This window comes from Ruegeria sp. SAZD013 (assembly GCF_059612525.1).
In genome coordinates this window covers 1-57,671 of sequence record NZ_JBXWQT010000039.1, presented here as the reverse complement: position 1 = coordinate 57,671, position 57,671 = coordinate 1, and the positions used below count along the sequence as shown (strand labels likewise).

Here is a 57,671-nt window from a genome sequence, read left to right as displayed (position 1 = left end):
CAGATACAACGCCTGTCTTCGACCGCACACTGGGTTGTACCGATCGAAACCCCTTATGGGCGGCTCAACTTGATGACCCTTCATGCGACGCCACCCGTTTTCGATGGGCCCGAGGATCGAAATGGCTTGCGCAATCAGGATGAGATCCGGCTCTGGTCCGTTTTACTGAACGGTGAACTGGGGCCAGTCCCCGAAAGTCCCTTTTTGATCGCCGGCGATGCCAACCTTGACCCAGCGCGTGGGGAGGGCCGTAAACAGGCCATTCAGTCCCTTCTGGCCCATCCGCGTTTGCAAGACCCGCTGCCGAAAGACCCGTCAGGCTCGACCTCAACGGTCGCTTGGAAGGCCACGGGTGAAATGCGCGTGGATTATGTGTTGCCGTCCGCCGACCTGCGCATTTCGGACGCCGGTGTTACGTGGCCGAAAGAAGGCAGTAAGCTATACGAATCTGCCCTGCGCGCCAGCAGGCACCGATTGGTCTGGGTTGACGTCACCCTGCCCTAAGGCGTGACCGTCTCTCCGTTCGCATAGGGCAAAGCCACTTGGCTGGGTGAGATCGCAGAACGCAATGCATCATCCAGATCTGTCTGATACACAGAACCCAGCAACTCGGTCAGGTACGATCCGTCCAACTGGTGCGACACCTGCCACAGATACCGCATTTCAATCAGGTGTGAGGACATGCGCCAGAATGGTCGCGCCAGCTGCAATGGCCACCATTGCATAGGCTTCACGAATATGTCCCTTCCAGTCACTCTCGACAAAGACTGCGCGATCTCAGTTCCGGTCAGAGTATAGCCAGCGAAAGGAACATCGCAGAACCGCGGCAGATCCTTTCGGATTTCACACAGCGCGACGGCAGCTTGGGCCAGATCAGGCAGATAGGCCCAGGCGTGCAAAGCTTCTGGATCTCCGGGATACACGAATTGATTGCGCGACAGATGCTTGATCATGACCTGATCGAACCAGTTTCCAGATGCCTCGGTGTCAATGAAATCACCCGCACGCAGAAGGATCGTTCTGACGGTTGAAGCGCGATACGCCTCCTCCATCTCGATCCGGATACGGCCAAGCGGATTGGTGGCCAAGTGCGGTGTAAGGCCGGACCATGGGCCTTGCGTGCCCGGTCCAAAAACGTAGACGTTTCCGGGAACCAGTACGGTGGCTCCGGTCTCGGACGCGGCGTCTATCACACGTCTGGTCAGGTCGGGCATTTCACGCGACCAATCAGGATAGAGCGGGTTCCACCCGTTTACGATGACATCCACCCCTTTTGCCGCCTGGGAAAGAGAACCGGACCCGCGACGGAATGTCTGCACGGCCCAGCCTGCATTCCGAAACGCCTTTGCAGCATTGCGCCCAAACCGGCCCGATGCGCCGAGTATCAGTGCAGTTTGTGTCATTGATGCCTCCTGTTTCAGACCAATCTATCCATTCAATGCACGTATTGAATTGCCGAGAAATGCAGAATGTGTATTCAATTTTGAATGGACAAAGCACTGACACATGCGGATTGGTCTCTGATCCAGAGCTTTCTGGCCGTGGCCGAAACGGGGTCCCTGTCCGCCGCTGCACGGCACCTTGATCGCAGCCAGCCCACATTGGGACGACAAGTACAAAGCCTTGAGACCGAACTGGGCGTATCCTTGTTCGACCGGCACGCGCGCGGCCTGAAACTGAGCGTGGCAGGGTCCCAGCTTTTGCCGATGGCGCAGCAAATGCACAGCGCCATGACTGCATTCAGCCTTGCCGCCGCAGGGCAGTCGCAGCAACTTGAAGGCTCGGTCCGCATCACCGCTTCGGTCTTCGCGTCGCATCACCTGCTGCCACCGATTCTGGCGTATATCCGAAGGCAGGAACCCGCCATTCAACTTGAGCTGGTCGCCACAGACACCACGGAAAACCTGTTATACCGCGAGGCGGATATTGCCGTTCGCATGTATCGCCCGGCGCAGATGGATATCATTTCGCGATATCTGGGGGAGGTGCCGCTATGCTTTTGCGCGGCCAAGTCCTATCTCGACCGTAGGGGACGCCCCAATACACCCGAAGAACTTTTTTCCCACGACCTAGTGGGGTTTGACGCCAATCAGGAAATCATCAAGGCCATGCGCGAAAAAGGGTGGCCCGCAAGCCGCAACAGTTTTGCGACCCGCTGCGATCTGCAAAGCGCCTATTGGGAACTGATCCGCGCGGGATGCGGCATTGGCTTCAGCCAGGTCCAGATGGCCGAAGCCGACCCGGATGTCGAAATCTTGCCGCTGGATGTTGAAATCCCGGTTCTGCCCGTGTGGTTGGCTGCGCCGCAGGCCATGCGCCAGACCCCGCGTATCCGCAGGGTCTGGGATTTGTTGGCAGAAGGGCTCAAAGCCTCTCTTTGAGCGTCAAAGTGGGCCGGTATAAGTTCCACGCGCGGGATAGTTGTTGCCCAAAGTGAACTTCAGACCACCCGCGATATCCGACATCGACGGGCGACCGAAAGGCGTGGTCTGTCGCCAAGCATAGTACAGCGTCCGGTCAGGTGCGATGTAGAAATGTCCGGGCTCTGCGAACAGGTCTGGTTCGGCACTGCCTTCGCGCTTGGTCGAGATGTTCAGCCCCAACCCTCCCGCGCCTCAGACAGGGGCAGGCTGTGGCCTACGCGTAAGCGGGAAACATTGGCTTTTGCGGCGGTTTCAGCGGCACGTTCGGCGGTATCGGTGGTGATCATGATAACCTCGACACCCAGCGCCGCGAAATCGTCCAGCGCCGCCTCGGCCTCGGTCATCTGTCTGATGCAGATCGGGCAATGCAATCCGCGATATTGAATAACCAGCGTTCCGTTTTCGCCCTTGTTGGTCTCAAGGTCGAAACTGCCATGGGCGACGGTTTCAATTTTCAGTGCAGGAACCGGATTTCCAGATGTCAGCATGTATTTTCCTTGTGTTTTGACAGGTCTGTCTCATTGACCCGATGCTGCGCAGACGCTAGGGCCTGTGCAACAAAACGCAAGGAGACCCTTCATGCCCAACCCCTCGCTCCTCATCCTGCCCGGAGACGGAATTGGCCCAGAAGTTATGGCCGAAGTGCGCAGAATCATCGATTGGTTCGGTGCCAATCGTGGTCTTCAATTTGACGTGAGCGAGGATCTGGTGGGCGGTGCCGCTTATGACTCCCACGGCAAGCCTCTCTCCGATGAGACCATGGCAAAGGCGCAAGAGGTTGACGCGGTTTTGCTGGGCGCTGTCGGCGGTCCGAAATACGACGATCTGGATTTCAGCCTGAAGCCCGAGCGTGGCCTGCTGCGCCTGCGCAAGGAAATGGACCTGTATTCGAACCTGCGCCCCGCGCAGTGTTTTGACGCGCTTGCCGATTTCTCGTCGCTAAAGAAAGACATCGTTGCCGGTCTCGACATCATGATCGTCCGCGAACTGACGTCGGGCGTCTATTTCGGTGAGCCGCGCGGCATCTTCGAGGAAGGCAACGAACGCGTCGGCATCAACACCCAGCGTTACACCGAATCCGAGATCGAACGTGCCGCGCGCTCGGCTTTCGAACTGGCAATGCGCCGCAACAAAAAGCTGTGCTCGATGGAAAAAGCCAACGTGATGGAATCGGGCATCCTGTGGCGCGAAGTCGTCACCCGCGTCGCAGCGGACTACCCCGAAGTTGAACTGAGCCATATGTACGCCGACAACGGCGCGATGCAGCTTGTGCGCGCTCCGAAACAGTTTGATGTGATCCTGACCGACAACCTGTTCGGCGACATCCTGTCCGACTGCGCCGCGATGCTGACCGGGTCGCTGGGCATGTTGCCTTCGGCCTCTCTGGGCGCGCCGATGGCCAATGGTCGACCCAAGGCAATGTATGAACCCGTCCACGGCTCGGCTCCGGACATCGCGGGTCAGGGCAAAGCCAACCCGATCGCCTGTATCCTGAGCTTTGCCATGGCCCTGCGCTACAGCTTTGATCAGGGCGAAGAAGCGGATCGTCTGGAGGCCGCGATCGAGAAAGTACTGGCCGATGGTGTACGCACCGGCGACCTGCTCGCAGAGGAGGGCGTTCAGCCCGTATCAACCACTGAAATGGGCGACGCGATCCTTGCGGCCTTGGATGCCAGCGTCTGAAACACGCAATTAGCGAAATGGCAAAAAGGCGGTGCCCAGTGCACCGCCTTTTTTTCCATCAAAGAAGGCTTTAGTTTCCGCCAAAAATATTCTTCAGCAGATTGTTGATGTCCTCGGCAAAACCTCCGCGCTTTCGACGCGGCTGTGGCTGTGCGACCTGAACCGGCGGTGCTGGTGCCATCATCGGCAAGGGTGTGGGTGTCATCCCTTCGGTGACACGCAGCATGGTTTCTCTCCAGATTTCCGCGGGCAAACCGCCGCCGGTCACACCAGACAGGGGCGTGTTGTCGTCATACCCCATCCAAACACCGGTTACATAGTCCGCAGTAAACCCGATGAACCACGCATCGCGCGCTGCCTGGGTTGTGCCTGTTTTGCCCGCGACCTGCCAGCCGGGCAACTTGGCCCGTCCACCTGTGCCTTCGGACACCACACGTTCCATCATCCATGTCAGTTGCTTGGCAGCCGCGTCGTTGATCACCCGTTCACCGATACCGGTTGTCGTGACCATGACAGGTGCTTCATCACCCAGCAGCTTCAGCTCGGTCAGGCCATAAGGTTCGACGGCAGAGCCACCGTTCAGAATACCTGCATAAGCCCCCGTCATCTCAATCAGCGTGCTTTCCGATGCGCCCAGCGCCAAAGCAGGTCCTTGCGCCAGATCGCTGGCAATCCCAAAACCACTGGCCACCGTGCGGACGTTATCCAAGCCCGATATCTCAGCAACTTTCACCGCCGGAATATTCAACGAATTCTTCAACGCATCCGCCAGTGACACGCGCCCGTAGTACTTGTTGGTATAGTTCTTGGGGCACCATTGACCGGACCCGGGAATGTCCACGCAGTAAGGTTCATCCATCACCGTATCCAGCGGGGAATAGCCGAGTTCCAGCGCGGTGGCATAGACAAATGGTTTGAAAGACGAACCGGTTTGGCGCTTGGCGATGGTGGCCCTGTTGAACACCCCGGCAACCCGTGTTTCTCGGCCGCCGACCATTGCTCTTACCGCTCCGTCCGCGGACATAACCACGATGGCCGCCTGCGCCTTGGAGCCTTCGCGCACCTTTTCCTGAAAGATGAATTGCAAAGCCTCTTCCGCCGATCGCTGAATCCGCTGATCCAAAGTCGTCTGGATTACAACATCTTCGGTTGTGTTGTCGCCAAAATAACTGGGAAGTTCCGAAACAACCCAATCTGCGAAATAACCGCCCGCTCGGGCAGCTGCCGCTTCAGACAGTTGCGCCGGTCGCGTACGCGCTTCGCTGGCCTGTGCGGCGGTCAGATATCCCTGATCCTCCATCAGACCGATCACCAGCCGCGCCCGATCCTGAGACCGTTGCAGGTTGTTGGTCGGTGCATAGCGTGTAGGCGCAACCAGCAGACCAGCCAGCATCGCGGCCTCTGCGGGCGAAACCTCGGCGGCGGATTTTCCAAAGTAGCGCTGGCTTGCGGCTTCGAACCCACGCGCGCCTGCGCCAAGAAAGGCACGGTTCAGGTAGATCGTCAGAACCTCGTCCTTGGAGTATTTCACCTCCATCGCCAGCGCATAGACGGCTTCCTTGGCCTTGCGCCACAAGGAGCCCTGACGGCAGTCGGCCTCATACGCGGCCTCAGAGTCCCAGTCACTGGGATCATAGGGAACGCCCAGACACAGGAGTTTCGCGGTCTGTTGCGTGATTGTCGACCCGCCATGCCCCGACAAAGGCCCGCGGCCTTCGCTCAGGTTGATGCTGACCGCGCTGGCGACGCCACGCGGGCTGACCCCGAAATGCCGGTAAAATCGCTTGTCTTCGGTTGCGACAACCGCGTTTTTCAGATGCGGAGAGACGGTATCGGCCGTGATCACTCCACCAAACTGATCGCCACGCCAGGCAAAGACCTTGCCATCACGATCCAGCAAGGTCACGGAACCCCGCGCGCGCCCATCCAGCAAGGCATCGACATCCGGCAACGTGGCGTAAACGATACCCACCGCCAGCGCGAGCAGCATGGCCGAAATCGCACCGACACGCCAGGTCAATCCCCAGATCAACCGCCAGATCCATCGGAACAAACGGCGAAAGATACCACCGCCTTTACCCCCTGATGACTTGCGGGTTTTCCTGCGCGTGGTTTTGCGCGTGGTCGGTTTGCGCACCGTCGATTTCTTGCCCGCCGTGCTTTTGGTCGCAGCCAGTTTTCGGCCCTTCGAAGGGTACCGTTTATCCGCGACCAATGTCGGCTTGCGGCGCTTGGACTCAGTCATGCTCAAACTCTGCCCGGTTATACTTTTTGGTCACCATACCTCGACAACCGCAGTATGTAGAGGTCCGAATTTCCGGAATTTCCCCTCTCTATAGCGCTCATTTATTGGGCACAATGCCCAAGTTGTGCAAAAAATGTGCAACTTTGCATTACTTCCCGGCAGGTTTTGACCCCGAAAGCGTTTCTTACTGCGTCGCGGCGCGCTTTTTTTCTGCAGGTGCAAACAAGCCGGTCCCACCGGACAACCAGAGGGGAAAGACGTGAAACTGATCATTGCGACAATCAAGCCGTTCAAGCTGGAGGAGGTGCGCGAAGCTCTGACCGAGGCTGGCGTGCGCGGCATGATGGTAACCGAGATCAAGGGCTTCGGCTCGCAGTCCGGTCACACCGAAATCTATCGTGGGGCCGAATATGCGGTGAACTTCGTGCCCAAGATCAAGCTTGAGATCGTGGTGCCTGCGACAATGGCCGACCAGATCGTCGAGACGATCACCAAAACCGCCAAGACCGGCAAGATCGGTGACGGCAAGATTTTTGTCCTCGATGTCGAACAGGCGCTGCGTGTGCGTACCGGGGAAACCAACGAGGACGCGCTGTAAGCGCGCCCACTCACAATCATTCGAGGACTGACAATGAACCTGATGAAATCTCTCATCCCTGCCGCCGCCATTGTTGCGCTGCCGCAGATGGGTCTTGCGCAAGAGGCCGCTGCAACCGGCGAAGCGGCACAGCACACCCAGTACATCTTTACCACGCTGCTGTTTCTGATGGCGGGCTTTCTTGTTTTCTTCATGGCCGCAGGTTTTGCCATGCTGGAAGGCGGTCTGGTACGATCCAAGAACGTTGCCATGCAGATGATCAAGAACGTAGCATTGTTTTCATTTGCCGCAATCATGTACTGGCTGATCGGGTTCAATCTGATGTATCCCGGCGACGGCTGGTCCATCACGGGCTGGCTTGGCCCGTTCTTCTCGACCACAACGCTTGATGCGGTTGGTGTTGCGCCGGCGGATGCGGCACTGGACTATGCTTCGGTCGGTTCGGACTTCTTCTTCCAGCTTGTGTTCGTGGCCGCGACTGCGTCCATCGTGTCGGGCGCCGTGGCGGAACGGATCAAGCTTTGGCCCTTTCTGATCTTCGTCATCGTGCTGACAGGCATCATGTACCCGATTTCCGGTTCGTGGAAATGGGGTGGCGGCTGGTTGGATGCCAAGGGCTTCTCGGACTTTGCCGGTTCGACCATCGTACACTCGGTCGGTGGCTGGGCTGCGCTGGCAGGGGCCCTTATCTTAGGCCCGCGGATCGGCAAGTACAAAGATGGCAAAGTTCACCCAATGCCCGGCTCTAACCTGGCGCTGGCAACACTGGGGACGTTCATCCTGTGGCTGGGCTGGTTCGGGTTCAACGGCGGCTCGCAACTGGCGATGGGAACAGTGGGCGATGTATCGGACGTGTCACGCATCTTCGCCAACACCAACATGGCGGCTGCTTCGGGCTCGGTTGCAGCGCTGGTCCTGACCCAGGTTCTGTACAAGAAGCCCGACCTGACGATGGTGCTGAACGGCGCACTGGCGGGTCTGGTCTCGATCACGGCCGAACCGCTGGCCCCGACCCTGTTCGGTGCCCTGTGGATCGGTGCCGTGGGTGGTATCATCGTGGTCTTCGCGGTCCCGATGCTGGACAAGTTCAAGATCGATGATGTTGTCGGTGCCATCCCGGTTCACCTGTTCTGTGGCATCTGGGGTACCATCGCCGTCGTCTTCTACGGTGACGCGAGTCTGGGCGCGCAGCTACTGGGCATCGCCGCATACGGCGTTTTCACCTTTGTCGGCGCACTGTTCCTGTGGACGATACTGAAATCCACCGTCGGCATCCGTGTCAGCGAAGAGGATGAGATCAACGGCCTCGACATGGCTGAACTGGGAATGGAAGCATATCCCGAATTCTCGAAAGGCTAAGCCTTGCCTTCACCTGACAAAAAAACCCGGGCGTTCGCGCCCGGGTTTTCGTTTCGAATGTCGCGTCGGCATCTAAACCCCGACATCCACAATTGCTTTGGCCAAAATCGGCACAGTCACTGCGTTCAGCCCGGCAATGTTCAGTCGACTGTCACCGACCATGTAGATACCGTGTTCAACGCGCAGTTTCTCGACCAGTTCCGGTGGCGCCCCAAGGCGTGAGAACATGCCGCGGTGCTGGGCGATGAACCCAAACCGGTCGGATCCGGCCAGACGCTGCAACTCGTCAGCCAGTTGCTGGCGCAGGCCCAGCATGGAGAGGCGAACCTCTTCCAGCTCAGTTGCCCAGTCTGCCCGCAACGCCTCATCCATAAGAATGGTCGTCACCACGCGCGCGCCGTGGTCCGGCGGGAAGGAGTAGTTCTGGCGATTCAAAAACGCCAGTGTGGCCTGATTCAATGCGGTTTCAGCCGCGTTGTCACTGACGGCCATCAGCAACCCGGTGCGCTCACGATAGACGCCGAAATTCTTCGAACATGACGCCGCAATCAGGCATTCCTTGACCGATGAGGCCACCAGCCGCACGCCTTGCGCATCCTCTTCCAGACCGTCACCGAAACCCTGATAGGCAATGTCGATCATCGCAACGAGGCCCAGCGCATTGATCAGGTTCACGACCTCCTGCCATTGCACCATGTTCAGATTGGCACCGGTCGGATTATGGCAGCAGCCATGCAGCAAAACCACGTCACCCGCTTTGGCGGTTTTCAGGTCTGCGATCAGCCCGTCGAAATCGACGCCCCGGGTCTCTTCATCGAAGTAACGATACTGAACCGTTTCCATCCCCAGATAATTCAGGATCGACAGGTGGTTGGGCCAGGTCGGGTTCGACACAAACACGCGTGCCGAAGAGTTCGCCATCCGGATCAACTCGAACGCCTGACGGCAGGCACCGGTGCCTCCGGGTGTCGCCACTGCGGCGATGTTGCCGCGTGGCACAGAAGTACCCAAGATCAATCCGATCATCGCATCCGCATAGGCCGGATCACCGGCCAGACCGGTATAGGCCTTGGTTTCCTGCTCTTCCCAGATACGCTGTTCGGCGGCTTTCACCGCGCGCATCACCGGCGTCACGCCTTCGGCATTCTTGTAGACACCAACACCCAGATCGATTTTCTGATCGCGCGGGTCTTCGCGGTACATCTGCATCAGCGCCAGAATCTTGTCGGCAGGCTGCGGTTTCAGGTTCTCGAACATCAGTTCTCTCCGGTTGCGACGGGCAGGGTCGGGAAGGCACCCCATTCAGCCCAGGAGCCGTCATAAAGCGAGTGGTCTTTCTTGCCCATGCGTTCCAACGCAAGGCTGAGAATCGCGGCCGTGACGCCCGAACCGCAAGAGGTGATCGCCGGCTTCGACAGATCGACGCCCGCAGCCTCGAATATGGCGCGGCAGTCCTCGGGCGACTTCATTGTTCCGCTGGCGTTCAACAACTGCCCAAAGGGCACATTGCGCGAGCCCGGAATATGGCCCGAACGCAGCCCTTCGCGCGGCTCGGGTGCGGTTCCGGCAAATCGGTCGGCCGAGCGGGCATCGATGATTTCGTGATCCGCCAGCTTGGCGGCGGCGGAAACTTGCGTGACGTCCCGGACAAGTTGGTTTTGCACGCGAACGGTCATGTGGCGGTCGCGAATGACCGGAGGCAGATCCTCGATCTCGCGCCCCTCGGCCTGCCATTTTGGCAAACCCCCATCCAGAACCGCGATGTTTTCCTGACCCATCAGACGGAACACCCACCAAACGCGCGCTGCGGACATCAGCCCGGCACCATCATAAACCACAACCTGATGACCATCACCGACACCCATGGCCCGCAGGCGTGACATGAATTTTTCGACCGGTGGCGCCATATGAGGCAAGTCGGAACGGTGATCTGATATCTCATCAATATCAAAGAACCGTGCTCCGGGGATATGCCCGGCATCATATTCGGCCTTGGCATCACGGTTTTGCGCGGGCAAATACCACGACCCGTCCAGAATCCGCAGATCCGGGTCTTTCATATGCGCGGCCAGCCATTCGGTGGATACGAGGGTTTTTGGATCGTCCTGCATCAAAGCCTCCCCTAAGCGAGCTTGGGGTTTCCCTATACCCCGTGGCATGGGCGTTCAAGGCTGGATAGCGCTAGCGCTTGTTAACCGCTGGATTTATCGCGCCTTGCGCAGGCGGAAATGCTGGATGATGCCGATGACACTGATCACAATCCAGAACCCTTCGATCAGCATCGAGGCCAGATTGAAATTCTCAAGCAGCGAAAAGACGATCAAGACAGACCCCAGCAGGTTGATCATCGGAAAGGCCAGATCATCGGAATTCATCATCCGCATCTGCGTCGCGAAATACGCGGCCACCACGATCAGCGCCCCGAATGAGCCGATGGCATCCACGATGGTAAGCGTGTCAAAAATAGCCGTCATGTCTGGGCCGTGCCGTTTTCAGGAGATTCAGTGTGTTGCACATAGTGATGCATATTCAGAAACGCGGCCCCCTGCGAACCGGCGCGATACCCGTGCGGCAGGTCCGCAGCAAAGCGCAACCCCTGCCCGGCCTGCAAGGGCACCCAGTCCTCGCCACGCAGAATTTCCAAAGTGCCGCTGAGGACAAATACTTCCTCGGTCACCCCGGCGGCATGAGCCGGGGATTCGTGGCTTTGGTTCGCGGCAAGGTTCACATGAAAGGTCTCGGCACCCAGCGCGGGATCGAAGGGAAAGACAATCTTGACCTCGATACTGCCGGGAAAGGTTACAGTCTGAAAGACCGATGGATCGCCCAGAGTCGTGTCGATCAACCCGCTGAGCGGTATCTGAAAGCCCTTGGCGATTTTCCAAAGCGTCGCGATCGTTGGGCTTGATTCGCCGCGTTCAATCTGGCCCAGCATGGCTTTGCTGACACCGGTCATCTCGGCGACTCTGGACAGGCTCAACCCCGAGGCTGCCCGCACATCCCGTAATTTCAGCGTAATGTCGTCCATAGCCATACCCGCGCTCTGCGATTTACCTTGTACGTTATAACGCACATGTGCTACGTGCGCTATAACGTACGAACCCCGAATTATGCAACCCGAGGCAACAGGGAAAACAGCATCATGCCATTGTACCGATCCAGAACCTCTACCCATGGCCGCAATATGGCTGGCGCACGCGGCCTTTGGCGGGCCACAGGTATGGGTGATGACGATTTCGGCAAACCTATCATCGCCATCGTCAACTCATTCACCCAGTTTGTGCCGGGTCACGTGCATCTGAAGGACCTGGGCCAGATGGTCGCGCGCGAGGTCGAAGCCGCAGGTGGTGTGGCGAAAGAGTTCAACACGATCGCCGTGGATGACGGTATCGCCATGGGCCATGACGGAATGCTGTATTCGCTGCCCTCACGCGAAGTGATCGCAGATTCGGTCGAATATATGGTCAACGCCCATTGTGCGGACGCTATGGTCTGCATTTCGAACTGCGACAAGATTACCCCGGGTATGCTGATGGCCGCCATGCGTCTGAACATCCCGGCCATTTTCGTTTCGGGCGGTCCGATGGAAGCGGGCAAGATCGACATCGCCGATCTGGAAGCCAAGAAGATTGACCTTGTGGACGCTATGGTCGCCGCCGCAGATGACAAGTTCACTGACGAACAGGTTCAGCACATCGAAGAAAACGCCTGCCCCACGTGTGGCTCATGTTCGGGCATGTTCACTGCGAACTCGATGAACTGTCTGGCCGAGGCGCTGGGTCTTGCCCTGCCGGGCAATGGGTCGACTCTGGCGACACACGCAGACCGCAAAGAACTGTTCCTTGAGGCTGGCCGCCGCATCGTCGAGATCACCAAGCGCCATTACGATCTGGACGAAAAAGGCTTTCTGCCCCGTGAGATTGCCACCTTTGAAGCGTTCGAAAACGCCATGAGCCTTGATATCGCCATGGGTGGATCGACCAACACGGTGCTGCACCTGCTGGCCATCGCGCATGAGGGTGAAGTTGACTTCACCATGGCCGATATGGACCGCCTCAGCCGTCGTGTTCCCTGCCTCTGCAAAGTCGCTCCCAATACCGAGAACGTGCATATGGAAGACGTCCACCGTGCCGGTGGTATCTTCTCGATCCTGGGTGAGCTCAGCCGCGCGGGCCTGCTGCACAACGAATGCAGTACAGTGCATTCGGCCACGATGGGCGAGGCGATTGCCAACTGGGACATCACCATCGCCAACAATCCCAAAGCACAGGAGCTGTTCAAGGCCGCCCCCGGCGGAGTTCGCACCACACAGGCGTTCAGCCAGTCGAACCGGTTCAAGGAACTAGACACCGATCGCCAAGGCGGCGTGATCCGGTCCAAGGAACACGCATTCAGTCAGGATGGCGGTCTGGCGGTTCTGTTCGGCAACATTGCCCGCGACGGCTGTATCGTGAAAACCGCTGGTGTGGATGCCAATATCCTGCAATTCACCGGCTCGGCCTATGTATGCGAAAGCCAGGATCAGGCTGTTAGCGACATTCTCACCGGCAAGGTGAAAGAGGGCGATGTTGTGGTGATCCGCTATGAAGGCCCGCGTGGCGGTCCGGGGATGCAGGAAATGCTGTACCCAACGTCTTACCTGAAGTCGAAGGGTCTTGGCAAAGCCTGCGCCCTGCTGACCGACGGGCGGTTTTCGGGCGGCACTTCCGGTCTGTCGATCGGCCATGTCTCGCCCGAGGCGGCCGAAGGCGGAGAGATTGGTCTGGTACAGAATGGCGACACGATTGAAATCGACATCCCCAACCGCTCGATCCATCTGGCCGTCTCAGATGAAGAGCTTGCGGCCCGGCGCGAAGCACAGGACGCAAAGGGCTGGGTGCCTGCTGCGCCGCGCAAACGCAAGGTGTCTACTGCGCTGAAGGCCTATGCGAAACTGACCACCAGCGCGGCGAAAGGAGCCGTGCGTCAGGTCTAAACTGATAGATTACCGGTCTGCTGACGCGGCAGACCGGTAAGTCGATCATGCACAGGCGCACCCGGGCGCAACCAGATTAAATGTTTCGCAAGAAACGTTGACGATGGACGGGTCATCCTGCCTAAGGATCAATCGCCCAGTTTGGCGTGAATTTCATCCAGATCGATTTCGCCAATCGGCATCTTGTTGGCCGGGTTTTCGAAATCGTATTTGAACAGCTCAAAATCCTGCTTGTAGATCTCATAGACCAGATGCATCGACAGGTCGTCGAAATAGTCTTCAACCGGATGCGCGCGCTTGGGTCCGTGGCCTTCGGATTCGTTGAACCGGGGTATTTCGGACAGCGAAACAGAATGCTTCAGCTTTGTATTGTCCAAGACACCCTGCATCCCGTCGTTGAACGCTTCGGTCCAGAAGATCCGATCATAACGACCACCGTTCACGATGAAGGTCGACACGTGACCAGACATGGCTGACCAGTGAATGTCCGGGTCCATCGGACGCCGCCAGCGGATGGTATCACGCGCAAACAGCAGGAACCGGCGAAAGCTGGCGATCTGGTCAAACTCTCCCTTTCCATTGTCTCCGCCGACCTCGATCCCGTAATTGTAGATCAGCGTCGGCACCAGATTGCCACGATACCGTTTGCCGTTGCGCTGGATCCCGCAGATCTTGTCGAAAAACGAGCTCAGAATACGCGTGTACGGGTTGCGCACACAGGTAAAGGAATACGAGGCGTGATCGCGCACATTTTTGGAAATCAGGTCCTGGCTCTGATCAAAGGCCCATTTGTGCATGCCATCCTTGGCGTCATGGATGTCACCGTCAAAAAACTGACCGTGCTCCGAATAATACATGATCTGCCCAATGGTCGAGCAGGCGCATTTTGGCACAACGCGGTACACCATGCTTTCGCTCTCGGTCATCCAGGTACCGGGAAAACCCATCTGCTGTGCCTCCTACGCTGGTCTGGTCTCAAACCGATATGCCAGCTTTTGATAACAAGGAACCAAAATTATTCTGTTTATTCAATCGCTCATCCTCAGTATCACGGTTGAAACCGGGCAGAAACGGAAATTACCTAACCTCGATGGCGAAGATTGCCTATATATTGCTATGCCATAAGGACCCTGATGCAATCATTGCACAGGCCGAACAGCTGACCGCTGCGGGCGATTGCATGGCCATCCACTTTGACGCCCGTGCCAGCGCCGAAGGTTACGGGCGCATTCGTTCCGCGCTGGATCAAAATCCGAACGTGACCTTTGCTAAAAGGCGCATCAAATGCGGCTGGGGAGAATGGTCGCTGGTGCAGGCCACGCTGAACGCCTTGCAGGCTGCCGTCGAAACCTTCCCCCGCGCCACGCATTTTTACATGCTGTCCGGTGATTGCATGGCGATCAAAACCGCAGAATACACTCATCGGTTTCTGGATGATCACGACAAGGATTTCATCGAATGCCACGACTTTTTCGAAAGTGACTGGATCAAGACCGGCATGAAAGAAGATCGGTTGATCTATCGCCATTATTTCAATGAACGCACCCAGCCAAAACTGTTCTACACCGCCTATGAAACGCAGAGGCGTTTTGGGCTGACGCGGCAGATTCCCGAAGACCTTCAGGTTATGATCGGCAGCCAATGGTGGTGTCTTCGCCGCCGAACGGTCGAGATGATTCTGGACTTCCTGCGACAGCGCAGGGACGTGATCCGGTTTTTTGCAACCACCTGGATACCCGATGAAACCTTCTTTCAAACGCTGGTACGCCACCTGATCCCGAAGGGTGAAATCGAAAACCGTACACCGACATTTCTGATGTTTTCGGATTATGGAATGCCCGTCACGTTCTACAACGATCACTATGACATGCTTCTGGGTCAGGACTATTTGTTTGCCCGCAAGATCAGCCCAGAGGCGCATGAGCTGAAAGAGCGTCTCGGCTCACTTTATGCGAGTGAGGGCATCGACTTTCCCATCTCGAACGAGGGGCGTAGCCTTTATGCGTTTCTGGCTGGCCGGGGGCGCATCGGGCACCGGTTCAGGCAACGCTTCTGGGAGGCCGGAAGTGTTCTGGGCCCCGACCGAGAGCTGTTTGTGATCGTGTGCAAAAAGTGGCATGTCGCCAAAAGGCTGGTCGATCAGATCGCGTCTGAAACAGATATCCCCTGCGTCGAATACCTGTTTAACGAAGGGGATACCCAACTGCCTGATCTGGGCGGTATTGAAACGACGCTGACCAAGCGCTCGCGCCATCGGCGGGCCGTTGTACGAATGCTTTTCGAAAGTTTCGGATCAGACCAGTTGGTTCTGTGCCTCGACCCGGCCAATCTGGACGTTGTTCAGGATTTCAGCGGTGATCAGGCCAAAACCCATGTGCTTGAGATCGAATGCGAATACTCGGACGAATACCTGATTGGCCACGCGCGGCGCGTCGGATTGGCGGGTGACAACAGCCCGGTTGAGACTGTTTCCCATCTGCTGCCGACACTTCGCAACGACCTGAGTTACGAGTCCCAACAAATCCGCGCCGCCGGTTTGGACAATTACCTGCGACTGCGGGAAACCGCCCAGCGCGCCGAAAACATAGCTGTCATATCCGAATTTCTTGGGGTGGACAAAGAAAAGGCCGACGCGGTGATGCGGCTGGACTACCTGTTCGCCGACTAAACGGAAAGTCAGCCTGACATCCGACAGCTTTTCGGCCCCCTTTGCTGCATTGGGTGCACCGCATATTTGCCTGTCGGAAAGGACAGCCTAAAACCCAACATCACTGCCATCGTGATTTTTATTCAAAAATCGGATACTGTGCAGCCAATTGGGCCAATTTGCTTATACTTTTTCTCTTTGGCAGGCCGGCCCTGGCCAGTGAAAGGCAAAAACAGACGCGTCCTTAATTCTGAATGACGGGTATCTGCGCATCGAAAACCCGAAAGCCCCTGCTGGCCGCAATTAGACATTTGAAACGCAACTCCGGGGGGAACAGTTGTGCTTATAGATCAAATTGAAACATCCAGATCATATATCCCAAATGACGCAGACTGGAACCTGATATACAAGGTTCTGCCGGGCGAGGCCAAGATTGCCGACCCGTCAGTCATCAACTGTCATTTCGAATGTATCGAGGTGACCGACAACACGGTTCTGCCAGCAAGCGGCATGTATGTTGTTCTGCGCGGTGTGGTTCAGCTGCGGCAGAACGGTAATCCTTTGGCCAGCGCGGATGTCGGTGACTATTTCTATGAAGAGCACCTTCAGATATCAGACATTCCCGTCAGCCTCGAAGCGCTCGCGCTGGACGGATCGCGGGTGGCTTTTCTGTCCAGCGAGAACTGGCGTCAGATACCAGAGGAAATCCGGCAACCCTGCTTCGCCACGATGTTCGGCGATCTGGTCAGTGTTCAATTGCAGAACTTCCAGCAGCCGATCAATTGTTGCAGCGTGACGGCTGCCGCCCTCAGCATGTCCGCGTTGGGCTTCAGTTGCGAAGTGAACGACATTTTCCGTGAATGCGCGCTGCCTTCGTCTTTCGTCGTCAATGACGGTATCTCACTGGGTGAGCTGTTTGACGTCGCCTGTACCTACATTCATTCGCAGGGCTTGCGGGACAGTGTTCAGGTTCAGGCCTATTTCATGGACGAGGACACGACAAACGTGCAGCTGTTGCTGGATGCGATTGACGAATCCAACCGGCTGGGTGGTGACAATGATATTCTGGTGGCGAATTTTCAGGTCGGCGTCGCCCATGGCAAAGCGAATATGCCGGGCGGGCATTTTGCCGTCATCGCCAAGTGCAACCCAAGCACTGGGCTGGTGCACATGATGGACGTACATCCTGAGAAATACGGCAAGCTTTGGGTTACAACCGCAGACCGGCTTTGGAAGGCGATGTCGGACCGTGACGGAACCTCGATGCGGTCGCGTGGCATTTTGCGCTTCTCGGCGCGTGCCGCGGTCAAGACGCATCTGAAGACATTCAAGCAACGATGCAACTATGTCGACAGCACGCTCTATCTGGCAAAAGACCCCAAGAAACGGCGCAACCTGTTCCGCCGCGCCACTCCGAACATGAACTCCTTAGGTGTGTTGGTGGAAAGCCTGGCCATTCACGGCGATGACAAGGTGGACGAAGACGAGCTGCTGCGGGCCACCGAAGCCTCTTTCACGGATGTTGTCTCACGGGTGGCCACGGCCGCGGACATGCACAACATGGCCCAGAAATATCTGAACGCGGCTGAAAACATACACCTGAGCAGTTCACTTCGCAGTTTCGGAACGCGCGAGGACACATCGATCCTTACCCCCGAAGACTGGTTCAAGATGCAACTACAGGGCCTGGACGCCAACACGGACCGTCACCTGATGATCAATATCGACTTTAATCGGGTAACCGGGATCGAAGCCATCCGCCCGCCGGTAAACGTTTACCGGGAAACCGCGTTGCTCGAAGAATTCTGGTGCCTGTGTATCGCATATGATGAAGCAACCGACCTTGTGACGATCGTCGACATGAGCCCCGCAACGTCACAGGTCTGGCAAGCCCCTCGTGGCAACATCTTCCGCGGCCTGCGCGATCTGGAGGACCCGGCTTTGCTGGTGATCGAAACAGTTGAGCCGCCCGAAGATCCCGGGGATGTCGCCAGCATTATCCGGAACAACCCCATGGTTCTGTTTTATGAAGATGAAGACCCGTGGTCCTACATGCTCAGAAGTGTTCTTTCGAACATCGGTGCGACCAGCGTAAAGCAGGTGGATGTGGGCGGTCGCGACCCCAACGCGATAAAGATGCGACGTCAGCTGATATCTTTAGGTGAAAAACCCAAAGTTCCCTACCTGTTTTTCCAAGGCCAGTGCATCAGCAAAGGCGAAAAGCTGGAAGACATTGTGGACATGATCAAGGCAGGTCACCTTCAGGACCGCATGATCGAAGCAGGTCTTCCCGTTTCCAAGCTTGAAGAGACACCCAGCCTGAATAAGAACATGTTCGGCTATCCCAAAGGTGTGATGAACGAGGTAAGCAGCGGCAAACGCAACGTGCTGCTTTGTGCCTGCGGGTCATCGGCGGCAGACAAGATACCAGAACTTGTTGAGCGCATCGTCGACGCCGGACACAATGTCAAACTGATCCCTTCCACTTCGGCTGAAAAGTTCTTTCGGGACTTCGGCGCTGAACGGATCGACGCCAAGATCACCCATAACGACTATTACCGCGACGATGATGAATGGAATTTCCGTTACATGGAATTCGACATGCCAGTGCGTGCGTCGCATCTGGCGCTTTGTGACTGGGCCGATTGCGTGATCGTCGCTCCCATCACCTGCAACACCATGGGAAAGGTGGCAAACGGGATCGCCGATAACCTTCTGACCTCTGTCTTTGTGGCGTGGCAGTACCAGAAGAAGCCCGTGATCCTGTGCCCGGCCTGCAACACGAATATGTGGAACAACATCACCACCCAGAACAATGTCGCAAGGCTGAAGACGCTGGGCATCGATTTCATAGGCCCTCGGGAGGGCCGCCTGTCCAACGGCCGGATGGGGATTGGTATGATGGCCACGCCTGACCAGATCATGGAAGCACTGGGCGACGCATTCGAAGAACTGGACGACCAGAAATACCGCGTGTGCAAATGGGCCCGAGAGGCTGCCGCCGCCGATGATATCAATGAATGGAAACGTGTGTTCCGCGCCATCGATGAAGGTGTCGTGGGAGTCAATATCGTGGACGAAGCCCACGGCGATTCATTGCTGCATTATGCGGCTGGCGGCGAAGGCGAATTGAACGAAGGCGGTCACGATCTGGGCAAGCCAGATTATGAAGCGGCACAGGATTTGATCGACCGCGATATCGACGTCAATATCGTCAACGATCACGGTTTCACGGCATTGCATGTGGCTGTGATGAACAAAGCCCCAAGGATGGTCGACATCCTGTTGCGCGCCAAAGGCATGGATGCAACCTCGTGCATTCAATTTGTTCAGGGCATGGATATCCCGCCCGAGATACGGACCATGCTGGATGCTTGGGCGCGAGACCACAACCTTAAGATAAAAGACGCGGAACAGGGCCGTGACGAGACCTTTATTGCCGTTCAGGAACCCACCTATCTGTATTTCACATACGGCTCCCTGAAACAGGGGTTCCCGAACCATGAGGCACACAGCCGGGTCTTGAATGACTTTGTCGGGCCTGCCCGCACGCGGCAACCAATGCCCCTGATCGTTCCAAATGAACCGTTCTGCGACAATCCGAACTGTGGCTTCCTGCACCGAATGGCGACCCTTGTCGATCAGCAGGGCATGGGCAAACAAGTAAGCGGAGAGGTTTACCGGGTGACGGAATCGGGCCTGCACGAGCTGGATAAGCTGGAAGGTTATCATGGTCCGGGCTCGTCCAAGAACGTCTATATCCGCAAAAAGATCAACGTGATCTTGGATGGGGTGATGAAACCCGCCTACGCCTATGTGATCGCCGATCCTGAAAAGTACATGCAAAACTGGCGTGACGGAAAATCAGATGTTATCAGCGACTACACACTGGATATGGCGCAGGGTGAACCCAAGCCCGGATTCGAGCCGGCTATCTAGTTTTCCGCTGTGCTGACTGGTGGCGGTTTCGGGCTTTCCTTGGAACTGAGATTATAGGCCGTGATCACCACCATACAAAGCAGGACGAACGGCCAGAACCCGGCCTTGGGAATAAGGTTGTCCCGATAGTGGATGATCCGCAACGACGTCTCAACGTCGGACGCAAACAGGTATGTATTGACCGAAACTGCCAGCAGCATGAAGTACATCAGGAAAAAGAACGACTCCATATAGATCACAGGAGAACCTGCGAACCCTTCACGCAGCTGCACATGGGCCAACAGGATCACGAAAAACAGAACCGAGCAGGTTCCGATTACACTGGACGTGCTGAAGTCATGCCGATCGGCCAGCCCCTCGCGGCGCGTGACGGTCATCAGCGCCCCAAACAGCAGCATTGTCACGACAAGCAGCGGGACCATGTGCACGATGAACGCGTTTGCGAAATTGCGTTTGATGACAAAGTTATAATGCAGCTCGGGCATGTTGGTTTGATAGGCGTTCTGAGCGATGCCCAACGTCGTATCCAGGCTTGACAACTTATAGTCGAAATAGGTGTTCTCACGTTCCCACGTACCCATCACGATCTGACTGTCGATGCCGAAAATATCATCCGGGCCGGTCGCGGAATAAGCCTCAAAGTCAGGAACCAGCGCAACATTGATGTCAAAAGATGCGGGCCAGAAGCGCACCCAGACCGTTTTGTGATCAAAGGGGTAGCGGGTGTAGTCAAAACTCTGCCGAAGGGTTTGTTCAAAATACCACCCGATCAGCAACCCATCTTGTTGCGGCAGCCGATAGGCCTCTTCGATCAGTCCGTTTGCTGTATCGACCGCTTCCGGCAGAAGGAAACCGATCTCACCCTCGGCCGGACGGATCTCATCATGAACACCTGTGATGTAGCGCTGCCAGACGTAACCGGTGACCTGCACGTCGCTGGCACCAAGAAAGCTGAATGATTTTAAGAAGATCCCCGTTTTAACGCGGTAATCCGGCACGGCATCCAGTTTTTCCAGATACGCGTCCACTGATGCCTGATCCGGAAGTTGAGTGGGATCACCCTCAAAATGATTCAGTTCGATCCAAAGTTTGAGCAAGAGACCCCCAAGCCCAAGGGTCAACAAGCCAGAAATCAGCCACACCTTTCTTTCAACGCTCATTCAGCCTCCTGCCGTGTCACCTAATCAGCCAGAAACCCCACTGAACCCAGAAGGGATTGCGTGATACCCATAGCGGCAAACTGCGTTGCCAGATCGGCATACCCCCCGTGTTGTATTGGCGGAGTGTTCTGCTGTCCGCTTTCAGCCAAAAGTCGTATTTGACAAATGGATAAATCGACCATTGGCAAAGGTTCGGTAGTCGTGAAGGCTGCAAGCCCATCCGCATATTCAATTGCTGCGTCCCAATCGCCGCGCGCCAGCATGACGGCGCAGGCGTCCGAGTAAAAGTGAAGGTGACTGTGACCCACACATCCCTCGGAAATGATCTCAGACCCCAGGTTCAACAAGCGCGTTTGCTCATCAGGGTTGGACTCGGCCATTGCCAGGGCCGACAAGGCCTTGGGCCCTACAAAGTTCCGCCCATGTTCAAGCGCGATTTCAACCGCGCGACGACCTGTTTCCCGACCGTGGTCCAACTTTCCGGCATAAGTCTGCGTTCGCGCCAGATGTTCAAGGGCCTGCGCCTCAAGGCGTTTTGCACCGACGCGTTCCGCAATTTCAGCTGAAACACTGAACGCTTCCAGTGCCTGATCAAGGTTGCCCAAAAAGGTCTCGGCCACGCCAAGGCAGGTCTGTGCAACGCATTCCGGAACAAAGGCAAAATACGTTTGCGAGACTTCGATGGCCTCAATGGCGTCCGCCTTGCCCTGTGCTACGTCCCCGGTGTAACTGCGCGCGACGCTGAGATTGTGCAGATTGGCGGCCAGATCGCGGACCAGCCCTTTTTCGCGCGCTCGTTCAACAGCTTGCGTATAAAAGCCTGTCGCTGTCTTCATGGTGGCTTTCATGAAGTTTGCATCACCAAATCCGCTTAGCGCCCCAACCTCGAGGCGGGCAGATCCAAGTTTGCGGGCAAGCGTCAGGGCGCGTTCATTGGCGCTTAGCGCTTCCTTGTCCCGACCCAGAGGGAAAAAGACATTACCGCGCACATAATTGATCTGCGCCACATCCCGCTCTGACCCGCAACGCTCGGCGGCGGTTTCAGCCATATCGAGTGCCTCCAGCGCGTCCTGATACAGGCTGGATTGCCGCGCAGCCTGCGCGAGCCCGATATACGCGCGGCTTATTTGCTCATCGGTTTCGGCAACGCGTGCAGCTTCCCGAAACTCACGCAGTGCGTCGCCGGACAGACCCTGAAGCCTGTGCGTCTCAGCCCGAGCGCAAAGCAGATCGAACCGGACACCTGCGGGGGACGGCAGTTCCAGGGCGCGTTCGATCAATGGGCTGGCATCGTCAAATCTGAAGGCCTGGATCAGTTTCTCCGCCGCGTCCAGATACGCCTGTGCGGCGTTATTCGCCCCAGCCCGGTCCAGATGCTGTGCGCATAGGGTCGCATCGCGATCCTCGAACCACTTGGCGGCCTGTCTGTGCAGGCGCGCACGCTCGGATTTGACCAACGTTGCATAGGATCCATCCCGGATCAGCGCATGGGCAAACATGAGGTCAGGCCCTGCCTCTCGGACCAGCGCGGATCGGATCAGGCTGGTCGTATCCAGATGCCCTTCACCCAGAATGAAGTTCAGCACTTCTGCCGAGAACCGTTGCCCCAGTACCGATGCTGCCTGAATGGCGGCGCGGCTGGTTCGATCCAGTGCATCCAGTCGGGACTGAACGATCCCCTGAATACTGCCGGGCACGCTTTGTTGGGTAAGTACATCTGTATTGCGCAACAACTGTTCAAGAAACAGCGGATTGCCCCCGGCGCGTTTGACACAGGTTTCCAGCAACTCGGGGTCGATGGCCGTGAATTCTTCGACCAACAGTCTGGCCTGTTCCTCGCCCATCGGCGCCAGTTCCATCTTGGACACCGGCGCGCCATCGGTTGCCATTTGCCAGTCCCGGTCAATCGGGTCGCCTTCAACCCGGCTGGTCATCATCAACACGCAAGGGATATTCCGCGTCGCCGCCGCAATATGAGAGCAGGTCACCAGGATCTCGGGCGAGGCCCAGTGGATGTCCTCGATCTGGATCAGCAGGGGGGCTTCCCGGCTGCTGGCCGACAGCAACTCTTCAATGACCTGCCGCCTTCCGCGCAAGCGGGTCTTGTTGTCCATCACCGCAAACACCTCGGCCAGACCGGCGTCCTGCTCCAGCTCAAGCAGCGCGTTGAGGTGCGCGGCGTTCGCGGGGCTGACCCAGCCCCTGGCGATTGCGTCCCTGGCCGCTGCGGCACCCGTTTTCGCGCCATCCGACGGGTCAAGACCCAGAATGCTGCGGGCGACCATCTGAATGGCCGAATGCCCTTCGCGCGCGCCGAAATCCATCACGACACCGTTGTGGATCGTGTAGGACTGGCCGGATGCCAGTTCAGCGACTTGCTCGGACAAATGGGTTTTTCCGATCCCGGGCTCACCCAGAATCACATGGACTTCGCCCTTGCCGTGGCGTTTGCATCGGTCAAATGTGGCCGAGAACACCGACAACTCCCGCTCGCGCCCGATGAACTTATGACGCCGTGTGCGAATGTTCCGGGCCAATCGATCCAGACGCCAAATTTCAACGGGATCATTCAGCCCTTTGATGGCCTTCACACCAAGGGATTCGCCAACGAATAGCGGTCCCAACGCGCGCTGAATGTCATGTGAAACCAGAGTCTCGCCGCCTGCGGAAATATCCGTCAGACGGGACGCCAGATTTACCCCATCCCCTGTGACAGTGTATTCTGTATGCGACTGACTTCCGGTCGTACTGGCAATGACCTGACCTGACGCAATACCGATGTGGCAGGAAAGCGGTGGTGACAAAGTCGGTAGAACTGCATGTATCTCGGCAGCAGCACGCGCCGCCCTTTCGGTGTCATTGGTATGTGAAATCGGCGCTCCGAAAACGGCCATGACCGCATCGCCAATATGCTTGTCTATACGACCACCATACTTTTCGACGACATTGTCCACTTTGCTGAAGAATTGATTCAGCAGCGCATGCAGATCTTCTGCATCCAGCTCACTGGATAGTTTCGTGAATGCGGTAAGATCGGCAAACATCACTGTAACCTGTCGGCGCGCGGGCTCGAGCTGTGCAGCAGGTTCAGGCTCTGCTGATGTTTGGCTGGTATCAATCTGTTCTATGGCGCGCAGCAGCCGCCGCCGATCACCGACGGCCGTCACCCCAATTTCGATCAAATCCTCGGCCGTCAAATCAGGCAGGATGGAGAAATCGATTTTGTTGTCTGCGAAGGCCTGCGCGTACTCGTTTAATCCAATTGCGCTCAGCCAGCCCCTAAGGTCCTGAGACATGTTGCCCCTCTGAAGTCCCCCGCTTCATCCTGGAACCTAGCATGTGAGCCGCTTCGAGTCTGCTAGAACCTAATTAATTTGTGTTTTTGAGCAGGGTTAATCCAAAACTGGCTCCTGCACCAAGCCAGTGTTTCCGAAACCGCTCGACAGGATATACGAACAGCAGGCCTGGGTGATCTCGCGGAAGCGGGCTTTTTCCCGACGGTAAAGATATACCTCTCGCTTGTCCGGCAAATCTGAAATCGGGCGAAAGGCGACCGCGTCCGGGATGAATTGCGCGACGGTCTGCGGCAGGACCGTGATCCACTGGCCTGCCCTGACCGTTGTGATCAGCGAGTGCGTGTTGTGAATAGTAACCTCGGCCCGGTCCAGAATTTTTTTGAACGAGGATGATTCAATGATGTCGCACAAGGCGTTTCGCACGAAGGGTGCCGCCATCAGGTCACGGATTTCGGGCGGTTTGGCCTGTGTCATAAGCGGATGATCAGAAGCTGCAACGAGTCCGAACTGATCCTGAAACAGAGGCTCGGTACTGACCCCGTTCAGGGGATGATGGCCGGATGCAATGCCGATATCCGCCTTATCCCCGGCAACGGCGTCCAGAACCTGTTGCGAATCCCCGTCTCGCAACTCGATCTTCAATCCGGGAAAGCGTGATGCCATATGTCCCAGCAAGGCGGGAAAGACCAAAGCTCCCACAGACGGCACGGATACGATACGGATCAACCCATGTTCCGCCTGCGCCGCCATTTCTATGTTCAGAACAGTCTGATCAAAATCGCGCACCTGTTTGAGCGCAAGGTCCAGAACCTGCTGACCCAGCGGCGACAGGTGATTTTTCCGTTCACCTTCAAACAGTTTCTTGCCCAGATGATCTTCAAACTGTTTCAGCATCATTGAGACGGCGGATTGTGTCCGACCCAGACGGCTGGCAGCCTCGGCAAGGTTTCCGGTTTGGGCCACGGTACAAAAACACCGCAGCATCTCGACTTTCATCGCCATACTTCAAACTTTCTGAAGTTTACTAAAGTTATTTGAGTTTGACTGATGTTAGTCGAAAGTTCCATCCTTACCCAAATCGAAATTTGCGAATTTGGGGCCTGACGTGACCAAACTGAACCTGATTGCCGGCGAATGGCTGGCGGGCGAAAGCGAAATTGAAAACCGCAATCCTTCGGATTTAAGCGATCTGGTTGGCATGTTCACACAGGCCAGCGCCGATCAGCTTGAGGCGACTCTGGATCAGGCGCGCGTCGCGCAGACCGAATGGGCTGCCTACGGGTTGGAGCGGAAACAGGCCGTCCTGAACGCCATCGGCAACGAGTTGATGGCCCGCGCCGAAGAACTGGGTACATTGCTGAGCCGCGAGGAAGGCAAGCCGCTGGCCGAAGGCAAGGGTGAGGTTTACCGGGCCGGTCAGTTCTTCACTTATTACGCCGCCGAGTGTCTGCGCCAGATCGGTGAAAACGCCGATTCCGTACGCCCCGATATCGAAGTGGATGTGCGCCGCGAAGCCGTTGGCGTTGTCGCAATCATCAGCCCGTGGAACTTCCCCACTGCAACGGCCTCGTGGAAGATTGCCCCGGCGCTGTGCTATGGCAACGCGATTGTGTGGAAACCCGCCAACATCACCCCCGCCTCGGCTGTGGCCCTGACTGAAATCATCGAACGGCAGGATGTCCCGAAAGGTCTGTTCAGCCTTGTGATGGGCTCGGGCCGTTCGGTTGGGCAACGTCTGGTGGAAAGCCCCAAGGTCAATGCGATTTCCTTCACCGGATCGGTGCCCGTAGGCAAAGGTATCGCCGCCGCAGCAATCCAGAACCTGACCAAAGTGCAAATGGAGATGGGGTCTAAAAACGCGCTGGCCGTGATGGACGACGCCGATCTGGATCTGGCGGTGACGCTGGCTCTGGGCGGGGCCTTTGGTGGCACCGGTCAGAAATGCACCGCCTCGTCGCGTCTTGTAGTTCACGCGGGCATCCATGATGCCTTTGTCGAGAAACTGGTTGCCGGTGCGCAGGCAATGAAAGTGGGTCACGCGCTGGAAGCGGGCGTGCAGATGGGTCCCGTCGTCAGTCAGCAGCAATTGAATGAAAACCTCACCTATGTCGACCTGGGCAAATCCGAAGGGGCCGAGCTGGCCTGTGGCGGTCAGCGCCTGGAGATGCCCCATGACGGGTTCTACATGTCGCCGGGCGTGTTCCTGAACACCACCAACGACATGCGCATCAATCGCGAAGAAATGTTCGCACCGCTTACATCCGTCATCAAGGTCGGCAGCTATGACGAGGCGCTGAGCGTGGTCAACGACACCAATTTCGGCCTGACCTCAGGCATCGTGACCAAATCACTGGCCCGCGCCACCCATTTCCGCCGCAACGCGCGCACCGGCGTGGTGACGGTTAACCTGCCCACCGCTGGCACCGATTACCACGTACCATTCGGTGGCCGGGGCGACAGCTCGTACGGACCGCGCGAACAAGGCAAGGCGGCAGCCGAGTTCTATACAACCGTCAAAACCGCCTATATCAGCGCAGGCCCGGTCTGATGCGGATCGACGGCCTGCAATATACCAACTGGTCGGAGAAGATCTTCCGCCAGCTGCGCGAAGGGGGCGTGGACGCGATCCATGTCACCATCTCCTATCATGAGAACTTTCGCGAAACGGTTCTGAATTTCGAGAAATGGAACCGTTGGTTCGAGCAGTACCCAGATCTGATCATGAAGGGCCGGTGGGCCAGCGATATAGACTCAGCCCGTAAAACGGGCCGGACCGCAGTGTTTTTCGGGTTTCAGAACCCGTCGCCCATTGAAGACGATATCGGGCTGGTTGAAATTCTGCATGATTTGGGCGCGCGGTTCATGCAACTGACCTATAACAACCAATCCCTGCTTGCGACCGGTTGTTATGAGGCCGAAGACACCGGCATAACCAGAATGGGCAAGCAGGTGATCAAAGAGATGAACCGCGTGGGCCTTGTGGTGGATATGAGCCATTCGGCAGACCGGTCCACAATCGAAGCGGCTGAGATTTCGGACCGGCCCATCGCAATCACACATGCCAATCCGCACGAATGGTCCCCGGCCCTGCGCAACAAGCGAGATGATGTCATCCGCGCCGTGACTGAAAACGGTGGGATGCTGGGTTTTTCGGTCTACCCTCACCACCTGAAGGACAAGTCCGACTGCACTCTGGAGAGCTTTTGCGAGATGATCGCCCGCACTGCGGACAAATATGGGGCCGAACATCTGGGGATCGGCACTGACCTGTGCCAGGATCAGCCTGACAGCATCGTTGAATGGATGCGTGTGGGGCGGTGGACAAAAGAAATCGACTATGGCGAAGGCTCGGCCTCGGCCCCGGGGTTTCCACCAATGCCGGGCTGGTTTCAGGACAACCGAGACTTTGGAAACATCGAACAAGGGTTACGCGCGACCGGCCTGAACGATGACGAAGTGGCCGGGATCATGGGCAGGAACTGGTATCGGTTCTTTGCCGAGAACTTCGTCCCACAAAGGTAACCAAATGGAACCACACGCGCAGACAGAGATCGCCAGACGTGACCCCGCTATGGTCATGCGACTGTCACGACTGGGATCACTACACCAATGTCGGCTCAGCTTTATGCGGCAACTGACACGCCGCATGGCCGATGAAAACTGGAGATTTTCGCGCCCTGCATTTGAAATTGACGACAAAGGTGTCGGGCATGCGGTCTATACCGCGCAAGGCCCCGATCGCGCCTATTCGCTGGTCGCCTTTGCCCATGACCTGCCTGCCGATCAACGGTCAGACCGGGTTATTGCCGAAGCGTGGGACGCCACCTTTGCGCTGTTCGATGGCATCCCCACGCCAGAAGACATAGATCGCCTGTCCCTGAACGTACCGCTGCAAGAGGCAGGGCGTGTCAGCGAAACCGAATTGTCACTGTCACGCGCCAACCGTTCCGTGCGACTCTGGGCTCATGTGGTGGATCGTCTGGCTGCGGGCCAGCAACCGGACCTGGAACAGATTTATCAGGTCGGCTATCTGATGAGGACCACGGCTGTTTACGGGTCGGGCAAATTCGGCGCTGCGGATCGTGAGAAAACGGCGGACCGGAATGAGGTCAGTGGTCCCTTCCAGATCGAAATGCTGTCAGTCTATCTGACCCGAGTTTTTGTACGCGATCTGGTGCAATGTATGGCGCAGGTCAAAGGCGGGGATCAGACCTCTGCGCTTAATCCTGAAATCGCACGCTGGCTGGGCATCGGAAATTCCACAGGACTGGGAATGGCGCCGTTCATCGTGAACCATCCCGTTCTGTTCAACAACTGGATCATGGCGCGGGAAGAGGCCATCTCGCGCGTGCGGTCAATTGAGACAGCAACCGAAAAAGACGCGCGTGTCTTTCGCGACGTTTTCGCGCGCAGCAAACAGTCAATCACGTGGTGGCAATCTGAACACCCGATACAGGTTGAAAAACTCGCTGCGCTAAAGGACGACCTGAATTCAATCAGCGCATTTCTGGCTACGGACGACCTGACACAAGACCATCCGTGGGATCGAATGATCCGATGGTCGGAAACTGCGCTCAGCGAAGAAGGCCAGGAGTTGCTGGCCTCGCTGATCCTTGAGCCTTACGGAGATGTCGTGGACGGGCTGTCTAGCTGCATGGCGGACACAAATGCGGCTGCACAGGTGATTGATGGAGCGACGCGGGTATCCGATGTGCGCGACTTGATCCGCCAAAGCTTTGACTGGGCGCTGGACCTTGATTGGAGTGATCCGAAAAACTGCGCGCGGGCATGGTACGTTTCCGAAGAGAAACTGGAACCCCGACTGGGTGAACGGTTTGAAGAACCGATTGCAGACTATGAACAACCGCTCGCGCCCGCGCGTGATGCGGCACTGGCTTTCAAGGCTTTGCAAGAGTGGCCGGATGATGCGCCGATAGCAGAGTTTCTTATGCGCCACCCTGAGCACCGCCACACCGTACGCCGCGCACAAATCAGCCGTGTCGCGCCATATGGTGAGATCCATGACAACACAATCGGCGCAAACGTGATGCCCATCGATATGTTGCGCGCAAAACTATCCTTCTTTGGCGCGACGCATTTCGACCCTCGTTCAGATCGCTGGGTCCGCATCTGCATGTATGCCGGCGCCCCCTACCCCGATGAGCTAAATACCGCGAACGCAGATTTGTGGGTTTATCCGGAGGTTGCGCAATGACCTTTTCATTGAACGAAGTCGAAGCAACAGCCAAACGCGCAACTCGTGGGGCCGGATATGCCTGGGGCGTGGCGGAAGAGGCTGCGAAAGCCACCCGGTGGCTAAACGCCCAAGGGTTCGACGGGCCCGCCATTCTGGCCCAACTGCTCAAACGTGAATATGCGCCCTGTCTGGAACGCCACATTCCTGTGCTTCAGAACGGAGTATGGGTTGGCCAACAAGACCTGTGCCCCCTGATGACCGGAGCTGCGATATCGGATTCACCGACCGTCCTGTCCCAAGGCACCATTTCGATTTCAAATCTCGCGGCACCGCTGCTGTTGCTGCCCTTTGTCGCTGCGGGGGCCAAAAAACTGGGAACGACAGTAAAAGTCACCTTTGACGGGTATGCTGCGATAACTGATGGTGTTCATTTAAGCTGCGCAGACTGCAATTTAGACCGCGCTGATCATGTTGAGATAACTGAGGGCGGCCACATTCAAAACAGTCGTCCTCTGCAAAGCCGTGCCGCCCCAAATGCAGAGGTGTGGCAGATCCTCGACTCCATGGCGCACCGTACATATGCCCCTGCAACTGAAGAATCCCGACTGCTTGGCGCTGGTTCCGGCCTGTCGGACAATGACTGAAGGATCATCAGATGACCGAGACCCAAACCCTGTCGCTTGCCGAAATCGAAAAGCTGTCCTTCACCGCGTTGGTTGCCGCTGGCACAAGTGAAGAAAACGCGCGCCCTCTGGCCGTGGCCACGGCGGCAACCGAAGCAGATGGGGTGGCCAGTCATGGTCTGGCTTATATCCCGATCTACTGTGAACATGTACAATGCGGGAAGGTCGACGGTCAGGCAGTACCGACGCTGGAAACCCCGCGCCCCGGCCTTATCCGTGTAGACGCTGCGACCGGGTTCGCACATGCAGCCATTGACCTGGGCTTCGAAGCATTGATCACGGCGGCACGCGAACAGGGCATCGCGGCCCTTGCGATCACCAACAGCTACAATTGCGGTGTGTTGGGTTATCACACGTATCGACTGGCGCAGGCGGGCCTGGTTGGTCTTGGATTCACCAATGCACCTGCATCCATTGCTCCTTCGGGTGGATCGAAGCCCGTTGTCGGCACCAACCCGTTCTCTGTTGCGGTACCGGGTCCAGACGGACAACCCGCGTTGCTGATCGACCAGAGCGCCAGCACCATCGCCAAAAGCGAAGTGATGAAACACGCCAGAGAAGGCAAAGCCATTCCGGTCGGCTGGGCGCTGGACCCGGATGGAAACCCGACAACAGACCCGAATGTCGGTCTGAAAGGAAGCATGGCCCCATCCGGCGGATACAAAGGTGTGGGTATCGCTTTGCTGACTGAAATCATGGCGGCCGCTTTGACGGGGTCTACACTTGGGCTGCATGCCTCTCCGTTCTCGGGGACGGTCGGGGGTCCACCGAAAACCGGGCAGTTCTTCATCGCTATTGACCCTGCGGTTTCGTCAAATGGACTGTTTTCAAACGCAATTTCGGACTTGGTCGCGTCGATCAGAAATCAGGACGGCGCGCACCTGCCCGGAGATGGGCGCCGTGCATGTCGCCTTGCGGCAGGTCAAAAAGGTGTCGCCGTCAACTCTGCTACATTGGCCAGAATTGAGGCGATTATTCAGGAAAACAGTTAAGAGCAGCCACCAGACCGGGCGATTGTGGTGGCCGCTTGCGCCTAGTTCACGAAATGCAGCGTGTCGAATTCACTGCGCCAGGCAGAGACTTCCAAAGCAACAGGCTCGCCGTCCAGACCTCGCCTGATCAAATCGGCGAGGCGCTCGGCATCTTGAGAGGTCATGCCCCAGCGAACCAATTCAGGAGTGCCGATCCGCAACCCATTCAAGTCCCCTTCAACCGGCTTGACAGGCAATCCGATGCCGCATGCAAGAAACCCGCTTTCGCGAAGTTTCTTTGATGCGGCCTGCCCTCCGCCATAGGGATCTGCCAGAACTGCGAATTGATGCGAATTGGTGAAGCCTTCCGCACCCGCATAAACGCGAACGCCCCGCGCATCCAACGCGGCGGCAAGTGCTTTTGACAGTGCAATCATCTCGTTTGCGTACACCTGGCCAAAATCTATCCAATCCAGCATCGTAACCGCAAGCGCGGCCGTTTTGGCGGCATCGAAATTGGCCGTCATCCCGGGAAAAGCAATGGCATCCAATGCTTTGGCGATGTCGACATCATTCGACACGATCAATCCACCTGCTGGTCCACCAAGGCTTTTATAGGTGCTCATGGTCATGAAATGCGCGCCCTCATTCAGCGGGTTCGACCATGCACGCCCCGCGATTATCCCGCACTGATGCGCGGCATCGAACATGACTTTCGCGCCAACTTCGTCCGCAATGGCCCGCACCTCGGCAACAGGGTGTTCAAAAAGGTTCAGACTTCCGCCGATCGTAATCAGCTTGGGGCGCTCAACCCGCGCCAGATCGCGCAGCTGGTCCAGATCGACGGTGTAACCTTTTGTGTTTACCGGAGCCTCGATCGTGCGCAGCCCGAACAGCCCTGCACAGCCCGCAGTATGATGGGTCACATGGCCGCCGATCGTTGCAGGCGGAGCGATGATTGTATCCCCTGGCTTACAGGTCGCCATGAAACCATAAAGATTTGCAATTGCGCCCGACGGCACGCGAACCTCTGCAAACCGGGCATCAAAGACCTCTGCGCAAAGCTCGGCCGCGATGACTTCGATTTCTTCGATTGCTTCCAGCCCCATTTCATATTTGTCACCGGGATAGCCCAGCGATGGCCGGGATCCGATACCCGACGACAAAAGCGCCTCGGCCTTGGGGTTCATGACATTTGTCGCGGGGTTGAGGTTGAAACACTCTTTCTCGTGAATGCGGCGGTTTTTCTCTGCCAGATGCACGATCCGGCCCAGTAGGTCGCCGGACGATGCTGATGCTGTCTTTGTTGAGATACTCTGAACCAGCGTTTCGCTTGCGGCGGGCACCCAGTCTCTATGTGCAAGTGTCATCTGACATCCTCCTTTTTCTTCCACTGTGGCCGCTGCTGCGTGACTTCGCAAAGCAGAATTGTTATTTCTTGGCGTAGAAAAACTAAGGCTATGATGATGAGCGTTTCCCCAAAGCGCCCCAAAGGGCCTCCACTGAACGCAATGCGCGCTTTCGAGGCGGCGGCGCGCCACATCAGCTTTGTCGCCGCGGCCGAAGAGTTGAACGTCACACCGGGCGCCATCTCGCAACACATCAAAACGCTGGAAGGCTGGGCCGGTGCACCCCTTTTCCGACGCAACGCACAAGGCGTAGAACTCACGCCCGAGGGGCAATCGCTGGTTGCTGGATTTACCCGGGCTTTTGACCAATTGGCCGACGCGACCCAGGCGCTGCGCAACCTTAAACCCAATGCAGATTTTCATATCGCTGCCTTGCCGGCCATTGCTCAACTCTGGCTCCCCAAAAGGCTACGCCAGATCCGATCTCATTTTCCCGACATCAGTTTTTCCGTCACAGCGCTGGAAGCGCCGCCGAGCCTTGGGCGCGAACTGTTCGACCTGTCAATCTTCTTCGCTCCACCGAACGACACGGCAAATCAGGTGGTTGTTTGCCCGGACGAAATCGTGCCGGTTTGTGCCCCGACACTTAAGGACCAAATATGCCGCGCAAACGGTTTTCGGGATTTACCGTTGCTGCACGATCTGGTGTGGAGTGAAGATTGGACCAAATGGGCCCAGCACTCTGGCTATGACCTGTATAATGCCAAAGGTGGTGCTCAATTCTCCCTCTACAGTCTGGCCGTAGAGGAAGCCAAGGCGGGCGCAGGAATACTGATGGGACACCTGTGCCTGATCGAAGACGCCCTGGCCAAGGGCGAGCTGATCGTTGCGCATACCAAGTCGTTTCAAACCAACCGAGGACTGGTGATTCAATTGCCACAACGCACGCGCAGGAGACTGGAAACGGACCAGATTGTTGCCTGGTTGTCCCGTTGACCGAAGCCACTGACTTTCGGGTTATGAGGCTGACGAGATGAGGACGTTAAGCAATTGATCGAGTGGATCAATTGTAGTCTGAACGGCCTGTGTTGAGATTATTCGACCCGGTTGCGGGAGCCGGATTTGGCCTATGTCGAATGTCAGAGGAACTATTAATCTAACGGACAAACAGTACACATGCCCCGGTTGTTTAGATAAATGACCTTATTGGGACGGATGGCAGACCCACAGTAGAAAAGCGCTGAAGATGTCTTGCGGATTTTTCAGCCATTGGCCCGCTTGTGCCGGAGGGCCGCGGACTACCCGAACTGGACATTCTAAAATAGACATTGCAGTTCCGGTTGGCGGGACAAACCTGCCGTTAGCTCATCATCCGTTGTAGAGTCGATCAGGTCGCACCGATCACCCTAGCCGGTGTGCTTTCTCCCGCCTTGTACGTCATCTGAATAGAACCAGTCGTCGGGATATGGATACCACCAGTCCGCCTCCTTCGCCTTCGGGTCGATCACGACCATCTTGGATCGCCTGAATGCCTCGAGTCCCTGAAGGCCTAGCGTGCGTCCAAGTCCAGAATTCTTGATACCGCCAAAAGGCAAGGCATCGTTGTCCACCAGCGGGTTGTTGACCCAAACCATCCCCACCTGTAGTTCATTCACCCCCTGAAATGCCTCCTCCAAGTCGCTGGTAAACAGGCATCCGCCAAGGCCGAACTGCGACGCGTTTGCCAGTTCAAGTGCTTGGTCAAAGTCGCTAACCCGAATGACCGAAGCGACCGGCCCAAAGACCTCTTCCTGAGTTAGCAACATGTCCGCCGTCACGCCGGTCAGGATCGTTGGTTCGAAAAACCAACCTGGCCCTGCATCATCCGGGATACAGCCTCCTACTTCAACCACCGCGCCTTTCTCCGTTGCATCGCGCACCAGCCGCACGACCTTATCTCGCGCTTCCTTGGAGGCCAGAGGTCCAATTTCCGCCACCCCCATGCCGTCGCCGATGCGCAGTTTCCGGGTTCTGGCCACGAACTCGTCGACAAAATCGTCATATACATCATCGACCACAAAAATCCGTTCAGACGATGTGCAAACCTGACCCGACTGCAAAAAGGCAGCAGTCACTGCTCCGGCAGCAGCGACCGCGATGTCGGCGTGTTTACTGACGATAAGTGGATCGCTCCCGCCAGCCTCGATAATTGCCGGTTTTAGACTCTCTGCTGCGGCCACTGCGACTGCACGACCTGTCGGCACGGACCCTGTAAAGGCGACCACATGGGTTTTGGGGCTGGCAATCAACTGTTTACCCACGTCTGCCCCGCCCGACAGGCAAGCAATAAGGTCTTGAGGCAGCGCCTGAAAAAACTCCATGAACGCCATCGTGCACAAAGTTCCTGCGGGTGAGGCTTTCAACACAACACCGTTACCTGCCGCAAGTGATGCGGCCATCGACCAGCAGCCAAGAATGAGGGGGAAATTATATGGAACCACATGCACGGACACGCCGTAGGGCTCGTATGTCTGATACTGAAAAGATCCAGTTTGCATGGTGCCCGCGATCTTGCCCGCGTCATTGCGCGCCATCTCGGCATAGTACCGGAAAACCGGCGGGATATTCGCAATCTCGCCGATCGATTCAGGGTAAGGTTTGCCCGTTTCCAATGTCATCAAACGGGCGACCTCAGTCATGTCGCCGCTTTCGATCTCGTTGGCGATCTGATGCAATACCCGCGCGCGAGACTTGCAGTCCGTTGCAGACCATTTCCTTTGCGCCGCATTGACCCGATCCAGAACCTGGTCCACGATCTGCGGCGACGGTTCACCAAAAACCCCGACGGGCTGCAAGGTAGACGGGTTGACTAGCGTGGTCCCACTACCCTCCAATAGGACATGCCTAGGGTTTAGGTAGTAGCTGGATTTGAACGGGTCACGCATTGGGCAGCCCCCTTGTTTAACAGGCATTGCGCCGTTAGCGGATCATGTACACTTTCTTGACCGTCTCGTGGACAGTGCATACGCCTTTCCAGTCCTGCGGAAAAAAGGCCGCCGTATCGGGCGTAATCTCAATTACCTCTCCGTTTTCATGGACATAGGTACAGCGGCCTTCCAGAAAGTGGCAGAACTCGTCCTTGGTGACGTGACATTCCCACTTACCGGGAGTGCAGACCCAAAGGCCGCATTCGGACCGGCCGTCAGGCCCCTTGTGGATCAGCTTTCCCGACGTGCGGGATTGCCCTTCAATCATCGTCGGGATTACCCCCCAATCGACAAGGTCAGTCTGCTGGAGCGGGTTTTGCATACTTGGCGTGGTCATGATTCAGGTTCGCGATCCGTTAGGTAGTAAGTGTTGCGCAATGTTTCCACGACCGTGCATTCCCCTACCCAACCGGCGGGGAATAGTACGGCCGTTCCGGGCGTAACTTCGATGCTTTCGCCTGCATCCGACTGATACAGCGCACGGCCCTGCACAAAATAGCAAAACTCGTCACGCGGGATCGTTAGGCGCCAACGGCCTGGAGTACAGACCCATGCGCCGATCTCCGGCCGATTGTCCGGGCCTTTGTGAACCAGCAAGCCCGATGAATGCGACTGGCCTTCAATCATGTCCGGCTGTAACCCCCAGTCCGTAAGGTCGGTGCGGGTCGAGATTTCGGAAAGATGCGGGGCGCTGCTCATTCCGCGGCTTTCAGGATGTCGTCGAGAATGCCAGCTGCCTTGGTCGGACCATGCCGTGACTGCATGTGAGCAGAGGTTGCCGCCATCTTCGCCTGCATTCCTGGATCGTTGATACATTTGTCGAGGGCAAAAGCCAATTCATCATCGGTCCAGTCGTATCGGTGAAACCCGAATCCGTGGCCTGTTTCCTGAACACGAGTGGCGTTATCGTGGCCGTCCCAGACATAGGGCATGATGATTGCTGCTTTACCGAAATACAGGCACTCGGTGAACGAGTTGTTACCGCCATGATGTATCACCGCGTCAACCTGCGGAATTACCGAAGGCTGGGGATACCAGCTCTGTATGTGCACGTTGTCGGGAATGTCTGTGTATTCGTCCATGTAATCCCCGACATTTACGAGCGCCCGGTAGGGCAACTTGGAAATGGTCGAAATGATCCTCTTTAGCAGGTCGGTGTCACCTGCACCAAGCGACCCGAAAGATATATAGAGAAGTGGTTTGTCATTGTTGGACTTAAACGTTGGCACCTCAAAGGGTTCTTCTTCGCGTACGCAACCTTCGAGATACTGGAACCTGTTCGGGTCCAGTGGGTTCTGCCGTTCGTACTTTGCCGGCTCGGGATAAAGCAGAAGGTTCATTGTGGGCGACGCTTCGAAAAACTCTCCGATCGGATAGGCGTCTTCGTTGCATCTGGCCAGGAACGCATTGTAGTCGTCGTGGATCGGCTTGATCACCTCGTGGAACTTTGCCTCATAGGCCTCCATGCCCTCGCGGTCATCCACCCGGCAGCCCGATAAGTGCGGCGGCACAATCGGGTCTGGGATTTCGTTTTCGGAACATGAGATGATCCGCACCCACGGTACGCCGAACTGCTTGATGGCTGGGAACATAATGACATTATCCACGCAGATCATATCTGGTTTGATTTTTGCCAGTACCTCGGGCAGATCTTTTTGCGCCCATTTTGCGCTGTCGACGATCGCCTCCCAGCAATCCTTTACGTAGTTATCGATCTGGTCAATCGGGCTTTTGCGAAAATTTGGGATGTGACCGTTGATGAAATCTTCCCAGAACTTTGCCATCGCCTCGGGTTCCATCGGCTCGGACAGGGCAACAGGATGCGCCTCAAACCCATAACCTTCATATACCTCGACAAAGCCGGGATCGCTTAGAAATACGGCCTTATGGCCCAGTTTCTCGCAGGCCTGCGCGATGCCAACCGAATTCAGCGCAGGGCCAAAGGCAGCTTCGGGGAAGAAGGCGATGGTTTTCTGTGACATTGTAGGTCTCCGGTTAGATTTGGCTTAGCAGTTGGGCAGGATGCGGGAATGTTTGGCGTCCCATACGCAGTGGACATCCTGACCCGGCTGGATACTTTCACGGTCGGCTTGGCTGGCGGGCACGCGGGCGGAAAGGATGCTCCTCCCGCCGCGAACGCGTACATGCACACCCAGGTCTGACCCGTGATAGGCGACTTCTTCGACAATGCCGGGAAGGCAGTTGCGTTCATCTTGAGGGGCGGTCTGCATCAGGTTGACCCGTTCCGGGCGCACAGCAATTGTGGCAGCACCGCGCAGCTCGGAAACACCCCTCAGCATTCCCACCCCGTCGACATCGACACCGCCGTCGACGGCGTTTCCATCCAGAAAGTTCATCACGCCGATAAAATCTGCAACAAAGCGCGATCCGGGTTGTTCGTAGAGCTCGTGAGGAGTACCGACCTGCGCCAGCTTACCGTCATGCAAGACCGCGATCCGGTCGGCCATAACCAGGGCCTCTTCCTGGTCATGGGTCACAATCAGAAATGTAATCCCTACCTCGTGCTGCAACCGTTTGAGCTCCAGCTGCATCTCTTCTCGCAGTTTCTTGTCCAGAGCTGAAAGGGGCTCATCCAGCAACAGGACCTTTGGCCTTTTGATCAGCGCGCGCGCCAAAGCAACCCGCTGTCGCTGCCCACCGGAAAGCTGATCCGGCTTGCGCCCGGCGAAGCCCGAAAGTTTCGCACTTTCGAGAACCTCGGCCACTCGCGTTGCAATTTCGTCCTTGGGCAATTTCTCCATTTCTAACCCATAGGCGATGTTTTTTTCGACGCTCATGTGCGGAAACAAGGCATAGGACTGGAACATCAGGTTCAGGGGCCGCCTGCTGGGGCGTATATTTGTCACGTCCTGCCCGGCAACGATTACCTGTCCTTCCTGTGGTGTTTCGAACCCGGCCAGCGTCCGCAGCAGTGTGGTCTTGCCGCAACCCGATGGGCCCAGAAGTGCAAAAAATTCGTTGTCGCGAATATCCAGCGAAACGTTGTCAATCGCAGTCACCAAACCGTATCTCTTGGTTATATTCCTGAGTTGAATCGCTTGGCTCATCGGCTGAAAACCTCTTTGTCGGCACGCTGCGCGAAGAAGACCAGCGTGAACGATACAAACATGACGATGGTAGCCATCGCATTGATTTCCGGCGTTACGCCAAAGCGGATCATTGCGTAAATCTGCATCGGCAATGTGGTCGAGGATTGCCCGGCACCGGCGGTGAAAAAGGCAATAATGAATTCGTCCACAGACAGGGTGAAAGACAACAGCGCCCCGGCGATAACCCCCGGCGCGATGGCGGGCAGCAGAATGCGACGAAAGGTGGTGAATTCGCTGGCCCCAAGGTCGGCACTGGCCTCAAGTATCGAATGGTCGAAATTGCGCATCCGCGTTCGCACCACGGCGACAACGAACGCAATGTTGAACACGACATGGCTCAGAATGATCGAATGAAGCCCGAGCGTCATGTTGAGCAGAGTGAAAAAGGACAACAGCGCGATGGCCAAAACTATGTCCGGGATGATCATCGGCGCGAACAGAACCGCGTCTAGAACCGAAGAATTACGCCGTGTCTCGACACCGACCGCCAAAAGCGTGCCGATTGTTGTCGCCAGAACGGTCGAGATTAAGGCCACGATTAGCGTGTTGCGCGCCGCCGATAGTATTGGATCCGCGGCAAACAACTTGCCGTACCATTCCAACGAAAACCCGGTCCATACAGTTGGAAGTCCGGCCCGGTTAAAGCTTAGCGCCATGAGCACAAGGATCGGCACATAGAGAAAGGTATAAAACAATACCAGGTGCAGCTTCAGGCCCATGTTGGATCGGCCCCGCATCAGTCCTGCCCTCTCTGTCCCGCTGCACGATTGGCCAATACCGCCTGTGCGAACAAAAGCCCCATCATAATCGCAATCAGGAACATCGACAGCGTTGCTCCGAATGGCCAGTCGCGGGCGCTCAGGAACTGGTCATAGATCAGGTTTCCAACCATCTGAAGTCGCCCGCCACCAAGCAAATCGGGCGTTATGAAATTGCCGATCGACAGCACAAAAACAAAAACACCACCTGCCGCGATGCCGGGAACGGTCTGTGGCAGTATCACCCGGTAGAAAGTGATCCAAGCGGGCGCTCCAAGATCTTCCGAGGCTTCTATGGTTTCGACATTTATGCGGCTCAGCGATGAATAGATCGCCAGAACCACAAAGGGTGTGTAGTTGTAGACAAGTCCAACGATCACCGCGAAATTGTTATATAGCAGAGACAGCGGCTCATCGATCAAGCCTGCCCCCTGGAGAGTATTATTGATCAAGCCCTCGCGGTTCAGCATCACGATCCAGGCGTAAGTGCGGATTAGGTAGTTGGACCAGAACGGCAGGATCACCAAGATCAGCAAACCGGTCTGCCAACGCCGCGGCGCCAGCGTGATGGCATAGGCCGCCGGATAGGCGATGAGGATCGCGATTATGGTGGCCAGAAATGCAATCTTGGCCGAGCGCAGGAAGATTCCGAGGTATAGTGGGTCGGCGGCCCGCACAAAATTTTCAAACGTAAAGACGTAGTCGATGCCGCCATAGATACCGCGTTCAAAGAACGCATAGGTAAAAATAAGACCACACGGCACCACCATAAGAAGCGCAAGCCAACCCAGGCCCGGCCCCAGCAAGATCACCGATTTCAGTCGATTGGTCATATACTTGGCAATCTGTGGAGTGATATCGTATCGGCCCGACCCTTTGTTCGGGTCGGGTTTTGCTCAGGGTTTGATCACTTATTGTGCGGCCATAATTTCGGTCACGGTACGTGCAAAGGGTTTCTGGCCATTGCCGAGATCGCGCAACTGCTCGTACTTGGTAAGGTCTGCAGGCGACATTCCCATGTTCGGGAAGGTTTCGATCAAGGACGGGTCCAGCGCCGCCATCGCAGCCTTGTTCGGCGTTTTGTAAAGGATATTACTGGCAACCCAGACACCGACATCCGCGCCCAAGACATAGTTCACAAAGGCATGCGCCGCGTCTTTGTTTTCAGATGCATCCGTGATGACTAGCGCATCTACCCACAGATCCGATCCTTCTGATGGGATCGTATACTTGATGTCTGCGTTCTCACCGATGCCGTAGTTACACCAGCCATCCCAGGCGTGAACCATCGTTGCCTCGCCCGATACCAACTTCAGATAAAAAGTTGCATCGTCGTAGGCCAGCAGATCCTGCTTCGCCGCAACCAGCAGGTCCTTTGCAGCCGCCAACGTCTCATCCGACGTATCGTTCAGCGACTTTCCGAGGGCTAGCGCGGCAGCTCCCATCAGCCAACGATCCGTCGAGAGCATTGTCACTTTGCCTTTCAGGTCGTCAGAGGGTTTGAGCAGATCATTCCACGAAGTCGGCTCTGCCATCAGGTCTGACCGGTAGCATAAGCCCGTCGTGCCCCAAGCGTATGGCATTGAATAGTTGTTGCCCGGATCATGAGCCAGTTCTTTAGCTTCGTCATACAAGTTGGACGCATTCGGAACCTTATCGTGGTCGATAGCAGCCACCAGCCCCAAGTTGTTTAATGCTTCGGCAAATGGCGACGAGACGAAAAGAACGTCATAGCCCTTGCCCCCACCGGCTACGACTTTGCCCATGATTTCTTCGTTGGTGCCATGCACCGAAAGCTCGGCCTCGATACCGGTTTCCTTGGTGAAATTCTCCAGCAGGTCCGGCGGCATGTAACCGTCCCAGTTCGAGATCACGATTTTTTCTGCTTGGGCCGCTCCGGCGAATACGCTGAGAGCGCAGACCGCCCCGGCTGTGAGCCAAGCAAATGGCAAACGGAACGAATTGGTGAACTTGTTGGTCATGTCTTCCTCCCTTGACATCCGCGCTCGCTTCTGGGGCGAGATATGTGATGCAATCACGGTATTTTTTGATTAAATAAAACTCAACAATTTTTTGAATCATTTTTGTGTGGCCCGATGAAGACATTTAAAGTACCGTTTTTATTGTATATTAATTAAGAATGACGAAAGCCGCCTTGTTATGTCGCCAAGCAAACACTTGAAACTTGCTCAAAAAATACTGGACGTTGCGATGGATCTCGACTTGCATCAGGGCGACAGGCTGGTGGAAAAAACCCTTGCTGATTCGTGCAGCGTCTCTCGCACTCCAGTTAGATCCGCATTGAGGCTACTGGAAAAAGAGGGGATGGCACGCAAAGCGGCAGAAGGTGGGTTTGTCCTAGAATGCGAACCCGAAAAGGGGCATTCGATACTAAACCAGCATTCGGTTGGAGCAGGTGCCGATCTCGCTGGTGACATCCTACGAGATCGCGGAGCCCGACGCCTGGACGGCGCCATCAATGTCACAGACCTGATCCGGCGATATTCAGTTTCACGCAGCGCTGCACAGCGTGCGCTCGAAGCTCTCCTAGCCCAAGGCGTGATTCAGAAAGCCGAAGGCCAATCCTGGGTGTTCACTCGCATGCCAGGAGACCGTTCAGGACGGATTGAGAGCTACGAATTTCGTCTAATACTGGAACCGCAGGCCATTCTGTCCGACGGTTTCAAGTTGGACACCAAGCGCGCCGATCTGGTCCGCACCCAAACCGAAGCGCTTCTGGCGCAGTCGGAAAACTCCTTCAACAGCCAGGAATTCCAAGACGCGGATCTTGCCTTTCACAAGCTTATCGCTCGTTCGTCCGGCAACCAGTATCTAGCTTCTGCTCTCATTGCCCATCATGGGTTGCGCCACCTGCCAGGCGGATCATTCGGTATGATCGACTTTCGGATGAGGCAGGCGCTTGATGAACATCTGCGCATACTTGATTTCATCGAGCAGGGTCATTTCGATCTTGCGGCGGATCAGATGAGGGTTCATTTGCGGCTTTCAATGAACCAAAGACCCAGCGTCGCCAATCGTGGCGCGCCGGCGCTTGTCCAAGCGACCCGCGGGTCAATCCGATGAGTGAATGATGAACCGCGAGGAAGCACCTTTAATCGCTTTTTTCCCTGAAGCTAGTTTTGGGGCTGCACTGAATTGTGTGGGGATCGCTCAGGAGCTTCGCGCAATGGGCGCACTCCCCGTTTTCCTGACCCACGGTGGCTTTGGTGGCGTATTCGCAGATTACGGTTTTGACGAGTTCGCCGTCCCAGTTCAATCAAAGTTGACAGAAGAGGAAACCCAGACCTATTGGCAGGAATTCCTGAGTCATCACCTACCGCATTTTAGCATGCTCCCAACTGACCAACTGGCCACCTATGTAGAGCCCGTTTGGAGCGCAATCGTCGAGACTGCGGAATCGGTTGAGCAGGGGTTGGAAACGGCGCTAGAGCGGATCAACCCGGATGTCGTTGTTCTCGACAACGTCATCATGTTCCCAGCCATCGTACGATCCGAGCGCCCATGGGTCAGGGTCATTTCTTGCGCGGAAACCGAGCTGCCAGACAACTGCCTACCGCCGTACCTGTCCGGCCTGCCGGCATCTGACGTGGCCGGGTGCGCGGCATTCCGGGACCAGTACCTGGAGACCCTTGGCCCAATTCATGCTCGCTACAACAAATTTCGCCAGGATCGGGGACTTGAGCTATTGCCTAATGGTGAGTTCCTAGAAACATCACCGCATCAAAACCTTCTTTTGGCGCCATCGATAATTCGCCACGATCGTGATCAGGCGCTGAGTCCTGGACAATTCACCTTCCTCGAAGGCTGCGTACGCCAAGAAGGTCCCTACCGTGTACCTCAGATGCCCCGTAACGACGGGCCTCTGGTGTATGTGAGTTTTGGTAGCCTGGGTGCTATGGATGTCACATTCTTTGAAAGCCTGTTCGACGTATTCAAGACAATGGACATGAGGTTTCTGGTCAATGTCGGGGCCCAGATCGATGCCTATTCCAGAGTACCAGACAATGTTCATCTGCAGGAATGGTTCCCGCAGCCTTCCGTGGTTGAACAATGCGATCTGTTTATTCACCACGGCGGTAACAACAGCTTTTGCGAAGCGCTGTATTTCGGGGCCCCGTCGCTGATCCTCCCCTATTGCTGGGACGGGCACGATAACGCCCAGCGAGCAGTTGAAACCAGTGTCGGACTCAGGTTAAATCGGTGGGATTGGACGCCGGAGCAGTTGGAGAATGCGATTAACCGACTACTTGGGGACGCGGAGCTAAAGGCCCGGCTGGCTGCGAACTCAGAGTTCATGCGGTTGAGAAAGTCGGTTCAGTTAGCTGCTCAGAAAATTCTGGATTGTGTAAAACCTAACTGAATCTAGTTTTGTCCCGTCGGTCATCCGTTTTGTAATTAAGGATGGAAGGGAACATCGCAACGAACTCTTAATCACTGAACCTAAAGTGTAGGTTTTGGGCTTATTCTGGCGAAAAACTATTCGTTGATTGACGCACAAATCGCTGATTCAATTTCCGTACTGAACGGGGGAATGAGCGATGAAGGGGCCAAGGCAGCAAACACAAGGGTCACTGTTCTACGAATTCTCGATTGAGGATCATGTTCCGCAAGACCATATTCTTCGAGGTATAGACCGGTTCGTCGAACTGTCTGATATCCGTCGGCACCTTGCTCCGTTCTACAATTCGACTAGCCGACCGTTGAACTGCTCCGGGTTTTCCGGAGGCTCCAAATCGAGGAAGGATTGGAGCCATGGAAAGAGACAACAGAGCGAACCGCTATTCACCTGAGACGCGCGCAAGGGCCGTGCGGATGGTGCTTAACAATCAAGGCAGCTATGAGAGTCAGGCGGCAGCGATCAAGGCGATTGCGCCGAAGATCGGCTGTGGCCGGGACACATTGCGGCGTTGGGTTCAGCAGGAGGAAACTGACCTTGGCCACCGGGATGGTGTGACGTCGGAAGAGCGGACCAGGATCATGAAACTGGAACGCGAAGTGCGGGAGCTGCGTCAGGCCAATGAGATCCTAAAAAAGGCCAGCGCGTATCTTGCTCAGGCTGAGCTCGACCGCCCACTGAAACGATGATCGGGTTAATCCACTGCCCGGCTAGGCATTGCGGGACGCAATGTCCCGAGAGGGGGCGATCACCGGGCCGAGTATTGGGTCGAGCCGATCTGCCGGGTTTTGCCGATCGCCCCTTCGACCTTCTACGACCATCTGGCCGTTGTCCGTGATCCGGATCGTGCATCTGATCGCGCCAAACGGGATGCCGTCCTGCGGCGCGAAGTGCACAGGGTGTGGGATCAGAACTTCAAGGTCTACGGGGTGCGCAAGGTCTGGCATCAGATGCGCCGCGAAAGCTTCGATGTGGAACGCTGCACGGTGGAACGGCTGATGCGACAGTTGGGCATACAGGGCGTTGTTCGCGGCAAGGCCCAGAAAAAAACGCGGCCGGACAAGGCACTGCCATGCCCGCGCGACAAGGTGAACCGGCAATTCCGGGCACCGGCCCCAAACACGCTCCGGGTCAGTGACTTCACCTATGTCTCGACCTGGCAGGGATTTGTCTGTGTGGCCATCGTAATCGACACCTTCGCCAACCGGATCGTTGGCTGGCGAGCGTCACGTTCCCCGCAGACCCAGTTCGTGTTGGATGCCCTCGAACAGGCGCTCTATGAACGGCGACCAAGTGACGATCTCATCCATCACAGCGACCGGGGCAGCCAATATGTGTCGATCCGCTATACCGAGCGGCTGGCCGAGGCCGGGATAGAGCCCTCGGTCGGCAGCGCCGGCGACAGTTACGACAATGCTCTGGCGGAGACGATCATCGGCCTGTTCAAAGCCGAGGTCATCCACCGGTTAGGGCTGTGGAAAACCGCCGATGCTGTCGAATGGGAAACCCTCAAATGAGTCGACTGGTTCAACAACCGCCGCCTGCTGCAACCCATCGGAAACATCTCGCCAGTAGAAGCCGAGGAGACATTCTATGAACAGTGCAATGAGTCCGATAAAGTCGCCTGAAACAGAGTAATCGGTCTCCGGGAAAACCGAGGCGGTTCAGCCCTTTTGAACCGTCTGGAAACGCACTAGTAACGGCTTCAATAAAATTGTGACCCATAAATCGACGTAACTTGCAGGTAGTTCCAGAGACTGCATCGCTTGCGTCACTGTCCGAACTGCGGATCATAGCCCCCATAGACTTGGCGCCCGGCGCTATGAAAGTCTTCCTGAAATTGGCAATCGCGGCCGCGAACTTTCAATATAGCTGTTGCAGCCAATGAATTTTTAAGTTCGCTATCTTTAAAAAGGACGCGAGCGATGTCGGGCAAAAACTCTTCCCCGCGAGGGCAAGCCAAGGCAAATTTCGAAACGAAATCGCCGAAGAATTTGCGTAATCTCTCTGGGCTAGTTTCATTTGTCTCGCAGGCTGCATTTATCAATGCAACTTCAAGAGCCTGCTCAAATGCAACGTATGCATTCGAAACGCCATTCACATCGATCCACAGTGGGTGGTCTTTGCGTCTTGCGAAGTCAGCTGCACGCAAAAAGAGATCTTGAGTAGATGCTGTAGTGGAGGGATACGTTCCTCTAAGAGAAATCAGTTTCCGAAACTGTGACATTTCCCAACTCCATTTTTGGTTATCGATACAAAAATGGAGATGGCGTTTGGTTCGGGATGATAGGATGTAGCCTACGGTAGAATACAGTTATATGGTTGTGTCGCTAACCTTGGATCAACGAATTACGTGAACCGAACACCTTGCGTGATGCACGACTCTGTTCGCAGTGGAACCTAAGAATATGTCCTCAAAACCAGGCTTGTGCGAGGCCAAGACGATGCAATCCGCGTCGCTCTCATTTGCGAAGTCGACAATAGCCCTACCCGCGTGCCCAGAGATGAGCCGAGCCTTCGCGCCTGGAATTTCAGAAGCAGTTTGATGCAGGTTTTCCAGGATTTCATGCCGCGTATTGGCAAGTACTTCGCTGGGAATCTGAGACCCTACATACGCCGGAATTGGCTCTTGGACGTGTATCACAGTGAATACAGCGTCCGCATCAGCCAATTGGCGCGCGGCTTCAAACGACGCTTGTGTGTCGTATTCTTGGTCCAGAGCAACCGGGATCAGGATATTCTTGTACATTTGACCTCCTATCTACTGCTTCGATGAATCCAGTTTGGTTCCTCGGCAGCAGGAAACCTACACAGGCTCAGACTTTGAAGATTTCCCCGCGCCCTTTGTAGCGGCTACAACATCATCAACTGTTTTCTCAACAGCTTCAGCTTCGGTTTCAGCGACATAAGATGCACAACGGGACACGGTTTCGAACCATTCCTGAGCGTCAGCAACCAACCGCTCCGCCGAATGGCGCTGCCACTCCGCCATGCTCTGAAAGGCTTTAGAAGGATCGGACGGGTTCGCGGAAGACACATTGCGTGCAGCTTTTAGAGCCGTCCGGACCGCCTCATGACGCCGTTCGAACCAATGCTGCGCAAAGGCCTCTGTTTCTTCGAGCAATTTCTCTTGCGCGTCCCAAAATTGTTCGATCTGGGCACCGAAGGCCGGATTGCCAGAAATGGGCGGCTGCATTTGCTTGAAAACATCCAAAAGTGAGGTCGGGTTATTTGTGTTGGATTTCTTTGTCGACATCAAAAATTCCTCCGCATTTTCTGAATGAGCTATTTTGCCACCTGCGGCGCGCTTTCGCCTTAATACAGATCAATATCCCTTATTTTTAGGACCTTCGGCTAAAGCTGCGACGGGACACTCGCAATCTCTCCGACATCGGTTCCTAGGGTCAGGATTCATAACCAGTAGATGACGACGGCTGCGAGCGCGATGGCCGAGAGGAAGACCTTGGGACATCCGCGCGAATATGCCCTTTTCGCTCCAGCGCTTCCAACGGCTATAAAGCGTCTTGTGTGGACCATAGGCTTCAGGAGCGTCGCGCCACCTTAACCCATTGCGGTTGATGAAAATTATCCCGCTCAGAATCCGCCGGTCGTCGACCCTTGGCTTACCGTGCGACTTTGGAAAGTAGGGTTTCAGACGCGCCATCTGTGCGTCGGTCAGCCAGAAAAGACTGCTCATGTCACCGCTCTGTTTTCGGCGCCGTGAATCACGCAGCGCTCGGGAAATCAATGCATCCTGACCCTAGTAGGCGGAGTTGGAGTTAGAGTAGTCTAGACATGAACTTAACGCTTGGTTTTCTATGCACGTTGCCGGCTTTCTGATTACCCTTGGTGTCCTCTTCCTTGCCGGATTGGCGGCCGACCAGCTTGGCAGGGCCACGCATCTTCCTCGTGTTACAACCTTACTTTTCCTCGGTCTGATCGCAGGGAACGCCGGGATGGGGTTGATCCCACTCGACGTTGCCATTTGGTTCGACGAGGTATCCATTGTGGCCTTGACGATGGTCGCGTTTCTTCTTGGAGGATCTTTAACCCGAGAGAACCTGGTTCGGCATGGCCGTGCCATTCTGACGATTTCGATATCGATTGTAATTGCGACCTTTCTTATCGTGTCGGCTGGACTAACTGCAGTTGGCGTACCCTTCGGGTTAGCGTTGGTGCTGGCGGCAATTGCCACAGCTACGGCTCCGGCCGCCATGACTGACGTAATCAAACAATCTGGAGTGTCCAACAGCTTCACCGAGACCTTAAAGGGCGTTGTCGCAATTGATGACGCTTGGGGTCTGATCGTTTTCAGCATCGCCTTGGTTCTGGCCGGTCATTATGACGGTTTGGCCACGGTCACGATCACGGCGATGTGGGATTTTGGGGGCGCCATTTTATTGGGTGCAGCACTAGGCGTACCGTCCGCTTACCTAACTGGTCGCTTAAACCCGGGGGAGCCAATGCAAGCCGAAGCGGTGGGAATCGTCTTTCTTACAGCAGGTCTTTCATTATGGCTGGAAGTTTCGTTCCTTTTAACAGGCATGGTTGTGGGCGCAGTTATCGGGAATCTGGCCCGCCATCATGACCGTGCTTTTCATGAAATCGAGCACATTCAGTGGCCATTTATGATCCTTTTCTTCCTGCTGGCTGGCGCAACGTTGAATATTGAAGCCTTTGGCTTGATGGGCTGGGTCGGTGCACTTTTCCTGATCCTGCGCATAGTGTCCCGCCTAGTTGGGGGCTATTGCGGGGCAAGAATTGGGGGCCTGCCTCGCCGTCAGGCCCCCTGGTATGGTCCCGCGTTGCTGCCGCAGGCCGGTGTCGCGGTTGGAATGGCCCTTGTAGCCGGAGAGCAATTTCCGAATTGGGCCGCGTCCATCTTGGCCTTTACCTTAGCCAGTACTGTGGCCTTCGAAGTGGTAGGGCCGCCATTGACTCTCATGTCTATCAAACACACGGCTGATACAGATTAGCAGATTAGTCAGTGACTATTCAGCCTGGATCGATTCAAGAAAGGCGAGCAAATTCGCCAACGGCAGGCCTACCATCATTGGTTGCCCATTAGGCAAAGCTAACGCGATTTGTTGGTCTGTCTCAAACACCGCACCAAAGATTGGCATTTCGCCCCCATGGGCGAGCAATTGTGAACGACCATCAATCTGTTCAGCTATTCGGCCTATAGGAAACACTCCATCGTTTTCACTCGCCAGCTTGGTGAGGTCGGGTGTTCGAATAGCAAGCATTTCGGCCATCGGCCCATCCCCAGTTGCTTCGAAACCATGGCATTGCCAGCAATACTTCCGGTACAAATCACTTCCGGCACTGACATTGACGTCCTGCGCCAGTGCAGGTGCCGTGGTGAACAAAGCCAATAAAATTCCTAGAAAAAACTGCATATGCTCCTCCAATTCCCTACCTCTGATGAAGATTCAATTAAACAGTATCCCAAGGAAACTTCTTTGACCTTGCTCATGTTATTCACTCCAGTAAGAACATTGGCGTTTCATTGGAATAGAGTTTGAGCACGCGCCAAATCTAATCCAGGCGAACATCCAATTGCGCCATCTCGACATTGACCTCACCACCTGCGTCCACAGATGATGCTCCTTCCGATACGTTCATATGCCTGAGAATTCTGCCAAAGGTGATAAGACACTCAATGCAACCATCTGAGAGCACGCAACCGAGCCGATACCACTCCGTCTGGCAGGCTGTCAGTCGCAACGTCGGAAATGAGCAAGTCTCTGCGAAGCTTCCTTTTCCGTCGTAGAAAACGGCGAACACGGTTCAGCGTGTTTTCACGTTTCTCTGGATAGTCGGTTTCCAAGTAACTGTCAGTTTCTGGAACTATCATCGAAGCAAGCCGTTTCAAACGCCGGTCCTTCGGCAACTCGATTATCCGATAATCTTGGCTACACCGGTAGAGCAGCCAATCAAGATGACCGAGGATATGGTACATACCCTTGATACTGGATATCTCTAAATCGGACCTGCTGAACAGTTTCATCTTGTCTATGTACGAGCGCGCTTCGGACACAGCAGTCTCAACGTTGTCCCCCCACAAAGTCGATTCCGTTTGGCTGAGATGTCCCCATACATGACCGAAGGTGTGCCACTTCGGCCCTTACAATTTGTTCGACTTTAGCTTTTGTTGTTTCCACAGCTATTTCTAGGATCCCAGGAATGAGAGGATCTAGAGATCTAGTTAACTCTGCACCTCTGTCGGGTAACAGCGCCTCGACAAGTCTGGCGGACGGTTTAGCGAACAGCAGGATCAGCACTACGCCTATCCAATCGCGTGAAGACATTCTACCACGCTGCAACACCGAACGTATGGCCACGTACGAGTGCTCAGAAACAGCATAATTGCAAACACTTACGATGTCTGCCCGGATTCAACCAATAACACTTATAGGTCCGCAACTCGAAAAGGCCGACCGATGATCGGCCCTCAGTGCTGTCATGTTTAAGGACAGCTGCGAACCAGCAGGCCGTCTATTTCGACGATACCTTTATCTTACGACTTGGATCCCGAGGCTTAGTCTTCGGCATTTCGATATGCAAAACGCCTTTGTCGAATGTTGCTGAAACCTTGTCGATTTCCACGGTGTCTGGCAGCGTCATGGCTCTAGAAAAGCTGCCATAGCTTCTTTCGCTGACACGCAGATCGCCCGTTTCATCATGCGCAATCTTCTTCTGACCGCGCAGGATTAGCCTGCGGTCCTTGACTTCAATTTCGACGTCATCCTCTTCGAGCCCCGGCAATTCAGCCGTAAGAACAATCGCAGAATCCGTTTCTTGGATATCAATCGCCGGTGAAATTGCACCCGTCATATCAAGAGACGGAAAACCCGTGCGTTGCGCAGCCGTTTCCATTGGTAGGAAAGGTGATCTTGCTCCAAAAAAACGCGACATCAGGGTTTCCATTTCACGTCGAAAATTGTCTGAGAGCGGATGCGTTCCAGTGAAAAGTTGCGGGGACTTTTTGTCTTCTAACATTTTTTGAACCTCCTCCTTTGGTCGGATTTCGCGCGCGTAACATTATGACAGAAAACGCGGTTAAGAACCTTGATCTTGCGCAAGCATGCAGCTTCAGCTTTTGCCAAATCGCACGAACCGGCTGAGCCAACAGAAACAAGAACCGTCAGCCAACAAACTTGCCATGTCGTGCTGAAATTAAGACCAATCTCAGTAGGCTTGATCGGAGTCCCAGGTCAGCTTAGCGTTTATCCTGAATGAGCCCGAGTTGCCTACCTTTAGCACAGTGGAACAAAGCCGTATGAAATGGCCGTATCTGGCGCTGATTTACGTTTTGCTGATCTTGGCTCCCTTGGGTTTTTCTTGGTCCTTGGGATGGCCACCGCGACCATTTCATCAAGATCTCGGGTCCGGGCTTGGAATGCTTGCATTTTCAATAATCCTGGTGGAGTTCGTCCTGTCTGGGCGGTTCCGGTTCATCTCTTGTAGTTTGGGTATGGATGTGACCATGCGGGTGCATCAGTTGATGGCGCGTACCGCACTCGGCTTTGCGCTTATACACCCGCTGCTGTATCAGGGAACGCCTTCTGGCGGACGCCGCCCGTGGGATGAAACACACCAACTTACGATTACGACCGACTTTTCTGCGCTGGTATCTGGCATCGGCGCTTATTTTTTACTGTTCATTCTGGTCGCCCCGGCAATTGCCCGTAAATCCCTTGATTACAAATACGAGACATGGCGCCTCTTACACGGGCTGGGAGCCTTGGTGATTGCCTGCCTGCTATTGCACCACACGGTATATGCTGGGCGCTACGGTGGGCATCCGCTATTGACGTATCTCTGGCTTGCCCTGACCAGTATTGCAGTTGGAGCTTCACTGTATGTCTATCTCGTTCGTCCTTTGTGTCAGAGGAAAAGGCCGTGGCACGTCACTTCTGTGTGTCGACTAACACCGAGGCAATGGGAGTTGCGCGTCAAGCCCGATGGTCACAACGGACTGACCTTCAAAGCAGGGCAGTTTGCTTGGCTAAATGTCGGCCACAGTGCCTTCTCGCTACACGAGAACCCATTCTCGATTAGTTCTGCACCGGCCGAAGGACCCGAAGTTTCATTCATGATCAAGGAGCTTGGGGATTTCACATGCGGCCTCGGAAAGATCGCTCCGCAAACCCCGGTCTATCTGGACGCCCCATACGGAAATCTGTCGATCGACCACCGTCCTGAGAAAGGCATTGTACTGATCGCAGGTGGCGTCGGGATCGCGCCGATGCTGAGCATTTTGCGTCAGACAAGGGCGAGTGGGACACGGCAGGATATCAAGCTTATCTATGGCAACCGGGTCGTGGAACAGATTGCTTATCGCCAGGAGTTATCCAAGGAAGATACAGTATTTGTTCTATCCGAACCGCCAAAGGATTGGCGCGGAGAAACAGGTTTGGTCGACGGTCCCCTATTGGACCGCAATTTATCTTCTAAGCAATTTGAAAGCTGGCTTTATGTTCTCTGCGGCCCCCCTGCCATGATGGACGTCGTCGAAGATCATCTAATCGCACGGGGCACCGCGTCCTACCGGATTTTGTCTGAAAGGTTTGACTATGATTAGATTGCTCAGAAACCTGCCCGCGCGCCAACAGGTGAAGTTCTCGGTGTGGTGTATCAGTTTTACAATTTTCACCGCTGCCTTGACCTTTTCCTTAAGATAGCAAAACGGACCATTTGGCCTTGCTAGTTTCAAAATTGTCAGCCGAAACAAGCAAGTTCTCTTGGAAATAGCTGTCGTCGCGAACTTCCTCAAAATCATTCTCCGCTTGGACAGCAATTACGTACCACAACTATCCCGATATGCTCCCAAGAAACGCCTTTGATGGAGATCAAGGGCAACGCTCGCCACTTACTCATAATAAAAAATCTATTCAGGCCGATTTTGGGAGGATCGGAATGACCGTACTCATCGCCTTCGCTACCGTCGAAGGCCACACAGCAAAGATTGCGCGTTTCATCTGTAATGTCGCGAAGAATGCCGGTTTCAAAACAAACCTGATCAATACCGATGATTTCTCTGGCCACGTATCGCTTGACGGTGTGGTCAAGGTTGTTCTTCTGGCCCCTGTCCACGAACGTAGGCACCCCGAGTCATTCGAGGCTTTTGTCACTTCAAACAGAGATGCCCTAACTAAACGAAAGTCTCTCGTGCTTTCCGTTGGTCTAAAAGCTTCTTTCGCGTCAGGTCGAGAAGAAGCACGCGACTATCTCAACGAAATGTTAATGCGAACAGGTTTTGAACCGAATGCGACGGCGTTGATCGCAGGCGCGGTGAGGCCCGAGAACTACGGGTATTTTGAGAGGGAGGTCCTTAAGCACGTTGTCTTGCTAGGTCGAAAAATCGATCCACAAGATGGGGCACGGGAATTTACTGACTGGGACGAACTGACGTCAATTGTAATAGATTTCCTTGGCTGAAACAGTCGGGCAAACCAGCATCAATCTCAAGCGATTTCCTAATAACAACTGGCTGCTCCCGCATCTGCAGGTGAACATTTTTAGCTATGGCTCCCAGCAAATCACAGTCGCCGGTTCGTTTAATCAGTGTCCGAAAAGCACTGGCAACCTCGTCTGCTCTAACATTGCTTGCGTCGTTCCCCCAAAAACTGACTCACGCAAATGAGAATGCCCATAAGCGCCCATAGCAACGAGGTCGGCCCCCAATTCTCTTGCGCGTTCTTGAATGCAGTGTTCGATCGAAGCCCCACCACATGGGAACTGCGACACGGTCGCGTTGCAACCGTGATGGCTGAGCCATCCAGCAATGTCAGTTCCGGGCACTTGATCTTTTACGTCATCAGGCGACGGCAAATCAAAACACCCAATCACAACTTCGTTGGCCGCCAGAAAATAGGGTAAAGCTAAATGCGCAGCCCTAGACGAAGGCAGGCTATCATTCCATGCCAAAAAAATGCAGTCGCGTTGGGCAAACGGATCTCCATTGATCATCAGGGGGACCGGCGAATGAAACAACACTCCGCACGCGATCTTGTGAAATAAATCGGGGTCTTTTCGCAACTCAGCGTCTAGAAAAGCGATATCAGAGCAATTTGCTTGTCCTGCCACAAGATGCTGTAACTCTGCTCCAGATCCCATAAAGGCGATTACATTTGCCGGTACGCCCTGCTCGACCAGAAACGCTTCAACTTCAGTGGCGCGGGACATCAAGGCGGCATTTTGCGCGTTAAGAACATCCAACCAGTTTGAGGGAAGACCCCCCTCAACGAACCTGTTTGATCCATACTTTAAGTAAGGCAGGTTAGGTAAAGCCGCGATCATTACACAAATCAAGTGGCCGTTCTGAATACGGGCAGTTTCAGCGCATTCCAAAATCGACGCGTCGTCAGCATCAACTCCTACATAATATGCCACTGTTCTGTGTTGCATTCCCGACCTCCGTCCGGAATTTCAATTCGCCCAAGAGCCATGCGCACTGATTAAACCAACAAATAGACGATGTTGTTAGTCGCTCTTCTTACTTAGGCAGCATGAAGAACTCTTCCAGCACAATCTTGCCTTCTGCCACCGAATACATTGCAATCTCGCGCAGGGTCATACGCTCACCCGTAGCCTTCTGAACCACTTCAGCCCTGAAGCGCACTCCAAAGCGGTTGGGTGGGTGGACGTAGGGGCCATCCACGTCTAGTTCTTGAATTTCGTGCGATGCCAACCAATCCCCTCTTTTTCCCTTTATGGCTTCTCGACCCTTTGTAACGCGGAATTGGCGAACTGGAGGCACAACTGCCTCTATCGACTGTGCGTTTTCAGCATACATTTCATCAACACTTCCAAGGCCCCTGCGCTTACGCATGGCCTGGACGAATGATCTTCCGAATTCAACCAACTCTTCCATGAGCACCCCCTTAATTACCAGTGACTGTACCACTTCTTGCCCACGCAAATCTTGACAAGGATCAATGAGCATTTGGGTAAATGTAATGCGGCCAACTCGCACTCACCTCTGCGAAGCCATTAGGGTCAGGACTTCGGTAACGGAGCCGTCCCAGTCAAGCTGTTTTGCGTAGCATGATTGATCCGCCATGGCGGTGTAACTTTACCTTGTTAGTGTCCGCTCTGCTTTCTGTCACGGCCTTCGATTGAGATCCTTGGGGTACATGCTTCGGGTCGTGGTCAGCGCGACGGCTGCCAACATGATGCTGGTTCGATGTATTTCCGATGTGCCCATCTCATAGGCGTGCATGACTAGATTCAGCGACGGTCCAGACCACGACATCATCGGAACCACGTCCCTGCGAGACCTCGAAGGCCTGCTATCAGGCAGGCAACAGGTGGATTAACAGACGATCAGTCCATGTTCAGTGCAGCGTCGAGCCGGAATACGGTGCCATCGACCCAAATTCGATGGAGAATGGCCAATACCGATCATACGGATGCCGAAGGTTTTGAGGACGCCACGGATGTGACCTTCGAGGTCCTTGCGCTGCCGGATCAGCCTTTCAAGGGCACCGACAAGGCATCGCAGCCGGTCGACCTCTTCGCTGCGGATATGCACCGCAGTGAACCAGCCGGTTCGGGCGAGCTGCGCCAATCCTTCGGCATAGGTGGCGTCAGACTTGTTGAGCCGTGCCGACAAGCTCTTGTGCGCCTTGAGGGCAACAATGCAGGTCGCAGGCAGACCGAGACCGGCGAGGCCGCGCTGCAACAAGATCGACAACATTCCGCTTTCATGCACGATCCGTCGGGGCGTAAGTTCGCGGTTGCGAAACCAGCCCGCGACGCCCTGGGGATCAGCGGGACAGACGCCACGCGCTACAGTCTCAACGCTATTGGTCTATTTGGTCAGTGCCAAGCTTGGTTTGCCCGGACGAGACAGATGAAGATCGCTTCCGTTGGCTCGGGGTGTCGAGGGCACCTCCGCTCGCCGGGCCGCGCAGCGGCTGAATCAGCATTCGGTCGAGCCAGAGGTCTCGGCGTGTGCGAAACTGCTCGATGCCGATTTCCATGCCCTTATGCCCCATCTCGGGTTGCGCAACATAAGTGCCTAGAAGTCGGTCCCACCACGGTAGATTAAACCCAAAGTTCGAGTTGGTCTCGCTTGGATCAACGGAATGGTGGACTCGGTGCATGTCTGGAGTGACGACGATCCATCTAAGTATTCGATCCACCGGACGCGGCAAGTCAATGTTTGCGTGATTGAAGAGCGCAGTAGCGTTCACGATCACCTCGAACAGGAGCACGGCGACAGCGGGCGGCCCCAAGGTTGCTACAACCGCCAGCTTGATCCCCATCGAGATGAGAATTTCTACCGGATGGAAACGCAAGCCAGTGGTCGCGTCAAAATCGAGGTCGGCGTGATGCATCCGGTGCAGACGCCAAAGCCCCGGTACGGCGTGGAACATCACATGCTGAAGGTAGATTGCGAGATCGAGAAGCAGCATGGAGGCCACGATGGCAACCCAAACCGGCGCCTCGATGTTGTTGAAGAGCCCCCATCCGCGATCCTCGGACATAGCTGCGAGACCAACTGCGAGGATTGGAAAGGTCAGCCGCAGGATGGCGGTGTCGAGCACCACGAGCGCAAGGTTGTTTGTCCATCGGATAACGCGCGGAATATCCCGTCTTCGCCGGGGTGCGGCCACTTCCCAAAGTGCCATCGCCGCCAGGACGGATAAGAAGGCAATAAGGCGGATAGTTGGTTCAGCAGCAAGGATTGTGTCGGACATGGACATCCACTATTCGGGTTTCTGTCGCAATAGAATTGCAAGCTGTTCTAGGCGACGACCGCTCCAATGTAACGCAGACATTCAAGCGATACCATCAGAGGGCGGCTTGGGTCCGCAACTCTGCCGTTCAGCAGATTTCAGCGAACGTCCGCTGCCGAACCAGCAACTCCCGGGCCCGCAGAACCATTGCGGACGCCTGGATCTCTTCACTTTTCACGGCAACAAAGCGCATAGTTGGTCTACTCGCGGCTTCGCAGATCGCTTCCGCATCGGCCGTATCGTTCTTTTGACATTTGACGAATGGATTCACGTAGGCCGGATGGATCAGCTTGACTTCGTGACTCAAGCGACTGATCTTGCGCGGCCAATAATGCGCACTGGCACAGGCCTCCATTACAACCACGCAACGCGGCAGCTTTGCGAAGAACTCAAGGACCTGACCCCTGCGCAATTTCTTCCGAAAAACAGGATGACCTGATCCATCCGCTCCGTGCACCTGGAAAACGTTCTTCGCCAAATCCAGGCCAATCATACTAATATCTTCCATAAACGCCTCCATTCAGGTTGTTTGCAAACCTAAAATGGCACACCGAGGCCAGCGCGGGCGTCTACACCTTCAGAACCGGAGCCCAGAATCGGGCGCATTCGTCTTTTGACGAAACGGTGATCCAATTCATTTCTCGCCACTAAAAGCACGACGCAGTCAGCGGTGCCATGGCATCATTCCAGAGTAAGGTACCCGGACCGCTACAGAATGCGCCATTTGTGCTAATGTCGTAAGGTCAAAAACGGGAAGCTGCAGCTCTTCCTGAAGACGCGCGGCATATGGCGGCAAATCGGTGCACTCCAGTACCAGCGACCTGATTTCCGGTGTTTGGTGTTTTAGTCGCCGTGCTGCTTCAAGGACTTCGGCCTCGATCACATCGGTGTCCATGCGGGTCCGTGTATTCCGCAAGATCACCTCAGCGAATTCGCTGGTGTCCTCCAATCCTTGCACCGCGACGGGTATACCGGCGGCTCCGACGCCTTCGAAATGCTTTGGCGTCAAGGCTGACGCATTTGCAGTCAGCACGCCCACCGGGGCCTTGGCTCCGGTCATATGGAAGGCGATGCCCGAAGCCTTCCGCCGTCTGCAGGATCACATGCTGCGCAAAGAGGGCGGTGACCGAGAGATGGTCGATATCT

At 55.7% G+C, this 57,671-nt stretch carries 51 protein-coding genes and 4 pseudogenes (1 of these 55 running past the window's edge); 22 read left to right on the top strand and 33 right to left on the bottom strand.

From position 1 onward, the window contains the following. On the top strand, positions 1-504 hold the 3' end of the coding sequence (locus tag AC2FLU_RS20110) for an endonuclease/exonuclease/phosphatase family protein (protein WP_496808274.1). 525 nt of this gene lie to the left of the window's left edge; 504 of the gene's 1,029 nt are visible here — the last part of the coding sequence; its start codon lies beyond the left edge, outside the window; its stop codon occupies positions 502-504. On the opposite strand, the gene AC2FLU_RS20105 is transcribed toward AC2FLU_RS20110, so the two are convergent. After that, positions 501-1,403, bottom strand: coding sequence for a Rossmann-fold NAD(P)-binding domain-containing protein (locus AC2FLU_RS20105; RefSeq protein WP_496715756.1), 903 nt, complete (start codon positions 1,401-1,403; stop codon positions 501-503). The genes AC2FLU_RS20110 and AC2FLU_RS20105 overlap by 4 nt on opposite strands. 84 nt (positions 1,404-1,487) lie before the next feature. Here AC2FLU_RS20105 and AC2FLU_RS20100 point away from each other — a divergent pair, with 84 nt between their 5' ends. Beyond that, positions 1,488-2,381 (top strand): LysR family transcriptional regulator, encoded by an 894-nt coding sequence (locus AC2FLU_RS20100; protein WP_480474690.1) that lies wholly within the window; start codon positions 1,488-1,490, stop codon positions 2,379-2,381. Between the two features lie 3 nt (positions 2,382-2,384). Here AC2FLU_RS20100 and AC2FLU_RS20095 read toward each other — a convergent pair whose 3' ends face one another. Both AC2FLU_RS20095 and AC2FLU_RS20090 read right to left on the bottom strand, forming a co-directional pair. After that, on the bottom strand, positions 2,385-2,603 hold the full coding sequence (locus AC2FLU_RS20095; protein WP_496715754.1) for a hypothetical protein: 219 nt from the start codon (positions 2,601-2,603) through the stop codon (positions 2,385-2,387). Further along, complete coding sequence (locus AC2FLU_RS20090; RefSeq protein WP_496808266.1) at positions 2,594-2,911, bottom strand: redoxin domain-containing protein; 318 nt, start codon at positions 2,909-2,911, stop codon at positions 2,594-2,596. The genes AC2FLU_RS20095 and AC2FLU_RS20090 overlap by 10 nt, the downstream gene beginning before the upstream one ends. Positions 2,912-3,002: 91 nt before the next feature. Between AC2FLU_RS20090 and leuB the strand changes: the two genes are divergently transcribed. Further along, positions 3,003-4,106, top strand: a complete 1,104-nt coding sequence (leuB, locus tag AC2FLU_RS20085; RefSeq protein ID WP_496716350.1) for a 3-isopropylmalate dehydrogenase — start codon at positions 3,003-3,005, stop codon at positions 4,104-4,106. 70 nt (positions 4,107-4,176) lie between these two features. Here leuB and AC2FLU_RS20080 read toward each other — a convergent pair whose 3' ends face one another. Continuing rightward, positions 4,177-6,351: a transglycosylase domain-containing protein gene (locus tag AC2FLU_RS20080; protein ID WP_480555311.1), complete on the bottom strand. Its 2,175-nt coding sequence runs from the start codon at positions 6,349-6,351 to the stop codon at positions 4,177-4,179. A 259-nt stretch (positions 6,352-6,610) separates the two neighbouring features. On the opposite strand from AC2FLU_RS20080, the gene AC2FLU_RS20075 reads away from it, so the two are divergent. Both AC2FLU_RS20075 and AC2FLU_RS20070 read left to right on the top strand, forming a co-directional pair. Continuing rightward, a complete protein-coding gene (locus AC2FLU_RS20075) occupies positions 6,611-6,949 on the top strand; it encodes a P-II family nitrogen regulator (protein WP_117871083.1) in 339 nt (112 codons plus the stop codon). Between the two features lie 33 nt (positions 6,950-6,982). After that, entirely contained in the window at positions 6,983-8,308 is a 1,326-nt protein-coding gene (locus tag AC2FLU_RS20070) for an ammonium transporter (protein WP_480474686.1), read from the top strand. A gap of 72 nt (positions 8,309-8,380) precedes the next feature. Here AC2FLU_RS20070 and AC2FLU_RS20065 read toward each other — a convergent pair whose 3' ends face one another. From AC2FLU_RS20065 to AC2FLU_RS20050, 4 genes are all read right to left on the bottom strand, one after another. Further along, entirely contained in the window at positions 8,381-9,565 is a 1,185-nt protein-coding gene (locus tag AC2FLU_RS20065) for an amino acid aminotransferase (RefSeq protein WP_496808265.1), read from the bottom strand. Next, positions 9,565-10,419: a 3-mercaptopyruvate sulfurtransferase gene (gene sseA, locus AC2FLU_RS20060; RefSeq protein ID WP_480555312.1), complete on the bottom strand. Its 855-nt coding sequence runs from the start codon at positions 10,417-10,419 to the stop codon at positions 9,565-9,567. Before sseA ends, AC2FLU_RS20065 begins: the two co-directional genes overlap by 1 nt. A gap of 93 nt (positions 10,420-10,512) precedes the next feature. After that, a complete protein-coding gene (locus tag AC2FLU_RS20055) occupies positions 10,513-10,782 on the bottom strand; it encodes a CBU_0592 family membrane protein (protein ID WP_480555313.1) in 270 nt (89 codons plus the stop codon). Continuing rightward, a complete protein-coding gene (locus tag AC2FLU_RS20050; protein ID WP_496808263.1) occupies positions 10,779-11,342 on the bottom strand; it encodes a helix-turn-helix domain-containing protein in 564 nt (187 codons plus the stop codon). Before AC2FLU_RS20050 ends, AC2FLU_RS20055 begins: the two co-directional genes overlap by 4 nt. 108 nt (positions 11,343-11,450) lie before the next feature. On the opposite strand from AC2FLU_RS20050, the gene ilvD reads away from it, so the two are divergent. Further along, entirely contained in the window at positions 11,451-13,283 is a 1,833-nt protein-coding gene (gene ilvD / locus AC2FLU_RS20045) for a dihydroxy-acid dehydratase (protein ID WP_480520104.1), read from the top strand. A 128-nt stretch (positions 13,284-13,411) separates the two neighbouring features. Here ilvD and AC2FLU_RS20040 read toward each other — a convergent pair whose 3' ends face one another. Then, positions 13,412-14,230: a sulfotransferase family protein gene (locus AC2FLU_RS20040; RefSeq protein WP_496808262.1), complete on the bottom strand. Its 819-nt coding sequence runs from the start codon at positions 14,228-14,230 to the stop codon at positions 13,412-13,414. Positions 14,231-14,373: 143 nt separating this feature from the next. Here AC2FLU_RS20040 and AC2FLU_RS20035 point away from each other — a divergent pair, with 143 nt between their 5' ends. Continuing rightward, positions 14,374-15,951, top strand: a complete 1,578-nt coding sequence (locus AC2FLU_RS20035; RefSeq protein ID WP_480625288.1) for a DUF5928 domain-containing protein — start codon at positions 14,374-14,376, stop codon at positions 15,949-15,951. A gap of 318 nt (positions 15,952-16,269) precedes the next feature. Continuing rightward, positions 16,270-19,869 (top strand): flavoprotein, encoded by a 3,600-nt coding sequence (locus AC2FLU_RS20030; RefSeq protein WP_496808261.1) that lies wholly within the window; start codon positions 16,270-16,272, stop codon positions 19,867-19,869. On the opposite strand, the gene AC2FLU_RS20025 is transcribed toward AC2FLU_RS20030, so the two are convergent. The 3 genes from AC2FLU_RS20025 to AC2FLU_RS20015 all read right to left on the bottom strand — a co-directional run bounded on the left by AC2FLU_RS20025 (position 19,866) and on the right by AC2FLU_RS20015 (position 25,327). Beyond that, positions 19,866-21,029, bottom strand: a complete 1,164-nt coding sequence (locus tag AC2FLU_RS20025) for a hypothetical protein (RefSeq protein WP_480474678.1) — start codon at positions 21,027-21,029, stop codon at positions 19,866-19,868. The two genes, AC2FLU_RS20030 and AC2FLU_RS20025, sit on opposite strands and share 4 nt — an antisense overlap. A gap of 20 nt (positions 21,030-21,049) precedes the next feature. Further along, positions 21,050-24,325 carry an ATP-binding protein gene (locus AC2FLU_RS20020; protein WP_496808260.1) on the bottom strand — a complete coding sequence of 1,092 codons (3,276 nt, stop codon included), beginning with the start codon at positions 24,323-24,325 and terminating at the stop codon, positions 21,050-21,052. Positions 24,326-24,421: 96 nt separating this feature from the next. Further along, the gene (locus tag AC2FLU_RS20015; protein WP_496812093.1) at positions 24,422-25,327 is read right to left on the bottom strand and encodes a LysR family transcriptional regulator; all 906 of its coding nucleotides are present in this window, start codon (positions 25,325-25,327) and stop codon (positions 24,422-24,424) included. A 103-nt stretch (positions 25,328-25,430) separates the two neighbouring features. On the opposite strand from AC2FLU_RS20015, the gene AC2FLU_RS20010 reads away from it, so the two are divergent. Genes AC2FLU_RS20010 through AC2FLU_RS19990 form a run of 5 tightly spaced genes read left to right on the top strand, consistent with a single transcriptional unit; the run spans position 25,431 to position 31,197 of the window. Then, positions 25,431-26,873: an aldehyde dehydrogenase family protein gene (locus tag AC2FLU_RS20010; protein ID WP_480520114.1), complete on the top strand. Its 1,443-nt coding sequence runs from the start codon at positions 25,431-25,433 to the stop codon at positions 26,871-26,873. Continuing rightward, positions 26,873-27,847, top strand: coding sequence for a membrane dipeptidase (locus AC2FLU_RS20005; RefSeq protein WP_480625286.1), 975 nt, complete (start codon positions 26,873-26,875; stop codon positions 27,845-27,847). The genes AC2FLU_RS20010 and AC2FLU_RS20005 overlap by 1 nt, the downstream gene beginning before the upstream one ends. A 4-nt stretch (positions 27,848-27,851) precedes the next feature. Further along, entirely contained in the window at positions 27,852-29,540 is a 1,689-nt protein-coding gene (locus AC2FLU_RS20000) for a hypothetical protein (RefSeq protein ID WP_496715659.1), read from the top strand. Further along, entirely contained in the window at positions 29,537-30,166 is a 630-nt protein-coding gene (locus tag AC2FLU_RS19995; protein WP_496715658.1) for a DUF3726 domain-containing protein, read from the top strand. The genes AC2FLU_RS20000 and AC2FLU_RS19995 overlap by 4 nt, the downstream gene beginning before the upstream one ends. Before the next feature lie 11 nt (positions 30,167-30,177). Further along, positions 30,178-31,197 (top strand): Ldh family oxidoreductase, encoded by a 1,020-nt coding sequence (locus AC2FLU_RS19990; RefSeq protein WP_480555327.1) that lies wholly within the window; start codon positions 30,178-30,180, stop codon positions 31,195-31,197. A gap of 41 nt (positions 31,198-31,238) precedes the next feature. Here AC2FLU_RS19990 and glyA read toward each other — a convergent pair whose 3' ends face one another. After that, on the bottom strand, positions 31,239-32,546 hold the full coding sequence (gene glyA / locus AC2FLU_RS19985; RefSeq protein WP_496715656.1) for a serine hydroxymethyltransferase: 1,308 nt from the start codon (positions 32,544-32,546) through the stop codon (positions 31,239-31,241). A gap of 90 nt (positions 32,547-32,636) precedes the next feature. Between glyA and AC2FLU_RS19980 the strand changes: the two genes are divergently transcribed. After that, a complete protein-coding gene (locus AC2FLU_RS19980; protein WP_496808259.1) occupies positions 32,637-33,521 on the top strand; it encodes a LysR family transcriptional regulator in 885 nt (294 codons plus the stop codon). Between the two features lie 410 nt (positions 33,522-33,931). Here AC2FLU_RS19980 and AC2FLU_RS19975 read toward each other — a convergent pair whose 3' ends face one another. The 8 genes from AC2FLU_RS19975 to AC2FLU_RS19940 all read right to left on the bottom strand — a co-directional run bounded on the left by AC2FLU_RS19975 (position 33,932) and on the right by AC2FLU_RS19940 (position 41,341). Further along, positions 33,932-35,449 (bottom strand): aldehyde dehydrogenase family protein, encoded by a 1,518-nt coding sequence (locus tag AC2FLU_RS19975; RefSeq protein WP_480556023.1) that lies wholly within the window; start codon positions 35,447-35,449, stop codon positions 33,932-33,934. 34 nt (positions 35,450-35,483) lie between these two features. Further along, a complete protein-coding gene (locus tag AC2FLU_RS19970; RefSeq protein WP_480474664.1) occupies positions 35,484-35,828 on the bottom strand; it encodes a cupin domain-containing protein in 345 nt (114 codons plus the stop codon). Further along, a complete protein-coding gene (locus AC2FLU_RS19965) occupies positions 35,825-36,190 on the bottom strand; it encodes a cupin domain-containing protein (RefSeq protein WP_480556022.1) in 366 nt (121 codons plus the stop codon). Before AC2FLU_RS19965 ends, AC2FLU_RS19970 begins: the two co-directional genes overlap by 4 nt. Further along, a complete protein-coding gene (locus tag AC2FLU_RS19960) occupies positions 36,187-37,473 on the bottom strand; it encodes a glycosyltransferase (RefSeq protein ID WP_480556021.1) in 1,287 nt (428 codons plus the stop codon). The genes AC2FLU_RS19965 and AC2FLU_RS19960 overlap by 4 nt, the downstream gene beginning before the upstream one ends. A 24-nt stretch (positions 37,474-37,497) precedes the next feature. Further along, positions 37,498-38,511, bottom strand: a complete 1,014-nt coding sequence (locus tag AC2FLU_RS19955; RefSeq protein ID WP_496808258.1) for an ABC transporter ATP-binding protein — start codon at positions 38,509-38,511, stop codon at positions 37,498-37,500. 44 nt (positions 38,512-38,555) lie between these two features. Beyond that, entirely contained in the window at positions 38,556-39,338 is a 783-nt protein-coding gene (locus AC2FLU_RS19950; RefSeq protein ID WP_480474656.1) for an ABC transporter permease, read from the bottom strand. Beyond that, positions 39,338-40,192, bottom strand: coding sequence for an ABC transporter permease (locus AC2FLU_RS19945; protein WP_480556018.1), 855 nt, complete (start codon positions 40,190-40,192; stop codon positions 39,338-39,340). The genes AC2FLU_RS19950 and AC2FLU_RS19945 overlap by 1 nt, the downstream gene beginning before the upstream one ends. 78 nt (positions 40,193-40,270) lie before the next feature. Then, the gene (locus AC2FLU_RS19940; protein ID WP_480474652.1) at positions 40,271-41,341 is read right to left on the bottom strand and encodes a polyamine ABC transporter substrate-binding protein; all 1,071 of its coding nucleotides are present in this window, start codon (positions 41,339-41,341) and stop codon (positions 40,271-40,273) included. A 178-nt stretch (positions 41,342-41,519) separates the two neighbouring features. Here AC2FLU_RS19940 and AC2FLU_RS19935 point away from each other — a divergent pair, with 178 nt between their 5' ends. From AC2FLU_RS19935 to AC2FLU_RS19920, 4 genes and pseudogenes are all read left to right on the top strand, one after another. Then, positions 41,520-42,443, top strand: coding sequence for a GntR family transcriptional regulator (locus AC2FLU_RS19935; protein ID WP_480623284.1), 924 nt, complete (start codon positions 41,520-41,522; stop codon positions 42,441-42,443). Positions 42,444-42,450: 7 nt separating this feature from the next. Continuing rightward, positions 42,451-43,740, top strand: a complete 1,290-nt coding sequence (locus tag AC2FLU_RS19930) for a nucleotide disphospho-sugar-binding domain-containing protein (protein ID WP_480474648.1) — start codon at positions 42,451-42,453, stop codon at positions 43,738-43,740. Between the two features lie 178 nt (positions 43,741-43,918). Further along, positions 43,919-44,080, top strand: a pseudogene (locus tag AC2FLU_RS19925) (transposase); the annotation flags it as partial. Between the two features lie 52 nt (positions 44,081-44,132). Beyond that, positions 44,133-45,404: pseudogene (locus AC2FLU_RS19920) on the top strand (IS3 family transposase). A 143-nt stretch (positions 45,405-45,547) separates the two neighbouring features. Here the strand turns inward: AC2FLU_RS19920 and AC2FLU_RS19915 are convergent. From AC2FLU_RS19915 to AC2FLU_RS19900, 4 genes and pseudogenes are all read right to left on the bottom strand, one after another. Beyond that, positions 45,548-46,003, bottom strand: a complete 456-nt coding sequence (locus AC2FLU_RS19915; protein ID WP_496715648.1) for a hypothetical protein — start codon at positions 46,001-46,003, stop codon at positions 45,548-45,550. 114 nt (positions 46,004-46,117) lie between these two features. After that, positions 46,118-46,525: a universal stress protein gene (locus AC2FLU_RS19910; protein WP_171724810.1), complete on the bottom strand. Its 408-nt coding sequence runs from the start codon at positions 46,523-46,525 to the stop codon at positions 46,118-46,120. Between the two features lie 57 nt (positions 46,526-46,582). Continuing rightward, positions 46,583-47,032 (bottom strand): phasin family protein, encoded by a 450-nt coding sequence (locus AC2FLU_RS19905; protein ID WP_480586351.1) that lies wholly within the window; start codon positions 47,030-47,032, stop codon positions 46,583-46,585. 192 nt (positions 47,033-47,224) lie between these two features. Further along, a pseudogene (locus AC2FLU_RS19900) lies at positions 47,225-47,473 on the bottom strand (transposase); the annotation flags it as partial. Between the two features lie 121 nt (positions 47,474-47,594). Here AC2FLU_RS19900 and AC2FLU_RS19895 point away from each other — a divergent pair. Continuing rightward, complete coding sequence (locus AC2FLU_RS19895) at positions 47,595-48,752, top strand: cation:proton antiporter (RefSeq protein ID WP_480555834.1); 1,158 nt, start codon at positions 47,595-47,597, stop codon at positions 48,750-48,752. Positions 48,753-48,767: 15 nt separating this feature from the next. Here the strand turns inward: AC2FLU_RS19895 and AC2FLU_RS19890 are convergent, their stop codons facing one another. Together AC2FLU_RS19890 and AC2FLU_RS19885 are read right to left on the bottom strand one after the other, a co-directional pair. Then, entirely contained in the window at positions 48,768-49,175 is a 408-nt protein-coding gene (locus AC2FLU_RS19890) for a c-type cytochrome (protein ID WP_480521453.1), read from the bottom strand. A gap of 1,099 nt (positions 49,176-50,274) precedes the next feature. Continuing rightward, a complete protein-coding gene (locus AC2FLU_RS19885; protein ID WP_480555835.1) occupies positions 50,275-50,778 on the bottom strand; it encodes an Hsp20/alpha crystallin family protein in 504 nt (167 codons plus the stop codon). Positions 50,779-51,058: 280 nt separating this feature from the next. Here AC2FLU_RS19885 and AC2FLU_RS19880 point away from each other — a divergent pair, with 280 nt between their 5' ends. Then, positions 51,059-52,363, top strand: a complete 1,305-nt coding sequence (locus tag AC2FLU_RS19880) for a ferredoxin reductase family protein (RefSeq protein ID WP_496808255.1) — start codon at positions 51,059-51,061, stop codon at positions 52,361-52,363. Positions 52,364-52,698: 335 nt separating this feature from the next. Then, positions 52,699-53,220 carry a flavodoxin domain-containing protein gene (locus tag AC2FLU_RS19875; protein WP_496808254.1) on the top strand — a complete coding sequence of 174 codons (522 nt, stop codon included), beginning with the start codon at positions 52,699-52,701 and terminating at the stop codon, positions 53,218-53,220. Between the two features lie 123 nt (positions 53,221-53,343). Here the strand turns inward: AC2FLU_RS19875 and AC2FLU_RS19870 are convergent, their stop codons facing one another. From AC2FLU_RS19870 to AC2FLU_RS19845, 6 genes and pseudogenes are all read right to left on the bottom strand, one after another. Next, the gene (locus AC2FLU_RS19870; protein ID WP_480555836.1) at positions 53,344-54,189 is read right to left on the bottom strand and encodes a universal stress protein; all 846 of its coding nucleotides are present in this window, start codon (positions 54,187-54,189) and stop codon (positions 53,344-53,346) included. A gap of 88 nt (positions 54,190-54,277) precedes the next feature. After that, positions 54,278-54,655, bottom strand: coding sequence for a SnoaL-like domain-containing protein (locus AC2FLU_RS19865; protein ID WP_480607824.1), 378 nt, complete (start codon positions 54,653-54,655; stop codon positions 54,278-54,280). A gap of 441 nt (positions 54,656-55,096) precedes the next feature. Continuing rightward, the gene (locus tag AC2FLU_RS19860) at positions 55,097-55,495 is read right to left on the bottom strand and encodes an IS110 family transposase (RefSeq protein ID WP_480521441.1); all 399 of its coding nucleotides are present in this window, start codon (positions 55,493-55,495) and stop codon (positions 55,097-55,099) included. 91 nt (positions 55,496-55,586) lie between these two features. Further along, positions 55,587-56,486 (bottom strand): sterol desaturase family protein, encoded by a 900-nt coding sequence (locus AC2FLU_RS19855; protein ID WP_480521439.1) that lies wholly within the window; start codon positions 56,484-56,486, stop codon positions 55,587-55,589. Positions 56,487-56,631: 145 nt separating this feature from the next. Continuing rightward, positions 56,632-57,033, bottom strand: a pseudogene (locus AC2FLU_RS19850) (IS110 family RNA-guided transposase); the annotation flags it as partial. 156 nt (positions 57,034-57,189) lie between these two features. Beyond that, positions 57,190-57,558 carry an aspartate/glutamate racemase family protein gene (locus AC2FLU_RS19845; RefSeq protein WP_496812095.1) on the bottom strand — a complete coding sequence of 123 codons (369 nt, stop codon included), beginning with the start codon at positions 57,556-57,558 and terminating at the stop codon, positions 57,190-57,192. Between AC2FLU_RS19845 and AC2FLU_RS19840 the strand changes: the two genes are divergently transcribed. Next, positions 57,464-57,671, top strand: a 208-nt coding sequence (locus tag AC2FLU_RS19840) for a hypothetical protein (RefSeq protein ID WP_496812096.1), incomplete at its 3' end; no start/stop codon positions are given. The genes AC2FLU_RS19845 and AC2FLU_RS19840 overlap by 95 nt on opposite strands.

Coding starts and splice junctions, on each gene's coding strand:
- AC2FLU_RS20105 (WP_496715756.1), bottom strand. CDS start 1,403: ATGACACAAACTGCACTGATACTCGGCGCATCGGGCCGGTTTGGGCGC.
- AC2FLU_RS20100 (WP_480474690.1), top strand. CDS start 1,488: ATGGACAAAGCACTGACACATGCGGATTGGTCTCTGATCCAGAGCTTT.
- AC2FLU_RS20090 (WP_496808266.1), bottom strand. CDS start 2,911: ATGCTGACATCTGGAAATCCGGTTCCTGCACTGAAAATTGAAACCGTC.
- leuB (WP_496716350.1), top strand. CDS start 3,003: ATGCCCAACCCCTCGCTCCTCATCCTGCCCGGAGACGGAATTGGCCCA.
- AC2FLU_RS20080 (WP_480555311.1), bottom strand. CDS start 6,351: ATGACTGAGTCCAAGCGCCGCAAGCCGACATTGGTCGCGGATAAACGG.
- AC2FLU_RS20070 (WP_480474686.1), top strand. CDS start 6,983: ATGAACCTGATGAAATCTCTCATCCCTGCCGCCGCCATTGTTGCGCTG.
- AC2FLU_RS20065 (WP_496808265.1), bottom strand. CDS start 9,565: ATGTTCGAGAACCTGAAACCGCAGCCTGCCGACAAGATTCTGGCGCTG.
- sseA (WP_480555312.1), bottom strand. CDS start 10,419: ATGCAGGACGATCCAAAAACCCTCGTATCCACCGAATGGCTGGCCGCG.
- AC2FLU_RS20055 (WP_480555313.1), bottom strand. CDS start 10,782: ATGACGGCTATTTTTGACACGCTTACCATCGTGGATGCCATCGGCTCA.
- AC2FLU_RS20050 (WP_496808263.1), bottom strand. CDS start 11,342: ATGGCTATGGACGACATTACGCTGAAATTACGGGATGTGCGGGCAGCC.
- ilvD (WP_480520104.1), top strand. CDS start 11,451: ATGCCATTGTACCGATCCAGAACCTCTACCCATGGCCGCAATATGGCT.
- AC2FLU_RS20040 (WP_496808262.1), bottom strand. CDS start 14,230: ATGGGTTTTCCCGGTACCTGGATGACCGAGAGCGAAAGCATGGTGTAC.
- AC2FLU_RS20035 (WP_480625288.1), top strand. CDS start 14,374: ATGGCGAAGATTGCCTATATATTGCTATGCCATAAGGACCCTGATGCA.
- AC2FLU_RS20025 (WP_480474678.1), bottom strand. CDS start 21,029: ATGAGCGTTGAAAGAAAGGTGTGGCTGATTTCTGGCTTGTTGACCCTT.
- AC2FLU_RS20020 (WP_496808260.1), bottom strand. CDS start 24,325: ATGTCTCAGGACCTTAGGGGCTGGCTGAGCGCAATTGGATTAAACGAG.
- AC2FLU_RS20015 (WP_496812093.1), bottom strand. CDS start 25,327: ATGGCGATGAAAGTCGAGATGCTGCGGTGTTTTTGTACCGTGGCCCAA.
- AC2FLU_RS20005 (WP_480625286.1), top strand. CDS start 26,873: ATGCGGATCGACGGCCTGCAATATACCAACTGGTCGGAGAAGATCTTC.
- AC2FLU_RS20000 (WP_496715659.1), top strand. CDS start 27,852: ATGGAACCACACGCGCAGACAGAGATCGCCAGACGTGACCCCGCTATG.
- AC2FLU_RS19995 (WP_496715658.1), top strand. CDS start 29,537: ATGACCTTTTCATTGAACGAAGTCGAAGCAACAGCCAAACGCGCAACT.
- AC2FLU_RS19990 (WP_480555327.1), top strand. CDS start 30,178: ATGACCGAGACCCAAACCCTGTCGCTTGCCGAAATCGAAAAGCTGTCC.
- glyA (WP_496715656.1), bottom strand. CDS start 32,546: ATGACACTTGCACATAGAGACTGGGTGCCCGCCGCAAGCGAAACGCTG.
- AC2FLU_RS19980 (WP_496808259.1), top strand. CDS start 32,637: ATGATGATGAGCGTTTCCCCAAAGCGCCCCAAAGGGCCTCCACTGAAC.
- AC2FLU_RS19975 (WP_480556023.1), bottom strand. CDS start 35,449: ATGCGTGACCCGTTCAAATCCAGCTACTACCTAAACCCTAGGCATGTC.
- AC2FLU_RS19970 (WP_480474664.1), bottom strand. CDS start 35,828: ATGACCACGCCAAGTATGCAAAACCCGCTCCAGCAGACTGACCTTGTC.
- AC2FLU_RS19965 (WP_480556022.1), bottom strand. CDS start 36,190: ATGAGCAGCGCCCCGCATCTTTCCGAAATCTCGACCCGCACCGACCTT.
- AC2FLU_RS19960 (WP_480556021.1), bottom strand. CDS start 37,473: ATGTCACAGAAAACCATCGCCTTCTTCCCCGAAGCTGCCTTTGGCCCT.
- AC2FLU_RS19950 (WP_480474656.1), bottom strand. CDS start 39,338: ATGCGGGGCCGATCCAACATGGGCCTGAAGCTGCACCTGGTATTGTTT.
- AC2FLU_RS19945 (WP_480556018.1), bottom strand. CDS start 40,192: ATGACCAATCGACTGAAATCGGTGATCTTGCTGGGGCCGGGCCTGGGT.
- AC2FLU_RS19940 (WP_480474652.1), bottom strand. CDS start 41,341: ATGACCAACAAGTTCACCAATTCGTTCCGTTTGCCATTTGCTTGGCTC.
- AC2FLU_RS19935 (WP_480623284.1), top strand. CDS start 41,520: ATGTCGCCAAGCAAACACTTGAAACTTGCTCAAAAAATACTGGACGTT.
- AC2FLU_RS19930 (WP_480474648.1), top strand. CDS start 42,451: ATGAACCGCGAGGAAGCACCTTTAATCGCTTTTTTCCCTGAAGCTAGT.
- AC2FLU_RS19915 (WP_496715648.1), bottom strand. CDS start 46,003: ATGTCACAGTTTCGGAAACTGATTTCTCTTAGAGGAACGTATCCCTCC.
- AC2FLU_RS19910 (WP_171724810.1), bottom strand. CDS start 46,525: ATGTACAAGAATATCCTGATCCCGGTTGCTCTGGACCAAGAATACGAC.
- AC2FLU_RS19905 (WP_480586351.1), bottom strand. CDS start 47,032: ATGTCGACAAAGAAATCCAACACAAATAACCCGACCTCACTTTTGGAT.
- AC2FLU_RS19895 (WP_480555834.1), top strand. CDS start 47,595: ATGCACGTTGCCGGCTTTCTGATTACCCTTGGTGTCCTCTTCCTTGCC.
- AC2FLU_RS19890 (WP_480521453.1), bottom strand. CDS start 49,175: ATGCAGTTTTTTCTAGGAATTTTATTGGCTTTGTTCACCACGGCACCT.
- AC2FLU_RS19885 (WP_480555835.1), bottom strand. CDS start 50,778: ATGTTAGAAGACAAAAAGTCCCCGCAACTTTTCACTGGAACGCATCCG.
- AC2FLU_RS19880 (WP_496808255.1), top strand. CDS start 51,059: ATGAAATGGCCGTATCTGGCGCTGATTTACGTTTTGCTGATCTTGGCT.
- AC2FLU_RS19875 (WP_496808254.1), top strand. CDS start 52,699: ATGACCGTACTCATCGCCTTCGCTACCGTCGAAGGCCACACAGCAAAG.
- AC2FLU_RS19870 (WP_480555836.1), bottom strand. CDS start 54,189: ATGCAACACAGAACAGTGGCATATTATGTAGGAGTTGATGCTGACGAC.
- AC2FLU_RS19865 (WP_480607824.1), bottom strand. CDS start 54,655: ATGGAAGAGTTGGTTGAATTCGGAAGATCATTCGTCCAGGCCATGCGT.
- AC2FLU_RS19855 (WP_480521439.1), bottom strand. CDS start 56,486: ATGTCCGACACAATCCTTGCTGCTGAACCAACTATCCGCCTTATTGCC.